The organism is Delftia acidovorans SPH-1, assembly GCF_000018665.1.
GTDB lineage: Bacteria > Pseudomonadota > Gammaproteobacteria > Burkholderiales > Burkholderiaceae_C > Comamonas > Comamonas acidovorans.
Genome location: NC_010002.1, coordinates 2,713,194 through 2,768,515, shown reverse-complemented (window position 1 = coordinate 2,768,515; position 55,322 = coordinate 2,713,194). Strand labels below are relative to the sequence as shown.

Here is a 55,322-nt window from a genome sequence, read left to right as displayed (position 1 = left end):
CTCAAGGAAAAGCCCACGCGCGCGCCGATTCCGCTGGAGGCGGACAACGGCCTCAAGAATGACCGGGGCACCATCGCCATGGCGCGCACGGGCAACCCCAACTCGGCCACCTCGCAGTTCTTCATCAACGTGGTGAACAACGACATGCTCAACGCGCCCAAGCCTGACGGACACGGCTACGCCGTCTTCGGCCGCGTGGTCCAGGGCATGGATGTGGTGGACAAAATCCGCACGGTGGCCACGGGCAACCAGGGCATGCACCAGAATGTACCCACCAAGCCGGTGACCATCCTCTCGGCCACCGAAGTCAAGTAAACCGCGCGCCGCGCCTTGCGTGGCACGCCCTTCCCCTCCATCCAACAAGGAATCGCCATGAGCAATCCCCAAGTCGAACTCCACATCGCCGGCCACGGCGTCATCACCATCGAACTCGACGCCGCCAAGGCCCCGAAGAGCGCAGAGAACTTCCTGGCCTATGTGAACAAGGGCCACTACAACAACACCATCTTCCATCGCATCATCGATGGCTTCATGATCCAGGGCGGCGGCTTCGAGCCCGGCATGAAGCAAAAGGAGACGGACGCCCCCATCGAGAACGAGGCCAAGAACGGCCTGAAGAACGACAAGTACACCCTGGCCATGGCCCGTACCGGCGACCCGCACTCGGCCACCGCCCAGTTCTTCATCAACGTGGCCGACAACGGCTTCCTGAACCACACCTCGCCCAGCGCCCAGGGCTGGGGCTATGCCGTGTTCGGCAAGGTGGTCAAGGGCACCGAGATCGTGGACAAGCTGCGTGGCGTGAAGACCGGCCGCAACGGCGGCCACCAGGACGTGCCCAAGGATGACGTGATCATCGAAAAGGCCGTGGCCCTGTAATCAGGCGCTTGCGCACACTCGGCGGCCGTGCCCTTTCGGGTCCGGCCGCCCTGTTGTCCATGCGCATGGCACCAGGCCGTGCGCATGGACAACAGACCCGCTCCAGAGCCGTCCCAAGGCTCCTACAGCCCTTCATGCAGCGCCCTTGCCGGGTGCCCCGTCCCATGGCCCAGACCGCCGCGCCCCGCCCTCTTCCCGTGCCGCCCATTGCGGCCGAGTGGACACTGCCTGCGGGCTGGCGCACGCTGGAGTTCATCTCGGACCTGCACCTGCAGGCCAGCGAGCCCGCCACCGTGCAGGCCTTCCGGCAGTACCTGGCCGCCACGCGGGCCGATGCCGTCTTTCTGCTGGGCGACCTGTTCGAGGTCTGGGTGGGTGACGACGCCCTGCTGGAGCCGGGCAGCTTCGAGGCCGAATGCGCCACCGCCATGCGCGCGGCAGCCACCCGCACGCCGCTGTTCTTCATGCAGGGCAACCGCGACTTCCTGACCGGCGCGCAGTTCGATGCGCTGTGCGGCACGACCACCCTGACCGATCCCACCGTGCTTGACTGCGGCGACCAGCGCATCCTGCTCAGCCATGGCGATGCCCTGTGCCTGGACGATGTGGACTACCAGCGCTTTCGCGCCATGGCCCGCTCGGCGGCCTGGCAGGCCGGCTTCCTGGCCCAGCCGCTGCAGGTGCGCCGCGACCAGGCACGCGGCATTCGGCAGGAGAGCGAATCGCGCAAGCGGGAATCGGACGGCCATGGCGCCGCCATGCCCACCTATGCCGACCTCGACGCGCAGGCCACGCGCAGCTGGCTGCATGCCGCAGGTGCCGCCACCCTGATCCACGGCCACACGCACCGCCCGGCCGACCATGACCTGGGCGATGGCCTGCGGCGCATCGTGCTCAGCGACTGGGATCTGGCGGCGCCCGCGCCCCGCGCCGAGGTGCTGCGCTGGGAGCGCGGCATGGGCCTGCAGCGCCTGCCGCTGTCCGATGTTCTTGAACAGGCCAGCCCGCCATGAGCCTTTGGCAACAAATGGGCAGCTGGGTCCGCAGACTGGGCCGCCGCGCACGCTCCACGGTGTCGCCGGTGCCCGAGATTCCCGCGCCGCTGTGGCTGTCCACGCTGGCCGCCTACCCTTTTCTCGCATCGCTGACGCTGGAGGAGCAATCCAAGCTGCGCGCACTGGCCGCCGTCTTCCTGCAGCGCAAGCGCTTCCACGGTGCGCACGGCCTGCAAGTGAGCGATGCCATGGCGCTGGAGATTGCCGCCCAGGCCTGCCTGCCCCTGCTGCACTGGGGAGAGCCGCAGGGCGCGCTGTCCTGGTATGACGACTTTGTCGGCATCGTGGTGCACCCGGGCGATGCCGTGGCGCGGCGCCAGAGCATGGACGAGGCCGGCGTCATCCACGACTACGACGAAGTGATCATGGGCGAGGCCATGCATGGCGGCCCCGTCATGCTGAGCTGGCAGGCCATTGGCGCAGGCCGCGGGTCTCATGCCAGCCACCATGGCCACGGCGGCCAACCCGCCAATGTGGTGATCCACGAATTCGCCCACAAGATCGACATGCGCAACGGCGGTGCCGACGGCTGCCCGCCCCTGCCGCCGGGCTTCATGGGCAGCAGCTCCGCGCGCCAGGCCCGCGAGATATGGCAGGCCGCCTGGGCGCCGGCCTACGACGCCTTTCGTGAGCAGATCACCATCGCCGAGCGCTTTGGCGGCGAATGGCCCTGGCTGGATGGCTATGGCGCCACGGCGCCCGCCGAATTCTTCGCCGTGGCCTGCGAGGCCTTCTTCGTGGACCGCGCCCGCTTTGCCCTGGAATTTCCCACGCTGGCGCCACTGCTGGCTGCGCTCTTCAAGCCGGCCACCAGTCAACCCTGATCGGAGCAAACCTCCTTCAGGGCCTGGGCGAACAGGCGCTGCTCCTCGTACTGCCCGCCCGCCTTGCGCTCGAACAGGGTGATGGGTGGCAGGGTCCAGCCAAAACGGTGGCGCACAATGCCCACGCCCGCGATGCGCACCAGTTCCTCGGCAATGTCGGCCGGCACGATGGACACGGCCCGCTCATTGGCCGCCACCAGTTCGCCGATCACCTTGGCCGAGAGCGTTTCCACAAACGGCGGCGGCGGCTCCACGCCCGCGCGCAGAAAAAAGTCGGTGATCTGCTCGCGCATGGGCGTGCGGCGCTGGCCCAGCACCCAGTCAAGCCCCGTGAGTTCGGCCCACTGCAGAGGTCGGCGCCCCAGCCGCGTGGCCAGGCTGCGGTGGGCGATCAGGCGAGGCTCCTGCTCATAAAGCACGCTGTGCCGTATGCCGCTCATGTCCAGTACGGCCGAGGCGCGGCCAATCACGCAGTCCAGCTCATGTGCGCGCAACTTTTGCAGCAGGCGGTCGCTGGTGTCCTCATGCAGCGTGACCGTGATGCGCCGGCCTTGCGGCCGCGTCCTGCCGATGGCATCGGCCAGCATGCGCGCCGGCAGGAAGGGGATGACACCCACCTGAAGGTGCGCCGCACGCTGCTGCCCCACGGCCTCGATGTCGTGGGCCCAATGGTCCAGATCGGCCAGCATGCCCCGGGCGCGCGCCAGCACCAGCGCGCCCAGCTCCGTTGGCTCCATGCCGCGTGCAGAACGCAGGAACAGCGGCGCGCCGAACAATGACTCCAGCTCGGCCAGGGCCTGGGTCACGGCGGGCTGGCTGGTGGCCATGCGTTCGGCCACGCGGGTCAGCGTGCCCAGCTCGCTGATGGAGCGCAGCAGCAGCAAATGCTTCATCTTCAAACGCGTGGCCATGCGGTGGGCCAGTTGGGCAGCGGTCGATGCAGTGCGGTTTTGCGGCATGGATTCAGGCGCGGCGCGTCATAAGCAAAACCATATTGAACAATAAAAACAAACGAATTTCTGCTTATGCATGCGTTCCAGAATTCCTGCGTCTTGCACACCCAAAACGAAAGGACCAGGCAGACCATGGATGGCATGTTTTTCATCATCGCGCTGGGCGCGGCGGCGGCCGGATTCGTGCAGGGCCTGTCGGGCTTTGCCTTCGGCATGGTGGCCATGTCGTTCTGGGCCTGGGTGCTGGAGCCGCGCGATGCGGCCGTGCTCACCGTCTTCGGCTCGCTGCTGGGCCAGGTGCTGTCGGCCATCACCGTGCGGCGCGGGTTTGCGCTGGCAAAGCTGCTGCCCTTCATCCTGGGCGGTCTTGCCGGCATTCCGCTGGGCGTCTTGCTGCTGCCGCACCTGGACATGGCCTGGTTCAAGGCCCTGCTGGGCGGCATGCTGGTGCTGTGGTGCCCGGTAATGCTGCTGTCGGCCCGGCTGCCCAGGCTGGCGCGCGGCGGCCAGGTGGCAGACGGCGCCGTGGGCCTGGCGGGCGGCGTGATGGGCGGACTGGGCGGCTTCACGGGCACGCTGCCCACGCTGTGGTGTACGCTGCGCGGCTACCCCAAGGATGAGCAGCGCTCCGTCATCCAGAACTTCAACCTGTCCATGCTGGCCGTGACCATGGCCACCTACCTGGGCACCGGCATGGTCACGCGCAGCATGCTGCCGCTGTTCGCCATCGTGGCGCCGGCCATGCTCATTCCATCGCTGCTGGGCTCCAGGCTCTATATCGGTATCAGCGAGGCACGGTTCCGGCAGATCGTGCTGGGCCTGCTGTGCCTGTCCGGCGTGGCGCTGCTGGTCTCCTCGGTGCCGGTGCTGCTGCAGCGAGCGGGCTGAGCACGCCGAACGCGCTGCCGGGAAGGCCTGGAACCAAGCCTGCCGGCTGCAGCAGATGGCCAGTCAACGGCAGCAACACGTGCAGGGGCTGGGCAATGAACTGGCCGCCGCCAAGAAGGACCTGCAGCGCGCGCAAGACTGGGCACTGCCCTCGAAAAAAAGGCGGGGCAGGACTCGCTCCCTGCCCCGCCTTCAGGCTCCCGCCGCGTGGCGGGAACGCCTTCTTCTCCCTCGATGGCGCATCAGTACCGCGCATCGGCCGGCTTCTTGTCCTTGGGCCAGTCCTTGTGCTTGTTGGCAAAGTCCGGGCGCGGCTGGTGGCTGAAGTACTCGGCCACGTCCACGGCCTCCTGGTCGCTGAGGCCGCCCTGGCCCAGCGGGAAGTTGCCATGGAAGGCGATGGGCATGTTGCGCTTGACGAAGGCCGCTGCCGTGTAGGTGCGCGCCATGCCCGCGCCGATGTTGAAGGACTCGTCACCCCACAGCGGCGGATAGACCCACTGGCCCTTGGCGTTCTTCACGCCCTCGCCCTCGCCGCCATGGCAGACCGCGCACTGGGCCGCATAGACCTTCTTGCCGTTGTCCACGTTGGGCAAGATGGACTGGCTGATCTTGCCCACGCCCCGGCCTTCGACCTTGTCTTCGGGTTTGGTTTCGCGGCGCATCCAGTCGAAGTAGGCCACCATGGCCTTGATCTCGTCGGACTCCAGCGGCAGCGGCTTGCCGTTCATGGAGCGCAGGAAGCAGCCATTGATGCGATCCTCCAGCGTGATGACGCGGCCCGCGCGCGGCGCATAGCCGGGGAAGAAGGCCGAGACACCGATGTAGGGCGAACCATCGGCCACCGTGCCCGCGTTCAGATGGCAGCTGGCGCAGTTCAGCGCATTGCCCACATTCCTGGGCAGCAGGTCACGCGTCTCTATGTTCAGGCGGGCGCCGTAGACCAGTTGCTTCGCGTTGGATTCGTCCAGCATGGCGGCCAGGCGTGGCGTCTCGAAGGGGCGTGCGCTTTCGCCCTTGGCATCGAGCTGCTTGCGCATGGATTGCACCTCCTTGGCATGGATCTCGCGCGCATCGGCACGGCCCCAGCTCTTGCGGGCGAAGTTGAGGATGTCGGCAATCTCCGCATCCTTAAGCTGTGCGAAGGCCGGCATGGTCAGCGGCCGCGCATGGCTTTGCGTGACGGGCGCCTTCCAGCCCACCAGCATCAGATGGATCAGCGTGGACGGGTCCTGCGACTGCAGCGAGAAATTGCCGGCCAGCGGCGGGAACACGTCCTTCACGCCGCCGCCATCGGCACGGTGGCAGTCGGCGCAGAACTGCAGATAGCCCAGGCCGCCACGGCTGGCGTAGAGATCGGCAGGCACGTCCGAAGACACTGCCGAGGTGGCGGACGGCGCATGCACGGAAACCTGCGACGCCGGATGCGGGGCGATGACCGGCCCCGGCCCCTGGGCCACCTGCATGGGCAGGTCGTTCTTGCCTGCGGGCAGTGACTTCAGATAAGTGCCAATGGCCAGCAGGTCCGCATCGCTCATGTACTGCGTGCTGTGCTGCACCACGTCGACCATGTTGCCGGAGACCGTGCCGTGGCTGTTGCGCCCGGTCTTGAGCAACTGGGCGGTTTCCTCGGGTGTCCACAGATTGCGCAGGCTCAGCGCGCGCCAGTTCTCCACGGTCTCGCCGGCCAGGAAATACTCGCCCTTGCTGCCCTCGCCGGTCATGGTCTTTTCCTGGAAGCCCACGCCGCGCGGCGTATGGCAGGCGCCGCAGTGGCCCAGGCCCTGCACCAGGTAGGCACCCCGGTTCCACTGGGCAGTTTGCTGCGGTTGGGGCTGGAAGGGCGTGTCATCCAGAAACACCCAGTTCCACAGCGCCAGGCCCCAGCGCTGGTTGAAGGGAAAGCCCAGGTCGGATTCCTTGTTGGCCGCCTTCACGGGCGCCACGCCCTGCAGCAGATAGGCGTACAGGGCCTGCATGTCCTCGGCCGTCATCTTGGCGTAGGAGGGATAGGGCATGGCCGGGTACATGTTGCGGCCATCGGCCGCGACGCCCTTGCGCATGGCGCGGTCGAACTGCTCGAAGCTGTATTTGCCCATGCCCGTATCGGCGTCGGGCGAGATATTGGTGGAATAGATCTTGCCGAATGGCGTCTCCAGCGCCAGCCCACCACCCATGGGCTGGGATTTATTGCCGGTGTGGCAGGCAACACAATCGCCCAGGCGTGCGATATATCGGCCGCGATCGACCAGGGTTCTTTGCTCCGCCGTCAGGTCCGCCGCGTAATCGGCAGGCAGGTCATCAATGATTTGTGGCATTTGCGCATGGTCCACTCCGGGCGCCGGCGCCGAAATGGCCAGTTGCCAGGCGGCGGCCGAGAGCGCGGCCACGCACAGCAAGCCTTGCTTGAGCGAGAGTTTCATCGTCTTCGATCCACTGAAATGAATTATTATTGAAAGAGGCAAAAATGGATATTGACGAGATATTCAACCCAACGCCTGCAGCCATTGCAGCAAATGATCATCTCTTTGCGCAATATCTTCTTATATATACGAATTCTAGTGGTATCTCCCTATTTTTTCCATGCAAGCCGACGAAAACGATAAGCCAATAGCGCATTTAACGCGGGCTTAATCAATGCAGGGAAAAAGCGCGCGCAGCCTTCTCGGGTGCGCACGAAAAAGCGGCCCGCAAGGGGCCGCTGATTTCACCGTCGGTGTATCCGTCAGTGTATGGGGTGGCGGCTCGCCCGCCGGGCTCAGGCCGCCTGGCTGCAGCGGCGCGCCGCCTGCGCCACGCTGTGCGCGTCCACGCCAAAGTGGCCGCGCAAAGCGGCACGCGTGTCACTTCGGCCAAAGCCGTCCGTGCCCAGGGTGAGGAATCGCCTGCCTGCGGGCAGGAAGGCGCGCACGGTCTCGGGCACAGCGCGCACATAGTCGGTGGCAGCAATCACCGGGCCCTGCGTGCCGTCCAGCAGTTGGGCGATCCAGGGCTGGCCAGGTGCCTCACCTGCCAGCATGCGCTGCTCGCAGGCCACGCCATCGCGCGCCAGTTCGCTCCAGCTGGTCACGCTGACCACGGTGGCCGCCATGCCCTCGCTGGCCAATTGCTCGGCGGCCTTGAGCACTTCGGTGAGGATGGCGCCCGATCCCAGCAAGGTGACATGCTGCGTGGCATGGCCCGCATCGCCAAAGCGGCCGAACACATAGCCGCCGCGCAGCACGCCTTCGGCCGCGCCCTGTGGCAGGTCAGGCTGGGCGTAGTTCTCGTTCATCAGGGTGATGTAGTAGAAAACGTCGCGCTGCTCCACCAGCATCTCGCGCATGCCGGCGTCCAGGATCACGGCCAGCTCGCCCGCATGCGCGGGGTCCCAGGCCTTGCAGTTGGGAATGGTGGCCGCCACCAGATGGCTGGAGCCGTCCTGGTGCTGCAGGCCTTCTCCGCCCAGCGTGGTGCGGCCCGAGGTGGCGCCCAGCAGAAAGCCGCGCGCCCGCTGGTCGGCCGCCGCCCAGATGGCGTCGCCCACGCGCTGGAAGCCGAACATGGAGTAGTAGATGTAGAACGGCAGCATGGCCAGGCCGTGCACGCTGTAGCTGGTGGCTGCCGCCGTCCAGCTGGCGATGGCGCCGGCCTCGCTGATGCCCTCCTCCAGGATCTGGCCGTCCAGCGCCTCGCGGTAGGACAGCACCGAGCCGATGTCTTCGGGCGCATAGCGCTGGCCCAGGCTGCTGTAGATGCCCACCTGCTTGAAAAGGTTGGCCATGCCGAAGGTGCGCGCCTCGTCCGCCACGATGGGCACGATGCGCGGCCCCAGCTGCGCGTCCTTGAGCAGGCCGCCCAGCATGCGCACAAAGGCCATGGTGGTGCTCATCTCCTTGCCGGCAGGCGCCAGCGCGAACTGCGCGTACTGCTCAAGGGCGGGCACGGGCACGCGGTCGCACACGGTTTCACGGCGCGGCAGTGCGCCGCCCAGGGCCGTGCGGCGATCGCGCAGGTACTGCATCTCGGCGCTGTCATCGGCAGGTTTATGGAAGGCCAGGCCCTTGGCCTGCTCGTCACTGAGCGGCAGGTTGAAGCGGTTGCGGAACTCGATCAGGTCGGACTCGTCCAGCTTCTTCTGGCTGTGCGTGGTCATCTTGCCCTGCCCGGCCGAGCCCATGCCGTAGCCCTTCTTGGTATGGGCAAGGATCACCGTGGGCTGGCCGCGATGGGCGGCAGCCGCTGCATAGGCCGCATGGATCTTCACCAGGTCATGGCCGCCGCGCTTCAAGCGGTCGATCTGCTCGTCCGTCAGGCCCTGGGCCAGGGCGGCAAGCTCGGGGTTCTGTCCGAAGAAATGCTCGCGGTTGTAGCGTCCGTCATTGGCGGCGAAGGTCTGCATCTGCCCGTCCACCGTGCCGCCCAGCGTGCGTGCCAGGGTGCCGGTGAGGTCGCGCGCAAACAACCCGTCCCAGTCGCTGCCCCACAGCAGCTTGACCACGTTCCAGCCCGCGCCGGCAAACAGCCGCTCCAGCTCATCGACGATGCGGCCGTTGCCGCGCACCGGGCCGTCCAGCCGCTGCAGATTGCAGTTGACCACCCAGACCAGGTTGTCCAGCCCCTCGCGCGCGGCCAGCGTGAGAGCGCTCATGCTTTCGGGTTCGTCCATCTCGCCGTCGCCGAACACGCCCCAGACCTTGCGTTCCTGGCAGTCCAGCAGGCGGCGGTGCGTGAGATAGCGCATGAAGCGCGCGTGGTAGATGCTGCTGATGGGGCCAATGCCCATGGAGCCCGTGGGGAACTGCCAGAAATCGGGCATCAGCCAGGGATGGGGATAGCTGGACAGGCCTTGCGCGCCTGCAGCCGGCGCGCTGATCTCCTGGCGGTAGTGCTGCAGGTCCTGCTCGGTCAGCCGCCCTTCCAGGAAGGCCCGCGCATACACGCCGGGCGCGCTGTGCGGCTGGAAGAACACCAGGTCGCCCCGGTGCTGGCCCGGCTCAAGTCCCTCCCGGGCATGGAAGAAATGATTGAACCCGGTCTCGAACAGGTCGGCCGCGCTGGCATAGCTGGCAATATGGCCGCCCAGCTCGCCATAGGCCTGGTTGGCGCGCACCACCATGGCCAGCGCGTTCCAGCGCATGATGGACGCCAGCCGCTCCTCGATGGCCAGGTCGCCCGGAAACACCGGCTGCTGCTGCGCCGCCACGCTGTTCACATAGGGCGTGTTCAGGTCGGGCTGCCAGCCCAGGCGCTGCTCGCGCGCCATGCGCGCCAGCTCTGCCAGCACGAAGCGCGCTCGCTGCGGACCTTCTGTGGCGACCAGGGCCAGAAAGGCCTCGCGCCATTCGGCGGTTTCCTGGGGATCGGTATCGATATCGGCCAGCGCGGCCAGTGGCGTGGGTGCGTTCATGTCCGCCACTTTAGGACTGGCAGGCCGGCATGAGCAGCCGTTCATGGATAAGGAAAACGCCATATTCCAGCATTTCATGCCGGTATCTACATAAAATCCGGCACATGAAACTGGACACCATCGACTTGCGCATTCTGGCCGAGTTGCAAACGGACGGCTCGCTGTCCAACGTGGAGCTGGCGCGGCGCGTGCATCTGTCGCCCTCGCCATGCCTGGCGCGCGTCAAGGCACTGGAGAAGGCCGGCGTGATCGCGCGCTATGTGGCGCTGGCCAATGCGTCGGCGCTGGGGCTGGGGCTGAATGTGTTCATCAACATCAGCCTCAAGTCGCAGGCCAAGGAATCGCTGGCCGACTTCGAGCGCCGCATTGCCGAGCACGACGAGGTCATGGAGTGCTACCTGATGAGCGGCGACGCCGACTACCTGATCCGCGTGGCGCTGGCCGACATCGGCGCGCTGGAGCGCTTCATCGTGGAGCAGCTCACGCCCATTCCCGGCATAGAGAAGATCCGCTCCAGCTTCACGCTCAAGCAGGTGCGGTACAAAACCGCCCTGCCCCTGCCTGCGGCGGGTTGATCCGAATCCCGACTCAGCCCGCAGGCTTGGCCATCTCGCCGGTGGCAATGCGGCGGCGCAGCTCGCCCAGCACGGCCTTGAGGCGGCGCTCGTTGTCCAGGCCCACGCGCACCAGCATCTTCTGGCCGCTGGACAGGGCCTGCAGCTCAGGGTCGGCGTATTCGTAGCGCACCCAGGGCTGGATGGAGGGCACCTCGCCCTCCACCTTGGTCAGCCGTACCTGTACCGGGCCGGCGGGCTCGGGCGCGGCGCGCAGGTGGTCTATGACGGCAATGAGACGATCGTTGAAATAGCGGCTGGGATAGCCCAGGTCTTCATAGGCGGTCTGGAACAGGGGGTACAGCCGGGCATAGAGCTTGACGGCCCCGTCCATGGGAATGGACTCGACAAAGGTCACAAACGCCTTGTAGCGTGCGGCGTTGGCGGGGGCGATGGCCTGCGCCTCACCAGCCTCTGCCGAGCCCTCCACCGTGAAACGCTGCGGCGCCGGGTGCACGGGCCAAAGCCGTGCAGGGGCCTGGGAGCGGGTCAGGTTGTCCACGGTGGCCACGGCGCGGCGCACAAAGCCGTCCATCTGCAGAAAGCTGCCTGCCTTGTCACGGCCCAGCAGGCCGTTGAGGGCCTGGGTGACATGGGCGTCGGAGTCCTGCAGCGCGGGCAGGCCGGAGGCGGGTTGCTCCAGCGCATCGACAGGGTTCTGGGGCTCGGTCAGCTCGGGCGCGGGGACGGGTTCAGGTTCGGAGGGCTGGGTGGACTGGGCGGGCGCCTGCGCCACTTCCGGCGGCGCCTCGGGCACGGCGGCGGGACGCCACCAGTACCACCAGGCCGCGCCCCCCAGGGCGGCAGCCGCCAGCACCGCTGCGGCGATGCCGAAAGCCGATGGGCCGGAGGATCTGGCGCGGGGGCGGAAGTCTTGGGGATCGCGTTCTGGCATGGATGGGTCCTTTGGCTTGGGCAGGGGGCTGGCAGCTCAGTTGCCGCAGGACGTGCGACAGCAAAGCACAACCAGGGTTCCCCGGCTTTGCTGACACCGGCCCCTGCCTTGTGTTTATAAGCCGCCTCGCTCTCTGCGCAGGCCATCGTGCGCGCCCGGCAACAACGCGTTACCCGGCTTACCCGACCGTCTCAGCCCTGCTTGCCCAGATCCTGGAGCCAGGCCATGGCGGCCTGCAGCTCGTCGGGGCGGATCTCATGCATGCTCGGGTATTCGTGGTAGCTCAGTTGCAGCGGCAGGCGCTGCACGTGGCTGCGAATGGCGTGGGCGCTGGTCAGCGGAATGACGTTGTCGTAGGTGCCGTGGCTGACCCAGAGCGACTTGCCGTCAAAGGCCGCGTCAGGCGCCTGGTGCGGCAAGGCCTCGGGCAGCAGACGGCTGTGCCAGCACATGGCGGCGCGCAGCAGTGCGGGCTGGGTCAGCAGCAGGCTGAGCGCCATGATGCCGCCCTGGCTGAAGCCGCCCGCCACGGTTCGCTGGGCAGGGATGTCCAGCCGCGCTCCGGCCTGCTGCACGGTCTGGGCCACCAGGGCGCGGCTGTGCTCTTCCTGCGATGCGTGGATGTGGCGCGTGCCGTTGGCGTCCACCGTGAACTGGAACCAGGCATGGGCTGAGGGACCCATGGAAAACGGAGCGCGCAGGCTGAGCACGTGGAACTGCGGCGGCACGAACGATGCGAGGCCGAACAGATCCTGCTCATTGCTGCCAACGCCATGCATGAGCACCAGCAGCCAGGGCTGCTGCCCCGGTGCGGGTTGTGCGGGGCGCTCCAGCGCCAACAGAGGCAGGTCGATCATCACGGACTCCTTGGTTTTTTAGCGATTTCCAGGACCGGGGTGGTCCCGGGCAACGCGCCATTGTGGCGCCTCGCCAAGTCCGCGGCAGCAGGAGGTTATGCCGCCTGCGCGTCCTCGAAGGCCATCGCATCCATGGCCAGGATGGAATACATGACTTCGCGGCTCAGATACCGTGGCCGCGCCATGGCGCCAGCCGCGCCCAGCGCGAAGTACAGCGGCATGAAGTGCTCCTCGCTGGGATGGGCGCGCCGGGCCGAAGGCGCGCGGGCGCGGTAGTCCAGCAGCGCGGGCAGGTCCTGCGCCTGCAGGCGCGATTCGATCCAGCGGCTGAAATCCTGCACGTAGGGCGAGGAGGCGCTGGAGCCGCCGACGGCATGGTCGTCCTGCAGGCCATCCTGGCTGCGCAGGGCCTGGACGGCGTCGTCCACCCGCACCGTGGCCTCGCCCGTGCCGCCCCGGAATTCGCCCAGGTTGTGCGTCATGCTGCCGGAGCCGACGATGAGCACGCCCTCATCGCGCAGCCCCGCCAGGGCCGCGCCCAGCGCATGGGTTTCGGCCGGCCCGGCCGAGGCGGGCAGGGACAGCTGCACCACGGGCAGGTCGGCATCCGGCAGCAAATGCATCAGCGGCACCCAGGCGCCGTGGTCGAAGGGCCGCTGCGCGTTGGCGGTGGAGGCAATGCCTGCGGCCTGCAGGCGGTCCATGACTTCCTGCGCCAGCTGGGGCGCGCCGGGGGCCGGGTACTGCAGTTGGTAGAGCGCGGGCGGAAAGCCGCCGAAGTCATGCCAGGTGGTGGGCGTGGCGCCTGTCATGACTTCCACGCCGTGCGACATCCAGTGCGGCGACATGACGACCACGCCGCGCAGCGGGCCGTGGGCCTGGCGCAGCGCCCTGCCCCATTGCGCGAGCACAGGGCCGGTTTCACCCGGCTCCAGCGCGAACATGGGCGAGCCGTGGGAGACATAGAGCACGGGCAGCCGGGCACCGGCGGCGGAGGAAAGCCGGGGAGAGTGGGGAGCGTGGGAGTCTTGCATTCCCCTAATGTAGGGACGCCCGGGTGCCGCGCCAAGCCGCCAGCGGCAGCACACATTGTTGCGCTGGCCGGGTCAATCCGGATCAATCGTCGCGCGGGCGCCCGCGCAGGGCCTTGGTGGCGCCGTGCCGGCTCTTGCTTTCCAGGCGGCGCCGCTGCGACCCCAGCGTGGGCCGGGTGGCGCGGCGCAGGATGGGCTCGGGATAGGCGGCGGCCACCAGCACGTTGAGCCGCTGCAGCGCGGCGCGCAGGTTCTGCTCCTGCGTGCGGTGTTGCTGGGCCTTGATGACGACCACGCCCTCGTTGGTGATGCGGCCGTCGCGCAGGGCCAGCAGGCGCTGCTGCACGGCCTCGGGCAGGCGCGAGGCGCGCACGTCAAAGCGCAGGTGCACGGCGCTGGAGACCTTGTTCACGTTCTGGCCGCCCGCGCCCTGGGCGCGCGTGGCGGTCCACTGCACCTCGTGCAGCTCGATGGGCCGCATGCGCTCAGGAATCCAGCGCAGCGGTCAATGCCGCCACAAAGGCATCGGGACGCTCATGCATGACCCAGTGGCCCGCGCCGGGCACCAGCGCCAGGCCGCGGAAGTCGCGCGCATGGCGTGCAAAGGCCTGGGCCAGCTCCTGCATCATCGGGCCCGGGTAGAGCGCGTCGTGCTCGCCATAGATGGCCCATACGGGGCCGTCCACGGCCTGCAGGGCACGCGCCAGCACGTCGGTGTGCGAGAGGCGGCGGCGCGGAAGGCGGTCACGCTCGACGTTGAGCACATGCAGGGCCAACGTGTCCTCGTCGATGAGGCTGGCGTCATGCAGCATCAGCGCCTGCAGGTTGTAGCGGTGGGCCACGGCCTGCGCCTCGGGCGTGGCCAGGTGGCGCCAGCCCTTGAGCCGCACGGCCAGGCCCTTGCCCACGCCCATGCCGGGCGCCCCGGCCAGCACCAGGCGCCGGGCCAGCGTGCCGTCGGCGGCGGCCAACATGCCGGCCGTCATGCCGCCAAAAGAGAAGCCGACCAGATCACACAGCGGGGCGGCGGGCGCACCGCCATCGGCCAGCAGTTGCCGCAGGCCCTGGCGCAGCGGCTCGACCAGGGTGTCGGCATCCTGGCCGCCCGGCACGCCGTCGGAATCGCCGAAGCCGGGCAGGTCGGGTATCCACAGCTGGCGCCCCTGGGCCAGCAGCGCGTCCATGCAGCGCAGCCAGTGCGTCCAGCTGCCGCTGCCGCCGTGCAGCATGACGACGGGCAGCTCGCCCGCGCGTACCTCGCCCCAGACATGCCAGACCATGTGGCCGTCTTCGGGCTGCGCGGCAGACAGCGGCGTGGTCAGGCGCCGCGCCTGGGCGCGCAGGCGCTCAATGGCGGCGGGCGTATTCACCACTGGGCCACGGCGTCAATGGCCAGGCCGTAGCCGGCCACGCCAAAGCCGCACATCACGGCGCGCGCGGCGGCCGACAGGTAGGAGTGGTGGCGGAAGCTCTCGCGCGCATGCACGTTGCTGATGTGCAGCTCCACCAGCGGCACGCCCGTGCCCTTGACGGCATCCAGCAGGGCCACGCTGGTGTGGGTGTAGGCGGCGGCGTTGAAGATCAGGCCGGCCAGGCGGCCTTCGGCGTGCACACGGCCGGCTTCGTGGACCCAGTCCACCAGTTCGCCTTCATGGTTGCTCTGGCGAAACTCCAGCCCCAGCCCGTAGCGCGCGCAGGCGGCTTCGCACAGCGCACGCACATCGGCCAGGGTCTGGGAGCCATAGATGGCGGGTTCACGCAGGCCCAGCAGGTTCAGGTTCGGGCCATTGAGGACATAGACGGTTTTCACGGCGGGGACACTCCAGGTTTCCAACGGGCTGGATTATGCGGGCCATCCCCGGCCCGGTCCTGGCGCAGGCACCACGGAAAAAGCCGCCCCAAGGGGCGGCAAGAGTCGGTTCAGCGCGGCTCCGCTCAGATCAACGGCGCCAGTGGCCATGCCCGTAGCCATGGCCATGGCGGTATTCACCCCGGTATCCACCCCGATAGCCGCCGCCATAGCCGTATCCGTAGCCGGGAACGACCACGACGGGCGGAGCACGGTAGACGGCGCGCGGCGCGTAGTAGACCGGCGGCGGGGGAGCGTAGTAGATGGGCTGGGGTGGTGCCACATAGACGGGGGCAGGCGCGACATAGACGGGCGGGCCATACATGCCCGGCGAATTCAGGCTGATGGACCATTGCACATCGCCACGGGCCTGGGCGGCGCCCGAAGCCATGAGGGCGGCCAGGGCCAGGCCGGCTGCTGCTGCTTTTGCAACCCACGGGGAAGCTGTCGTTGTCATGGTGTCTCTCCTCGAAGTTGGACAGGCGTGGCAGGCATTGCCGCTGGTGCCGCCTTCCCGCACTTTGGCACAGGGGGACGGCATACGCCCTGCATTCTCAACGCGCGAGAGGGGTCTACGGATGGCAGGCTTTTCTACAATTTTGTTTCCAAATGCCTCAACCCTTGGCTGGCGCGGCTGTCCGAAAGCCGTCCGGAGCGGGTCTGCAGGCGGGCGCCTACAATGCTGCGATGAGCTCTGCTGACGCCTCCCCCATCTCCAAAGATCCGGTCAAACCGAGTAACTTTTTGCGCCAAATCATCGAGGCCGACCTGGCCAACGGTACCCACGCCCAGCGCCGCTGGGGTGGAAGCCCCGGTGATGGCGACCACCACAACCAGGGCCAGGTGGACGTGGCGAAGATCCGCACACGCTTCCCGCCCGAGCCCAATGGCTACCTGCACGTGGGCCACGCCAAGGCCATCTGCCTGAACTTCGGCCTGGCGCGCGACTACGAAGGTGCCTGCCACCTGCGTTTCGACGACACCAATCCCGAGAAGGAAGACCAGGAGTACGTGGACAGCATCATCGATGCCGTCCATTGGCTGGGCTTCGGCTGGAAGGAAGCCGACGGCCACGAGAACCTGTACTTCGCCAGCAACTACTTCGACTTCATGTACCGCGCGGCCGAGTACCTGATCGAGCAGGGCCTGGCCTACGTGGACGAGCAAAGCGCCGACGACATGAAGGCCAACCGCGGCGATTTCTCACGCCCCGGCGTGGACAGCCCGTTCCGCAGCCGCACCGTGGCCGAGAACCTGGCGCGCTTTCGCGAAATGCGCGACGGCAAGCTGCCCGATGGCGCTGCCGTGCTGCGCGCAAAGATCGACATGGCATCGCCCAACATCAACCTGCGCGATCCCGCCATCTACCGCGTGCGCCATGCCGAGCATCACAACACCGGCAACCAGTGGTGCATCTACCCGATGTACACCTTCGCCCATCCCATCGAGGACGCGCTGGAGCACATCACCCACAGCATCTGCACGCTGGAGTTCGAGGACCAGCGCCCGTTCTACGACTGGCTGCTGGACCATCTGCGCGAAGGCGGCCTGATCGCCGCGCCGCAGCCGCGCCAGTACGAGTTCTCGCGCCTGCACCTGACCTATGTGATCACCAGCAAGCGCAAGCTCAAGCATCTGGTGGACAACGGCATCGTCAGCGGCTGGGACGATCCGCGCATGCCCACCATCGTCGGCCTGCGCCGCCGTGGCTACACGCCCCAGAGCATCCAGGCCTTCTGCGAGCGCATCGGCGTGACCAAGGACTACGCCTGGATCGACTACTCCACGCTGGAAGGCTGCCTGCGCGAGGACCTGGAGAACCAGGCCCATCGCGGCATGGTGGCCCTGGACCCGCTCAAGCTGGAGCTGACCAACTGGGCCGAGGTCTTCGGCAGCGCCGAGCACCTGGAAGCCTGCGAGCTGCCCGCCCTGCCCCACGCCGCCGAAGGCCAGCAGGTGCCGGTGCGCCGCTTCACGCTGGGCCGCGAGGTGTGGATCGAGCGCGAGGACTTCGCCGAAGTGCCGCCCAAGGGCTACAAGCGCCTGTTCCCGGGCAACAAGGTGCGCCTGAAGGGCGGCTACGTGATCGAGTGCACGGGCTGCGAGAAGGATGCCGAGGGCAACGTCACCAAGGTGCTGGCCACCGTGGTGCCCGACACCAAGAGCGGCACGCCGGGTGCGGACAGCGTCAAGGTCAAGGCCGCCATCACCTGGGTGGGCGTGGCCGACGGCGTGCAGGCCGAGGTGCGCCTGTACGACCGCCTGTTCACCGACCCGCAGCCCGATGCGGGCGGCAAGGACTTCCTGACGCTGCTCAACCCGGACAGCCTCAAGGTGGTGACCGCCTATGTGGAGCCTTCGCTGGCCAACGCGCAGCCTGACGAAAAGTTCCAGTTCGAGCGCTTCGGCTACTTCGTGGCCGACCGCAAGGACCACACACCGGGCAAGCCCGTGTTCAACCGCGCAACGGGTCTCAAGGACTCCTGGGGCAAGTAGGCGCATGGCTCGCTGACGGGCACCTGCACCGCTCCTCCCCGAAGATGGCCCACCATCCTGCTTTGCAGGGGTGGGCCATCGCACATCGGCGCTTTTGCGGGGACCGTGGCCTCAGCACAATGCCAGGCCATGAACCAAGCCTTGCCACAGGCGGCTTCCGCCGCCAAGTTCGACACCTCCCGCGCGGCCGAGTACGAAACGCAAAGCCGCATCGCACTGGCCGGCTACGACGCCTGCCACGAGCTGGCCGCCTGCCTGCTGGCCGCCAGCCTGGATGCCGACCCGAAGTCCGTGCTGATTGGCGGCGCCGGCGGCACGGGCCAGGAGATCCTGGCCACGGCGCGGCTCAGGCCGCAGTGGAAATTCACGGCTGCCGACCCCTCGGACCCCATGCTGGACCAGACCATGGACCGCATCGCCGCGGCGGGGCTGTCGGCCCAGGTGCAGGCCGCTGCCTGCGCCGTGCAGGACCTGCCGGCCGGCACGGTGTTCGACGCGGCCACGCTGATCGGCGTGCTGCACCACGTCCCTGACGACGCAGACAAGCTGCAGCTGCTGCAGGCCCTGTCAGCGCGGCTGGCGCCGGGGGCGCCCTTCATCCTGGCCTGCAATCGCCACCGCTATGACAGCGAGCCGCTGTTCCTTGAAGCCTGGGCCATGCGCTGGCGCATGGCGGGCGTGGACGAGGCCGCTGTCCATGCGAAACTCGGCAAAATCCGGCAGGGCGCGGTTCCACCGGCCTCGGAAGAGGCGGTGGAGCAGATGCTGGCCCAGGCCGGTTTCGTGCAGCCCAAGCGCTTTTTCTCCAGCCTGTTCTGGTGTGCCTGGATTGCCTTCAAGGCCTGACCACTGAACCACTCAGCCACTGAAACACCAGAACGCCCGGCGCCGGTTGACCCGTCCCTTTCTCCCTTTTCCCTTTGATTTGCCTTTCAGCATGAACTTCTCCGCACGCCTTCAGCAACTGCCCACCGTCACCCACCTCGCCGCGCTGCAGCTGGCCGATGCCCAGGGCCAGGTCGTGGCCACCATCGAGAACAAGCCCGGCCAGACCGGCTCGCTGGCCGTGTACCACGCGCTGGCCGCGCTGTACGGCGGCAGCATCACGCCGGCCGCCGCCGAGCTGGGCCTGGAGTGGTATGCCGAGCACACGCAGGACGCCATCGCCTTCCCCGGCAAGCACCCCAACATCGACCGCCTGCTGGCCTGGTCCAAGGGGGCCGAGAGCTACCAGGCCCGCCTGATCGCGGCTTGAGCGCGGCCTGATTCAGCCTGGGTAAACACCGCGTCACAGAAGTTGCGCGGACTAGGGGCATCGGCTGACACGCCGGTGTCAACGCAGCACGCACTTTGGCGTTCAAATGACATGTGCCTTGCCGCTTCGGCGCGCAAGGCGTTCCTGCCCAGGAGAACGCAATGCTGCAACCCGCCGTGCCCACAGCACGCACCACGGCCCGCTCAACTTCCCACGCCGGTGCCCTGCGCCTGAGCGTGCTGGGCCTGGCCTCCGCCCTGGCGCTGAGCGCCTGCAACGAATCCCAGGACAAGCCCCCGCAGGCCGCCAGCGCGCCGCTGCCCACCGAAAGCGCCCAGCCCGTCGCCACGCCCGTGGCCTATGTGCCGCCTTCGGCCGAGACGCTCTACCAGATGGTGGCGCCCATTGCGCTGTACCCCGACAAGCTCGTGGCCCAGGTGCTGGCTGCCTCCACCTATCCCGACCAGGTCGGCGCCGCCGAGGTGTGGATGGGACAGAACCCCGGCCTCAAGCCCGAGGAACTGCAAAACGCCGTCAACAGCCAGGACTGGGACCCTTCGGTCAAGTCGCTGACGCAGTTTCCCAATGTGCTGGCACAGCTGTCATCCAACGTTCCCTGGACCACGGCCCTGGGCAAGGCCTACTACAACGATCCGGCCGATGTGATGAACGCCATCCAGGTGATGCGCCAGCGCGCCTACAAGGCCGGCACGCTCAAGGACTCCAGCCGGCTCAAGGTGGCCGTGGCCACGGCCGATGCCCCGCCCCCCGTGCCCCAGCCCGCACCGCAGGCCGTGGGCGAGCCGCTGTCGTCCATGCTGCCCGTGCCGGTGATCGACACGCCGCCGCAGTTCATCGAGATCGCACCTGCCCAGCCTGACACCGTCTATGTGCCGCAGTACGACCCGGGCGTGGTCTATGGCGAGCCCGTGCCGATGTACGGCGGATACCGCCCCATCGTGGCGCCGCAACCCGTATACGTGGGCAGTTCGGCCGCGCCCGTGGTGGCGGGGCTGATCGGCTTCGGCGCAGGCGTGATCCTGGCCGAGTCCGTGGACCGCCGCCCCTGGGGCTGGAACTCCTGGGGCATGCGCTGGGGCGAGCCCGGCTACCGCTGGCACCGCAACGAACCGCCGCCACCGCCATCGCGCCGCCCGGCCGTGATCTACAACAACAACACCTACGTCTCGCGCTCGACCACGGTGGTGCAGAACATCCACAACACGCGCATCAACAACGTTGGCAACGTCACCAACATCGCGAACAACCCGCACTTCGAGCCGCGCCGCCCTGACTTCCCGCAGCAGGGCGGTGATCCTCGCCCGGGCGACCCGCGCTCCGGTGATCCTCGTTCTGGTGACCCACGTTCAGGCGGCATGGCCGCTGCGGCCCTGGCCGGTGCCGCAGGCATGGCCGGCGCCGCCGCAGCAGCGCACTCCGGCATGCCCCAACGCCTGGGCCTGAGGCCGCCGCAAGGCGGCCCGCCCCCGTCCGCCGAAGGCGTGGTGCCGCCCGGCGGCGCCCAGGGCTTTGCCCGGCACGATGGCGCAGATCGCGGACGCCCGGGCCTCAGGCCCGATGACCGGCCCCAGGCCTCGCTGCAGCCCCGGATGAACCCGGTGCCGGCCTCGCAGCCGGGCCAGTTCGGCAAGTGGCCTCAGTCCCCTCAGGCTGCGCAATCGGCCCCCTCATCCCCACCGGGCGCCGCGCAGCGACCCGCGCCAGCACTGCCTGCGGCAGCCATGCAGGGTGACAGGGGCCGCGACTCCCGCGTGCCTTCCTGGTCTTCCGCAGCCACGCAGCAGGGCATGAGGCCACAGGACAGGCAGAACAGCCTGGACAGGCAGGACCGCGACCGCTCCATGGCCGATGCAGCGCGCCAGCGCCAGCAGCAACAGCAGCAAATGGAGACGCAGGCCGCCCGCCTTCGCGGCGAGGAACAGGCGCGCCAGCAACAGCAGCGCCAGGCCCAGATGCAGGCCCAGGCGCAGATGCGGGATCAGGCGCGTGACCAGGCCCAGGTTCAGGCGCAAGCCCAGGCCCGGCAACAGGCCGAGCGCGATCGCCAGGCCTTGCAGCAGCGCTCCCAGGACCAGGCGCGCCAGCAGCAAATGCAGCAACAAATGCAGCAGCAGCAGCAACAACAGCAGCAGGCACGCGCACAGGAGCAGATGCAGGCCCAGCAGCAGGCGCAAAGACAGGCCCAGATGCAGGAGCGGCAGGCGCAGCAGCAAAGACAGCAGCAGTTCGAGGCTGCCCAGCAGCAACGCATGCAGGCCCAGCAAGCACAGCAGGCCCAGGCACAGGCGCGTGCCCAGCAGCAGCAGGCCCGCGCGCAGCAGGAGCAACGCCAGCAACAGCAGCGCATGGCCAACGCGGCCCGCCCACAGGAGCGACGCGGCGGGCGCGACGAGCGCCGGGACCGTTGAGCGGCGCGCAAGCGCTTTGGAGTGTCATGGCGTTGAGGCGACGGCAAGCTGGCGCGCCGGCATGGCGGACAATGGGGCGCTCGACCACAGCCCCCGCGTCTCCCATGCAGATACCGACGACGAATTCCCGCTCCCGCCGACTGTTTGTGCAATCCCTGTGCGCCTCAGGTGCGGGCCTCATGGTCCCGGCCTGGACCGCTGCGGCCTCCGGGGAATCCCCCTGGCCGCATGACAGCCGCGTGCCCGGTGGCGTGGCCCGCCTGTCGCTGGGGCCAGCGGCCCAGCGGCCCCAGGTGCTGGTCGGCGACGTGCCCGTGCTGGTGGTGGGCGACATGATCGAATGGACGGCCGTGGTCGGCATTGCGCTGTCGGTGGCGCCCGGCACGCATGGCGTGACGGTGAAGGGCGAAGGCGCACCGCGCACCCTGCCCTACGAAGTGCGCGACAAGAAATACACCGAGCAGCGCCTGAAGGTCTCGCCCAAGACCGTGGACCTGTCACCCGAGGACGATGCCCGATACCAGCGTGAACGCGCCCACCAGCAGGCCATCATGGCGCTGTTCACCGAGCCTCCCGCACGCCCTGGCGACCTGCGCATGCGCCAGCCCGTTCCGGGCCGCCGCAGCAGCAGCTTCGGCCTGCGCCGCGTGTTCAACGGCCAGCCGCGCAATCCGCACAGCGGCATGGACATCGCGGCGGCCACGGGCACCAACGTCGTCGCGCCGCTGCCGGGCAAGGTGGTGGATGTGGGCGACTATTTCTTCAACGGCGGCACCGTGTGGCTGGACCACGGCGGCGGCCTGCTGAGCATGTACTGCCATCTGAGCAGCGTGCAGTGCAAGCTGGGCGATCAGCTGGACACGGGAGATGCCTTCTGCAAGGTCGGCGCCACGGGCCGTGTCACCGGCCCGCACCTGCACTGGGGCGTGATGCTCAACCGCACCATGGTGGACCCGGCGCTGTTCCTGGCGGCGTGAACCGGGCCGGCGCCCGCCGGCGTCAGTGGTTGGCCGAGGGAATGGTGTTCTGCGGCGCCACGGGCGTGGGCACGGCGATGGACTCGCGGTCCTGCGCCAGGTAGCGCGACACCAGCTCGAAGAAGCTGTCGTAGAAACCGCTCTTGGCAATGGTCTCGCTGCCCACCTTGACCATGGAGTCGCTGCCCGAGGAGAACGGCAGCGACACCGACCCCAGCGCGCCCACGCCCAGGCTGGCCGAGTTGGCGCTCTTCTTCAAGGTATAGCGGTCCTGCAGCGCCGTGACAAAGCCGATGCTGACCTGGCCATCGGCCGTCTCGGGCACGCAGACCACTCGGATGTTCATCTGCAGGTTCAGTTCGGGATCGGGCTGGAAGCTCTTGTTGCCCTCTATGAGTTCGGGCGTGCGCGCCATGGCGATGTAGCCCTGGCTCAGCAGCGCGCGGCGCGCGGCCTCGCAGGTCTGGGCCGGCGAGGCGTCGAACATGCGCGAGAAGGTCTCGGTGGAGCCGAAGCTCTCCTGCACGGGCACATGCTGGGGAATGGTCGAGCCGCAGCCCGCAAGCATTGCAATGATGGCCAAAGCTCCCGCGTAGCGCATGCCACGCACCCTGTTTGCTGCACTCCAACGTCGATACACGAACCTGCTCCTTGCTCCGGCGCCGCAGCCTGCGGATGGCATGGCGGCTGGCCGCCTATTCTCACCTGAGCGCAACGCATCGGCCGGCAACTTTGCAGCAATCCGTTTTTTCCGCCTGCATCAAATAGATGCAAAGGAATGTGAATAGCGCCCCGTTCTGACAGGCGCCGCCGCGCATCTGCGTTATGGTGCCCCGGTTCGGCCAGGGCCGGCGCGGCACATGCCGCGCCAGGGCTGCCACCAGCCCGCCGCGCCTGAGCCTGTCTCCGTACCCATCAACCAAGGAACTCAACATGAAGCCAAGCTGGACCTGGTGCCTGCCCGTGATCGTCACCATGGGGCTCGGCGCCTGCAGCCATATCGACAAGGGTGGCAATGCCGAAGAAGGCGCCAAGACCCAGGCGTCGGCCCCTGCCGGCCCACCCGGTGATGCCCAATCGCTGACCGCCTACCACTGGAATCTTCGCCAGGCCTTCACGCCCCAGGGCACCGAGGACCAGAGCTGGTTCCTGACCGCCGCCTCGCGCAAGCGGCCCCTGCAACTGGAATTCGCCGACCAGCGCCTGGCCGTCAAGAACCTGTGCAACGTGGTGACCACGGGCTACCGCACCGAAGGCAACCGCATCGCCACCCAACGCGCCGCCAGCACGCTGATGGCCTGCGATGACGACCAACTGATGGCGCTGGAGCAAAAGGTGGCCCGCATCCTGCCCACGGCCAAGCAATGGTCCGTGCAACTGGGCGAAGGCAATCAGCCTGCGCGCCTGACGCTCACCTTCATCGACGGCACGCGCTGGCAGTTCGACGGCTCGCCCACGGCCCAGACCCAGTACGGCAGCGCCGGCGAGCGCATCTTCCTGGAAGTGGCACCCCAGCGCACGGCCTGCAATCACCCGCTGATCAAGGACTTCCAGTGCCTGCGCGTGCGCGAGATCCGCTACGGCGACAACGGCGTGAAGACCTCCACCGGCGAGTGGGAGAACTTCTACAGCGAGATCGAGGGCTACAAGCACGAACCCGGCATCCGCAACGTGCTGCGCATCCAGCGCTACAAGCGCCAGAACGTGCCCGCCGACGCATCGGCCTATGCCTATGTGCTGGACATGGTGGTCGAGAGCGAGCGCGTGGGCCGCTGAGCGCGCCTGCCTCCCAACAGCCCTGAAGGCCTGCATTGCGCAGGCCTTTTTCTTTGCAGGCTCACAGCACCGGGCTCAGCATAGCCAGCAGGTTGTTCCAGATGCGGCGGCCCCAGGGCCAGGCGTGGACCTGGGCGGCGGTGATGCGGTCGGACTGGCGGATGTAGTCGCCCTGGCGCTGGCGGATGGCGCGGGTCACGGCCTCGTCCTGCAGCAGCACGTTGTTCTCGAAGTTCAGGTCGAAGCTGCGCAGGTCCAGGTTGGTGGAGCCCACGAGGGCCACCTGCCCGTCCACGCACAGGGTCTTGGCATGCAGCAGGCCGGGGCGGAATTCATGGAGGATGACGCCGGCCCGCAGCAGGTAGCGGTAGGTGCTGCGGCTGGCCGCGCCCACGATCCAGGAATCGTTGCGCGCCGGCAGGATGAGCGTGACCTGCACGCCGCGCCAGGCGGCGGCGCACAGGGCCTCCAGCACCGTGGCATCGGGGATGAAATAGGGCGTGGAGATCACCACTTCGCGCCGCGCACTGGCCAGCAGGGTGGACACCAGCTGCGAGGTGGAGCGCGGCCGCTCGGCCGGGCCTTCGGCAATGACGACGGCGGCAAAGCCTTCGGCGGGCATGTCGGCCGGCCCCGCTTCGGGTTGGGCGGCCAGAGGCATGGACAGTCCATGGCCTGCGCTGCGCGCCTGCGCCCAGTCGCTGGCAAAGACCTGCTGCATCTGCGCCACCACCGGGCCTTGCAGGCGCAGCATGATATCGACCCAGGGCGCGTAGCGGGCCTTGACGGCGAAGGCCTCGTCCGCGCAGTTCTGGCTGCCGCAGTATGTGATGGCCCCATCGATCACGGTGATCTTGCGGTGGTTGCGCAGGTCCAGCCGGCTGGTGAACATCACCCTGAACGGGTGGCTGGCCGGCAGGGCCACGGCCAGTTGCACGCCGGCCTGCGCCATCTGCTGCCAGAGGTCGGAGCGCAGCAGCGCGCGCGAGCCCAGCCCGTCCACCATGGCGCGGCAGACCACGCCACGCCGGGCCGCGCGCACCAGCGCCTGGGCCACGGCCGTTCCCGTGTCATCGGCCAGCCAGATGTAGTAGAGCACGTTGATCTCGTGCCGGGCGGCCTCCATGTCGGCCAGCATGCGGGCGCGGGCCTGGGCACCATCGGCCATGAGCTGCGCGGCGTGGCCCGGCTGTACGGGAAAGCGGTTGATGGACGCCGCATAGCCAAAGGCCGCCTGCCATTGCGGCGCGATGCCCGCCACCGGCACGCCGCTGCCCGTGACCGGGGCGCCGGGCGCAAAGTCCTGCACCTTGCGGTATCGGGCCCGGCCTCGGCGGCGCAGCGTCACCTCGCCAAACAGGTAGTACAGCGCGCAGCTCGCATAGGGGAGCAGCACGATGACGGTGAGCCAGCCCATGCGCACGTCGGGCCGCACATCGTCGCGCAGCAGGATGCGCAGGCCAAAGCCTGCAATGAGCAGCAGATGCAATGCAAGAAACAGCCAAGTCATGCAGTCAGCATAGCCGGGGCCCTGCGGACGGGATTGGGCGGAAGGGATGTTTCACGGCGGCAAACCTCGAGCTGCGCGCGGCCGGCCTCGCCTCAGGCAATGAACCGGAATTCCATGAACCCGCCGATGCTGGGATTCAACGATAGTGCACACCCACATTCCAGGAACTTTTCCGCAGCATGACGAAAATGACCGCAGCGTGACGGTTATGCCCAGCGACTGTGGGCCTGCCTGTGGACAAGCTTCGGGACAACCCTGCATTGCCGCGCCAGCCATGGGTTTGCCGCAGGCGCTGAAAAAACAGGCAGATCGCGCAGATGCCGCAATGTTTCACGCGGCGGGGCTGCGCCGTGCAGGCGGGCGCCTCAACGGAAGCGGAAACGGCCTTCGACGAACATGGACGAGCGGTGCCCGCCCTCGCTGGCCGGGTCGGCAAACGACCAGAAGGCCTGCACCGTGCCCTGGGCCGTGTCGATGACCTGGCTGACGGTGAAGCCCGTTTTCTCGATCCAGTTGAGAAAGTGCAGGCTGTCGCTGACCTGCAGGTAGCTGAGCCGTTCGCAGCCATCGGATACATGGCCCAGGGAATCGACCACATGCCAGACCATCTGGCCTTGCGGCGTGTACCGCACATCAGCCTTGCTGTCGGGGAAGTCGATGACCGCCTCGCGCCCGATCAAGGTGCCGGCGTATTGCATGGACAACATGGACATGGTGTGTTGCTCCTCTGATGCGGGGTTCTGGCATGACCCGTGATGGCATATTCTCGCGCCGCGCCGCGGGTGTTTGTGGGAGCAGACCGCATGCCTTCGTCGGCAGGGTGGAGCGGGCACAACGGCCAGCAAGGCGCCGGCATTTCGCAGATACTGCGCGTGCTCCTCCACGGATATCCGATCTTGCCCTCCTCCCCGCTTCCCCCCTCATCGGCCGACAGCCCTGCTGCCGGCCTGCGCAGCAGCGCCTTCGTCCCCTTCGTCATGGCGCGCATGCTGTCCATGTTCGCCCAGCAGATGCAGGCGGTGGTCGTGGCCTGGCAGGTGTATGACCTGACGCGCGACCCCATGTCCCTGGCCTACGTGGGACTGGCCCAGTTCCTGCCCATGCTGGCGCTGCTGATTCCGGCCGGCGACCTCAGCGACCGCATGAGCCGCAAGCGCCTGCTGTCGGGCAGCTGGACCGTGGCTGCCCTGTGCTCCCTGCTGCTGCTGTGGCTGTCCTGGCACGAGGGCGCGGCCGCGCACGATGTGCACTGGATCTATGCCGTGCTGGTGCTGTTCGGCTGCAGCCGCGCCTTCACGGGGCCGGCCCTGCAAAGCCTGCTGCCGCAGATCGTGCCGCGCGAGCAGCTGGCCCAGGCGCTGGCCACCAACAGCATGCTGATGCGCACGGCCGCCATTGCGGCGCCTGTGCTGGGCGGAGTGCTCTACGCCTGGGGAGGCGCCGTACTGACCTATGCGGTCTGCGGCGTCTCCCTGGTGCTGGCCGTGCTGCTGCTGGGCACGGTGCCCGTGCGCTTTGCCGGGGCCATGGCGCCGGCGGGCGGCTCGCTGTGGCAGCGCTTTGGCGAAGGCATCCATTTCATCCGCACGCGCCCCATCATCCTGGGCACGATTTCGCTGGACCTGTTCGCCGTGCTGCTGGGCGGCGTGGTGGCCCTGCTGCCCGTGTATGCGCACGAGGTGCTCAAGGTCGGCCCCGAAGGCCTGGGCCTGCTGCGCTCGTCCATGACCGTGGGCGAGGTGGCCATGGGCCTGTGGCTGTCGGCCCGTCCCATCCAGCGCCATGTGGGCCGCGTGATGTTCGCCGCCGTGGCCATCTTCGGCGTGGCCAACCTGGTGTTTGCGCTGTCGCACTGGTTCTGGCTGTCCATAGCCGCTCTGATGCTGGCCGGCGCGGCCGACATGGTGAGTGTCTACATCCGCTCGGCCCTGGTGCAGTTTTCCACGCCCGACTCCATGCGCGGGCGCGTGAACGCGGTGAACATGCTGTTCATCGGCTCGTCCAACGAACTGGGCGAGTTCCGCGCCGGCACCAGCGCAGCCTGGCTGGGCGCCGTGCCGGCTGCCGTGGTGGGCAGCCTGTGCACGCTGGGCGTGGTCGGCAGCTGGATGACCCTGTTCAAGCCGCTGCGTGATGTGGACCGGCTGGAAGACGCGGCCCGCGTGGGCCAAGGCTAGGCTAGAGAAGTTCGGCGCGCAGCTCGGCCGCACTCCTGGGCGACAGCAGGCCGGGCGCCACGTCAAACACGGTCTTGCAGCCCGTCTGCCCCGACTGCTGCAGCCTGTGCACGGCGCGCGCATAGGCCACGAGCACGCTGGCCGTGAATTCCGGATTGCTGTCCAGTTGCAGGCGGTATTCGATGGAGTGGTGCAGCCCCTGCGAGCTGCGGCCGCTGCGGATGACGAATCCGCCATGCGGCATGGCCGCATGGTCACGGGCAAGTTCCTCGGCGCTGATGAAATGCACCGTGGTGTCGTATTCGTCAAAGTAATGCGGCATTCCGGTGATGGCCTGGCGCACGCCATCGGCATTGGCCCCCTGCTCCAGCACCACAAAGCACTCGCGCCGGTGGCGCTCGCGCGCAGACAGCTCGGGCCGCACGCCGCTGCGCACGCGCTGCACGGCCTCGTCCACGGGAATGGTGTACTGCACACCGCCGGCCACACCGGGAATGCGGCGGATGGCGTCCGAGTGCCCCTGGCTCAGGCCCTTGCCCCAGAAGGTGTAGGTGGCGCCATCGGGCAGCAGGGCCTCGCCCATGAGGCGTTGCAGGGAGAACATGCCCGGGTCCCATCCCGCCGAGATCAGCGCCGTGGTGCCGGCTGCGCGGGCGGCGGCATCCACCCGGTCGAAATGCTCGGGAATGCGCGCATGGGTGTCGAAGCTGTCCACCAGGCTGAAATGCGCGGCCAGCGCGGGAGACTGCTGCGGCAGGTCGTCCTTGGAGCCGCCGCACAGCACCAGCACGTCGATGCCGGCGCGATGGGCCAGCAGGCTGTCCATGCCGTGCACGGGCGTGCCGGGCTGCAGCGGACGCAGCCGGGCCGGATCACGGCGGGTGTAGATGCCGGCCAGCGCCATGTCGGGGTTGCGGGCAATGGCCGCCTCCACGCCACGGCCCAGGTTGCCGTGGCCGACGATGGCGATGCGGATGGGAGCGGTGCTGCGATGGTCCATGCGGTGTGGTGCGTTGCGTTTGAGAGGATTTCAGAAACTCCGGTTCACGCGGCGGCGCAGAACCAGGCGCGATCTTGCATCGCCATCACGCCGCCAGTCGTGCAATGGCAGGCAGCACTGCGTTGCCCTACACGGGGGTAGTGCACGGGGGCCTGCATGGGCGGTGGGCGGACAGCGCCTACACTCACGCCCTCATGTTCCAGCCTTCATCCATCCCCTCCCCGGCCCAGCCGCCAGAGCCCGACGACGCGCCGCTGCACATCCTCTGGCGCGACGAGCATCTGGTGGCGGTGTACAAGCCCGCAGGCTGGCTGGTGCACCGCACGGGACTGGACGCGCATGAGACGCGCTTTGTGCTGCAGACCCTGCGCGACCAATTGGGCTGCCATGTGTACCCCGCGCACCGGCTGGACAAGGGCACCTGCGGCGTGCTGGTCATGGCCTTGCATGCCCAGGCCGCCCAGCGGCTGGGCCAGGCCTTTGCCGGGCAGGAAGTGCGCAAGCAATACCTGGCGCTGGTGCGGGGCTGGCTGCCGGATGCGGTGGAGGTGGACCACGCGCTCAGGCCCGACGATGCGCCCGAGGACGCGCCAGCCCAGCCCGCACAGACTTCGCTGCGCTGCCTGGCGCGCCTGGAGTGGCCCGAGGCCTTTGACCCGCGCCACGCGGCCACACGGATTTCACTGGTCGAGGCCCTGCCCGCCACGGGCCGGCGCCACCAGATACGCCGCCATCTCAAGCATGTGGCCCATCCCATCATTGGCGACGCCACGCATGGCAAGGGGCCGCTGAACCGCTGGTGGGCCGAGCGGCTGGGCCTGCAGCGGCTGTGGCTGCACGCCCATGCGCTGGAGCTGGCGCACCCGATGACGGGCGAGCCGCTGCGCTTCGAGGCCGACTGGCGGCAACTGGGCCATGTGGCCGATGTGCAGCACTGGCGCGCGCTGTGCGCCCTGCCCGGCTGGCAGGCCTGTGCGGGCCTGCCGGCGACGGCCCGGCCGGATCAGACAGCTTCGGCTGGCGCGCCCGGTTCAGGCTGCTCCATCAGCGGCGCTGCCACGTAGGCGTAGTCGGCCGAGGCATCGGCCTTGAGCACGCCAGACAGCAGCTCCACCAGGCGCTCGTTGCCCATCTTGAAGCCGCAGGCCTGGGCATGGCCACCGCCGCCAAAGCTCTCGGCCAGCGGAATGCAGTTGAATTCCGAGCGCGAGCGCAGGCCGATCTTCACGCCCTTGGTGCTGGCATGCCACATCAGCGCGAAGCTGCCGCTCTGGCGCGCCAGCAGGTCGCCGACCTGGCTGTGGAACATGCCGGGGCAGTTGACCATCAGCCCTTGCATGCCGTTGAAGACCAGGGGCTGGGCCGCCTCGGAAATGTCGGCGCACAGCTTCTGGAATTTCTCGTCCATGGCGCCGCCGCGCGCCATGAAGGCGGCTTCCTGCTCGGGCGTGAAGGCCGCGATCTCGGCCCAGCGCTCGAAGCTGCGCGGCTCCATGTCCAGCGCCGCGAGAAAGCCCGCGCTCTCGGCGAATTCCCACTTCCAGATGTCGCGGTCCTCGATGAAGCGGATCAGGCCGGGCACGGGCTTGTCGGCCTGGAAGAACTCCCAGGCCAGGCGCGCGCCGGACTTGTTCATGTCGAAGTGCACGACGCCGCATCGGCACTGGTAGCCGCTCAGCTTTTCGGCAGCGCTCTTGTGGTGGTCCAGCACCACGAGCTTGGAAACGCGCGACTCGATCTCGGCCATGAGCTCGGGCTCGAAGGCGAAGTCCAGCACGTAGACGGCGCGGCCAGCCAGCTCGCCCAGGTCGTCGGCCTTCTGGATCTCGCCATGGTCCAGGCCCCGGAATTCGGCCTGCCCGCCGTAGTACAGCCAGGCCGCCAGTGCCGCGCCGTAGCCGTCCGGGCAGCGGCGGCCGTGGTAGAGGATCAGGGGCTGGGGATCGTCATGCTCGGGGCGCACGAACAATTGCAGGGGCAGGATGGTGTTTTTCATGATGGGGGCGATTGTCGGTCCTGGCGCCATTCCCCTGCACTTGCTCCAGCGCCCGGGCACCCTGGGCAGCCGGGCATTGCGCGGGCTGCTCGCAAGGAACGTAGCGCAAAGCCTGGGCAGCACAAGGCCTATCGCCCCGGCAGGCGCCGCAGGCAAACCACAGGACCTATCATGTCCGCCTTGTCATTGAATTGCTGCGACCGCCTGCGGACCCGCTGGGCGTGCAGGCCGCCGCGGCCCCTGTATGCGATCCACACCCGACATCACCCCCCACCTCGGCTCCCTGCTGAAGTTCCGCCACGACCTGCATGCCAACCCCGAGTTGCGCTACGAGGAGCACCGCACCGGCGACAAGGTGGCGGCCTACCTGATGGCGCTGGGGCTGCAGGTGCACCGCGGGCTGGGCAGGACCGGCGTGGTGGCAAGCATCCACGGCCGGGGGCGCAGCGCCGCCAACCCGGGCCGCAGCATCGGCATACGGGCCGACATGGATGCGCTGCCGGTGACGGAGCTCAACGCCTTCGGCCACGCCAGCCAGAACCCGGGCTGCATGCACGCCTGCGGCCATGACGGCCACACGACCATGCTGCTGGGCGCGGCCACGCTGCTGGCGCAGCAGCCGGATTTCGATGGATCGGTGCACCTGATCTTCCAGCCCGCCGAGGAAGGCGGCGCAGGCGCCAAGGCCATGATGGAGGACGGCCTGTTCGACCGCTTCCCCTGCGAGGCCGTGTTTGCGCTGCACAACTGGCCTGCACTGCCTGCCGGCGAGATGGCGGTGCGCGTCGGGCCCATCATGGCCTCCACGCTGCGTTTCGAGATCCGCGTGCACGGCAAGGGCGGCCACGCGGCCATGCCCCACACCACGCTGGACCCGATTCCCGTGGCCTGTGCCATCGTCGGCCAGTTGCAGACCCTGGTGTCGCGCAGCACCGATCCGCTGGACAGCGCCGTGCTCACCGTGGGCAAGATCACCAGCGGCACGGTGGAGAACATCATTCCTGACGAGGCCAGCATCTTCGGCACGGTGCGCGCGCTCAGGACCGAGACGCAGCAGATGTTCATCGAAGGCATGCAGCGCATCAGCGAGCATGTGGCGGCCGCCCATCTGTGCCGCGCCGAATTCATTCTCAAGCCCGGCTATCCCAACACCACCAACCACGCGCACGAGGCCCGCTTCATGGCCGAGGTGATGCGCGAGGCGGTGGGCGAGGACCGCACCCACGCCGACATCCTGCCGGCCATGACGGCAGAGGACTTCGGCTTCATGCTGGAGGCCGTGCCCGGCGCCTATGGCTGGATAGGCAACGGCCCCGCCACGGGCGAGCCCGGCGTGGGCCTGCACAACCCCGGCTACGACTTCAACGACGACAACCTGGGGCGCGGCGCACGCTTCTGGGATCTGCTGGCGCGCCGCTGGCTGGAACAGTCCAGGACCTGAACGCCCTCACACGCAGGCCTCACGCCGGCTTTCACACGCCGGCAGGCGCCCCCAGCTGCAGGTCCACCCACTCGACCGCCGGCAGCGGCCGGCCGTAGTGGTAGCCCTGGAACAGCACGTCCTGGTTCCAGGCCCGCAGCGTGCCGGCCTGCTCTTCGGTCTCCACTCCTTCGGCCACCACGCGCAGGCGCAGGCGTCTGGCCAGCAGCAGGATCGCCTCGACCATGGCGGCATTGCCCGGCGAGGTATGGCAGTCCTGCACAAAGGACTTGTCGATCTTGAGTTCACGGAATGGCAGCCGCTGCAGATAGGCCAGCGATGAATAGCCGGTGCCGAAGTCGTCCAGCCCCATCTCCACGCCCAGCAGCTGCAGCTCGGCCATGCGCTCCCGCGCCTCGTCCACATCGCGCATGACCACGCTTTCGGTGACCTCCAGCGTGAGGCGGCGCGGGTCGGCCCCGGTTGCGGCCAGGGTGCGCTTGAGCTTGTCCACCACGTCGGGCTGGCGGAACTGCCGCCAGCTGACGTTGACCGACAGCCGCCAGCCCTGCTGCACGAACTCGGGCCGCACCAGCATGCGGCAGGCCTGCTCCAGCATCCAGTCGCCCAGTTGCACGATCAGGTCCGATTCCTCGGCCACGGGAATGAAATCACCGGGCTCGACCATGCCCAGGCGCGGATGGTTCCAGCGCACCAGCACCTCGGCGCCCACACAGCGCCCCATGTGGTCCACCTGGGACTGCAGATAGGGCTGCAGCTCGCCGGCAGGAATGGCGCGGCGCAAGTCCTTTTCGATGCGAAAGCGCTTGCCCACGGCCTCGGCCATGTCGGGCTGGAAGATGACAACCTGGCCCAGCCCGGCCTGCTTGGCCTGGTGCAGGGCCACGCCCGCGCGGCGCAGCACATCGTGGCCACCGCTGTCGGTGCGCGAGGCGGCAAAGCTGGCCGCGCCAATGCTGCAGCTGGCCTGCACTTCCTCGCCGGTTTCCTCCAGCCACAGCGGCCGCTCCAGCGCGTCCTGCAGCACCTGGGCCAGGGCGCGCATGTGCTGATCGACCTCGGCCGCCTCCTGGCCGGCCTTCTCCAGCAGCACGGCAAATTCATCGGCGCCCATGCGGGCCAGCAGCACGCCGTCGGGCAGGGCATCGGCCAGGCGCAGCGCCAGCGCGCCCAGCAGCGCATCGCCGCGCACCGTGCCGCGCACATCGTTGAAGGCCGTGAAGCGGTCCATGTCCAGCAGCAGCAGGCCGTGGCGCGGCTCGCCGCCCTTGCCGCCCTCGCGGAATTCGCGCGCCAGCGCGCGCAGGCGCTGGGTCAGCGACAGGCGGTTGGGCAGGCCGGTGAGCGCGTCGAAATGCGCCAGCGCGTGGATCTGGCGTTCTGCGCGCATGCGCTCGGACAGGTCCTGCTTGAGTTCCACATAGTTGACGATGCTGCCGTCCGAGGCGCGTATGGGCGCCACCAGCACGGCCTCGGGCAGGTCCTCGCCCTGGCGCGTGCGGTTGGTCATCTGGCCGCGCCACAGCGCGCCCCGGCCCAGCTGGTGCAAGGCCTCTTCCCAGGCCGGCGCGTCCAGGCCCATGGTGGAGTAGCGGTGCGTGGGCTGGCCCAGGACCTCGTTGCGCGCAAAGCCGGTGCGCTGCAAGAAGGCCTCGTTCACGTAGACGATGTTCTGGTGCACGTCGGTGATGACGATGCTTTCGGGGTTCTGCTCCACGGCGCGGTAGAACTTGCGCAGATCGTCCTGGTGCTGCTCCAGCGAGCCCAGCGTGTCCTGCAGTTCCTGGGCACGGCGGATCAGGCTGCGCCTTGCCATCAGCGTGACCGTGCCCGTCAGCCCCAGCATGCCCACGAAGTACAGCATGGAGAACACGGGCGAGGTCTCGCGCTGGCCTATCCAGTCAACCCCCTCGCGGCCCGCCACCCAGAACGCGGCCATGGCCAGCACGGACAGCACCAGCATGGCCAGCGTGGTGCGCACGCCCAGCACCCAGGCGCACATGACGAGCAAGGCCGGAAAGGCCAGCACCGAGCTGCTTTGCACGCCGCCCGTGGCAGCCACCACGGTCACGGCTGCCACCCAGGTGCCCCAGACCAGAAGATTGGAGGCCAGCTTCCAGTGCCGGCGCCAGCCCAGCAGCACGGCGCCGAAGCTCACGCCGGCGGCAACCAGGTTCAGCCGCACGCTGGGCCAGGGAACGGGGTCCTGCATCAGCAGCGCCATGGCCAGGAGCACGGTGAGGCTGGTGATCCATAGGCTGCCGACCAGAACGACCCGGCGCAGGGACAAATGGATTTCCGCCTCGACTCGATGACGCCGCATGAAAAAGCCCCAACAGAGAAAGAACACTCAACATGCTAGCGGTCGGCGCCGCCTGCGGCTGTGGTGGTTGTGCCACCGCCCCGGTCGGACGCCCTCTTGCACCAAACGGGGTATGCCGGCGCCGGCCGGCGGTGCCTCAGGGCGCGCTTTTGCGCTCGCGCGGGGGGCGCTTGCGCGCCTTGCTGGCGTCCTTGCGCGCCTGGCGCTCGGCATCGCGTTCCTGGCCCACGGCCAGCCACTGCGCGTATTCGTCGGGCGTCTCCAGCGTGATGCGGCCCAGGATCGCTCCGCGGAAATCCGTGAGCACCAGCTCGGCAGCTTTTTGCAGATTGACACGTCCGCCGCTCATCATGGCGCCGCGGCGCCGGCCGATGGCGTCCAGCAGTTCGTCGTCATGCAGGGCGGCAATGCGTTCGTTGTCCAGGCCCAGCTTGTAGCGCGCCTCCAGCAGGTCCGCGTAGTTCTTCTGCAGATAGCCCAGCAGCTCCAGCGCCACCAGCTCCTCGTCATAGGCGTTGCGGCCCACGGCGCCGCTGGCGGCCAGGTTGTAGCCGCTTTGCTCGACGATGATGCGCGGCCACAGCATGCCGGGCGTGTCCCAGAGGTAGAAGTCGTCGGCCAGCACGATGCGCTGCTCCAGCTTGGTGATGCCGGCCTCGTCCCCCGTCTTGGCCTGCCGCTTGCCGCTCATGGAGTTGATCAGCGTGGACTTGCCCACGTTGGGAATGCCGCAGATCAGCACGCGCATGGGCTTGGCCATGCCGCCACGATTGGGGGCCAGCAGCTTGCAGGCCTCGATCAGCCGGCGCGTGGGCGCGGGCTCGGAGGCGTCCAGCGCAATGGCGCGCGTGTCGCTCTGGGCGTTGTACCAGTCCAGCCACAGCGGCGTGCGCGCGGCATCGGCCAGGTCCTGCTTGTTGAGCACCTGCAGGCGCGGCTTGTGGCCCGTCAGCTCCTGCAGCAGCGGGTTGCTGCTCGACCCCGGCAGGCGCGCATCCAGCACTTCGATGACCACATCGATTTCCTTGACGCGCTCGGTGATCACCTTGCGCGTGAGATTCATGTGACCGGGGAACCACTGTATGGCCATGGGATTACTTTCTGGGAAACGGGGGAACTGGCAGGGGCGCAAGGATAATTCATGGCTTGCGCAGACAGGATGGAACAGCGCGCTGCGCCCCAGCGCAAACCGCAGGCTTCATTCTTTCTTGCGCAAGCCGCAATTGTCCCCCGCTTTTACGCCCCGCCCCACTGCCTATGTCCTTGCCCGATACCTCCTCTTCCCGCTCCGCCTCGCGCAAGGCCGACATCGAACTGCTGATCAAGGGAGTGACCTGCGCCGTGATCGGCCTGGTGATTCTGCTGGCGCCGCAGTTCATGGCACCCGGGGGCATCGTGCAGATGATGGCCCAGTCGTACCTGGTCGGCTGGTTCGCCCTGCTGCTGGGCACGGCCTTCATCGTGCTGTTTGTGGTGCGCCGCAGCAAGGCGCGGCGCTGAGCATGGTGCAGGGCCCGCTGGAGCAGGCGCTGTCGCAGATCGGGCTTTGGCAGCAGCGCGCCCAGGCTGCAGGCATTGCGCTGCGCCCGGCGCCGCCCCAGCCCACCAGTTGCTGCGGCCGCGGCTGCAACGGCTGCGTCTGGGAAGGCTTCTACGACGCCGTGCTGTTCTGGTGCGAGGATGCAGGCCAGGCCCTGAGCGGCGGACCTGGCTGAGGCACGGTCAGCGCAGGTTCTCGGGCGACATGTAGCGCAGGCGCCATTCCTCGAAGGACAGCGTGTCCGCGGCCTCGATGTCGCGCTGGTCCTGCACGGACTGCGCCGACCATTGCTCGAAGCGCTGCTGCTGCGCCTGGCTCCAGGGCAGGGCCAGCAGCGAATCGCGGGCCTTCTCGGAACGGGCCAGCGTGAAGCGCGAGAAGCTGTTGCCGTACTCGCCCGTCAGCTCGCCCAGCACATGGGCCGACGGCGTGCGCTCGGGATGCTCCAGGCGCTCGAGCGCCTGGGCCAGCGCGGCACTGTAATCGTGCGTGCCGTGCGTGCTGTCCAGCGCCTGGGCATAGGGGCGGCACTGGTCCAGCACTTCATGGGCCCAGTCGCGCAGCGGCACCTCGCGGCCCGCGCGCACCAGCTGCAGGCCGGGCTCGCGGCCACGCTCGGCGGTCAGGTGCTGGTTGTGCTTGAGTTCGGCGATCTCGGCCGGCGTATCGGGCGGGCTGTCGGCATTCAGGCAGTGCAGCAGGAACACGTCCAGCATGCGCATGGTGGGGGCGGCAATGCCCACATCCTCGAAGGGATCGAGGTCCATCAGGCGCACTTCCACATACTCCACGCCGCGCTCGCGCAGGGCATGCAGCGGGCGCTCGCCACGGCTGACGGTGCGCTTGGGGCGGATGGTGCCGTAGAACTCGTTCTCGATCTGCAGCAGACCCGTGCCCAGCTGGTTGTAGTCGCCGCCCGGATTGCGCACGCCCAGCATCTCGTAGGCCGGGTAGGGATGGGTCAGCGCCTCATGCAGCGAATTCGCATAGCCTTCCAGGCCGTTGTAGCTGACGTTGATGCTGGCCTGCGCATCGCTCTGGTAGCCCAGGCGGCCCATGCGCAGCGAGGTGGCATGGGGCAGGTACAGCGCCTGGCCCGTATTGCCCAGCGGCTTCAGACCATGCTCGCGCCCCTCGACGAAACAGGGACACAGCGCGGGCGATGCGCCGTACAGATACAGCAGCACGAAGGCATGGCGCCGGAAATTGCGGATCAGCGAGAAATACTGGTCGCTGGTCACGCCGGGCAGCGACCAGTTGTAGTGGATGCCCGAAATCGTCTGCATGCGCCGGCCGTAGCGATGGCCCAGGCCCATGCGGTACACGCTCTTGGATCGGCCCGAATGCGAGGAGCCATAGCGCGCCAGCGGAATCGTCTCGTCCGTGGGCAACTGGCAGGGCATGCTGGACGACCACAGCATCTCGCCGCCCGCATCGCGCAGGCTGCGCAGCACGAACTGGTGGATCTGCACCAGCTCGTCCAGGCATTCCTGCACGCCCAGGCGCGCGCCCGTGATCAGCTCGATCTGCGATTCGCTGTAGTCGGTGGTGATGTGCGGATGCGTGAGCGCCGAGCCCAGTGCCAGGGGATGCGGCGTCAGCGCCAGGCTGCCGGAAGGCAGCACGCGCAGGCCCTCCTTTTCTATGCCACGGCGTATGCCCTTGAGCCGCTGGGGATCGGGAACCGCCATGGATGCCTGCGATGTTTTCATTCTTGTTTACCGATTCGTTGATGGGCACCGGCCCACACGGAAACCACCAGGATTCCCGGCGGACCCGACCCGGACGCCGAATGATAGAGAAACGGCAGGAAACGCGATGGCGCCTGTCCGCTTAACCACGCGTTTTGGCCTGTTGCCCCGCATGGCACCGCCGCGAGCGAAAGGAATATGTCAGAGTTTCGCCCTCCCGGCCGGCCCTGCCTTGACGCCGGGCAAGGGCAGGCCGGCCAGCGGTGAAATCACTTGCCGGCCCCCGCTTGATCAACGAGCAGCGGCCATGGCCTTGCCCACTTCCAGCGTGCCCTGCGCGGCGCCGCTGGCGGGCACCTGTTCGCCGCTGCGGTCCAGCACCTGGGCCAGTTGCGCAGCCAGCTGCTCCGGCACCTGATCGCCCTGGCCCAGGTACACGCCTTCGGTCAGCGTGATGAAGGCCGCCTCGAAGCCGCCCGCGCCTGCGCACAGCGTGGTACGTGTGGGCGCACTTTCGTGGGCCAGCACCAGCATGGCGGGCACCACGGCCTCGGGCTTGAGCGCGGCCAGCACGGCCTCGGGCATCAGGCCTTCGGTCATGCGCGTGGCCGCCGTGGGGGCCAGCGCATTCACATGGATGCCGTGCTTGGCGCCTTCGATGGCCAGCGTCTGCATGAGGCCGACCTGGGCCAGCTTGGCCGCGCCGTAGTTGGCCTGGCCGAAGTTGCCGTACAGGCCCGTGGACGAGGTGGTCATCACGATGCGCCCGTAGTTCTGCGCCTGCATGTGCGGCCACACGGCCTTGCAGCAATGCGCGGCGCCCATCAGGTGCACTTCCACCACCAGGCGGAAATCATCCATGTCCATCTTGGCGAAGCTCTTGTCGCGCAGGATGCCGGCGTTATTGACCAGGATGTCCACGCGGCCCCAGGCATCGACGGCCTGCTGCACCATGGCCTGCACGGCCGCGAAATCGGTGACCGAAGCGCCGTTGGCCAGCGCCTGGCCGCCCGCCGCGCGGATCTCGTCCACCACGGCCTGGGCCGCCGTGGCCGAGCTGCCGCTGCCATCCACCGCGCCGCCCAGATCATTGACCAGCACCTTGGCGCCGCGCGCCGCCAGCGCCAGCGCATGCAGACGCCCCAGGCCGCCGCCGGCCCCCGTCACGATGGCCACGCGGCCTTCAAACTCAATCGCCATGGAGATGCTCCCTTTGTTGCATTGGATGCCGGCTCCGCCCGCCGGATGGCTAGGCGCCGGTCACTCGGGAATGTAGACGGACGCCGCCTTCATGCCGGTTGCCCAAGCGACTGCGGCAGGGCCGCCAGCCTTGTCCCCACCATTGCGTGACAAGCCTGTGGACAACCATGTGCTGGCCCGGGACTGGTGACCTAAGCGGTTGTTTTGAATGGATTTTTTTCTTTTGCCTATTTTTTAATCAAATCCACAAGTCGTCTGCCCGACTTATCCTGTCTCACCCTGAACAATCTTGTGAACAACTTTCACAGCGGGCGGGATAAGCCACACAAGTCATTGATTCCAAAGGGAAACATGTGATCTGCTTAAAAAACAGGCAAAAGACCCCGGATTTTCGGGCTGCGTCCCGCTTATCCACCGCGCAACCCGCATGTACGCATTTACCCCCATTCGTACTGGACAAGCATGTGGACAAGCGGCTGCAACGGCCTGATTTCGCGGTTAAGTCATTGATTTGAAATACAAGCCCTGCGATTGATTAAAAAACAGGCAAACGGCGCAATTCCGGACCTGTGCCGACCTGCTCCGTATCGCATACAAATGCAGGCTCGGCAGATCCCCCATCCAAAGCAGACGCCCATGAGCCAGGACTCCCCCGCCTCCTCCCCTTTTGCCCCGCCCTTCTTCACCGCCCGCCTCACGCCCAGCGGCCTGCAGGTCGATGCCTGGGCCGACCAGCCGCTGTTGCACTCGCTGGAGCAGGGCGGCGTGGACTGGCCCAGTTCCTGCCGCAACGGCACCTGCCGCACCTGCATCGGGCAGTTGGTCTCGGGCAGCGTGCGCTACGAGATCGAATGGCCGGGCGTGACGCGCGAGGAACGGGCCGAGGGCTGCGTGCTGCCCTGCATCGCCTATCCCGAAGGCGATGTGGTGCTGCAGGACCCCGGCCCCTGAATCCGGCCAAAGCCCGCGCCGCCTGCGACCGATGGCCGCTGGAATAGAATGTGCGCTTTCGCAAGGTCATTCCGGGTCATGCCGATTGCCGACAGCGGCTGCGCCGCGCCACACGTTCTTTGGAAGCCCACTTCTGACGCCTGCCAGGCCGAGGGAGCCGGCGCGTGTGCCGCGCCCCGTCCGCACGACCCGGCTCCTCCAGAAGGCACTCCATGAACAACTCCACGTCCCCCGTGCCCATCTCGCCGGTGGAAGACATCATTGCCGACATGCGCGCGGGCCGCATGGTCATCCTCGTCGATGAGGAAGACCGCGAGAACGAAGGCGACCTGGTGCTGGCCGCCGACCATGTCACCCCCGAGGCGATCAACTTCATGGCGCGTTTCGGCCGCGGCCTGATCTGCCTGACGCTCACGCGCGAGCGCTGCGAATACCTGAAGCTGCCGCCCATGGCCGCGCGCAACGGCACCGTGTACAGCACGGCCTTCACCGTCTCCATCGAAGCGGCCGAGGGCGTGACCACCGGCATCTCCGCCGCCGACCGCGCGCGCACCGTGCAGGCCGCCGTGGCCAAGGACTCCAAGCCCACGGACCTGGTCCAGCCCGGCCACATCTTCCCGCTGCAGGCCGTCGACGGCGGCGTGCTCATGCGCGCCGGCCATACCGAGGCCGGCTGCGACTTCGCCGCCCTGGCCGGCTGCAGCCCCGCCGCCGTGATCTGCGAGATCATGAAGGACGACGGCACCATGGCCCGCCTGCCCGACCTGCAGCTGTTCGCTGCCGAGCACGGCCTGAAGATCGGCACCATCGCCGACCTGATCCAGTACCGCAGCCGCAACGAATCCCTGCTCAGCAAGGTCGGCACGCGCCCGCTGCAGACGGCGCATGGCGAGTTCATCGCCCATGCCTTCCGCGACCTGCCCAGCCAATCCGTGCACCTGGCCCTGGTCAAGGGCCAGTGGGAGGCCGACACCCCCGTGCCCGTGCGCGTGCATGAGCCGCTGTCCGTGCTGGACGCGCTGGAGACCGGCCGCACCCTGCACTCCTGGAGCCTGGACTCCAGCCTCGAATACATCGCCCGCCAGGGCCACGGCGTGGCCGTGCTGCTCAACTGCGGCGAGACCGGCGACCAGCTGATGGCCCAGTTCGACGGCAGCGCCCGTGCCGCCCAGGCCCCCGAGCGCGGCCGCATGGACCTGCGCACCTATGGCGTGGGCGCGCAGATCCTGCGCGAATGCGGCGTGCAGCGCATGCAGCTCATGGGCCAGCCGCGCCGCCTGCCCAGCATGGCCGGCTACGGCCTCGAAATCAGCGGCTACATCCCCAAGGAATAAGAAATGTTGAACGCAGAAAAGGGCCAGGCCCAGAACCTCGACGGCGCGCAGCTGCGCGTCGGCATCGTCCAGGCCCGCTTCAATGAAAGCATCACCAACAGCCTGACCCAGGCCTGCCGCGAAGAGCTGCTGGCCCTGGGCGTGCAGGCCGGAAACATCGACCACGTCACCGTGCCCGGCGCCCTGGAAGTGCCCGTGGCGCTGCAGGCGATGGCCGAGTCCGACCGGTACGACGCCCTGGTGGCGCTGGGCTGCATCATCCGTGGGGAGACATACCACTTCGAGCTGGTGGCCAACGAATCGGGCGCGGGTGTCACGCGCCTGGCCCTGGACTACCAGCTGCCGATCGCCAACGCGATCATCACCACCGAGAACACGGAGCAGGCCATCGCGCGCCAGACCGAAAAGGGACGCGACGCGGCCCGGGTCGCCGTGGAGATGGCCAACCTGCTCCAAACCATAGCCCGAACATGAGCGACGAACAATCCACACCGGCCTCGGGCCGCCCTCCCCGCCAAAGCCGCGGCGGCCTGACCAGCACCGGCGCGCGCAAGGCCGCCTCCAAGTCCAACCGCAGCCGCGCGCGTGAATTCGCGCTGCAGGCGCTGTACCAGCACCTGGTGGGCGGCAACGACGTGGAGGCCATCGACCGCTTCACGCGCGACCTGTCCGGCTTTCACAAGGCCGACTCGGTGCACTACGACGCGCTGCTGCGCGGCTGCATCAACTCCCAGGTGGATCTGGACGCGCTGATCGCCCCCAAGCTGGACCGCACCATGGCCGAGATCTCGCCCATCGAGCACGCCAGCATGTGGATCGGCGTGTATGAATTCCAGCACTGCCCCGACGTGCCCTGGCGCGTGGTGCTCAACGAGTGCATCGAGCTGGCCAAGGAATTCGGCGGCACCGACGGCCACAAATACGTGAACGCCGTGCTCAACGGCCTGGCGCCCACGCTGCGCGCGGCCGAAGTCGAGCATGACCGTGCGGGCAAGGGCTCCGCGCCCGCGCAGCCCGCCGCCAAGGCAGACACGGCCACCGACGCGGTAGCAGATGCCGCCACGGACGCAGCAGCAGCAGACGACGCTGCCGACCAGGCCGCCGGCTGACGCCGCGCCTCGGGTCTTCGGGGCACAGGCCCCGCCGCATCCGGCCATCCACGGCCCGCCCGCGCCTGCCGGGCGCGGGCGCCTCTTCCAGGATTTCACCCGTCATGAAGTTTTCGACCCGCGCCGACCGCATTGAGCCCTTTTACGTGATGGAGATCGCCAAGGCGGCGCAGGAGATGGCGCGCGGCTGCGCGGACAGCGACACGCCGATGATCTTCCTGAACATCGGCGAGCCCGACTTCACCGCCCCCCCGCTGGTGCAGGAGGCCGCAGCGCGCGCCGTGCAGGACGGCGCCACGCAATACACGCCGGCCCTGGGCCTGCCCCAGCTGCGCGAGCGCATCAGCCACTGGTATGCGCAGCGCTTCGGCGTGGATGTGCCGGCGCGGCGCATCGTGGTCACGGCCGGCGCCTCGGCCGCGCTGCAGCTGGCCTGCCTGGCCACCATCGACGCGGGCGACGAAATCCTCATGCCCGACCCCAGCTATCCCTGCAACCGCCACTTCGTGAGCGCAGCCGAAGGCCGGGCCGTGATGGTGCCGACCACGGCGGCCGAACGCTACCAGTTGAGCGCCGACAAGGTCGAGGCTGCCTGGACCGAGCACACGCGCGGCGTGCTGCTGGCCTCGCCCTCCAATCCCACCGGCACCTCGATTGCGCCGGCCGAGCTGCGCCGCATCCTCGACGTGGTGCGCGCCCGGGGCGGGCTGACCATCATCGACGAGATCTACCTGGGCCTGTCGCATGACGACGCCTTCGGCCAGACCGCGCTGGCGCTGGGAGAGGACGTGATCAGCATCAACAGCTTCAGCAAGTACTTCAACATGACGGGCTGGCGCCTGGGCTGGATGGTGGTGCCCGAGGCCATGGTGCCCGTGGTCGAGCGCGTGGCGCAGAACCTCTTCATCTGCGCCAGCACCGTCTCGCAGCGCGCCGCCCTGGCCTGCTTCGAGCCCGAGTCCATTGCCGAGTACGAGCGCCGCCGCGCCGAATTCAAGGCCCGGCGCGACTTCTTCATCCCTGCGCTCGAGGCCCTGGGCCTGCCCGTGCCCGTGCAGCCCGACGGCGCCTTCTACGCCTGGGCCGACTGCCGAGCCGCTGCCGCCAAGCTTGGCGTCCAGGGCAGCTGGGACTTTGCCTACGCCGTCATGGAGCGCGCCCACCTGGCCATCACGCCGGGCCGCGACTTCGGCACGTTCGAGACCGCCGACTTCGTGCGCTTTTCCACGGCCAACTCCATGGAACAGCTGCAGGAGGCCGTGCGCCGCCTGCAGCGCCTGCTGGCCTGAGGCCCGCCACACATGGCCTTCGAATTTCCCATCCGCGTCTACTGGGAGGACACCGATGCCGGCGGCATCGTGTTCTACGCCAACTATCTGAAGTTCTTCGAGCGTGCCCGCACCGAGTGGCTGCGCGCCCTGGGCATAGGCCAGCAGCAGTTGCGGGAACAAACGGGCGGCATGTTTGTCGTAACCCAGGCCCAGCTGCAATACCTGCGGGCGGCCCGGCTCGATGACCAACTCCTTGTTACCGCCGAGCTGCAAAGCAGCGGGCGCGCTTCGCTGACAATACGGCAGCAGGCGCTGCTGGCATCCGCCGGCGATGGCAATGCGCCGCCGCCCCTGTTGTGCGAAGGCACGATCCGCATTGGATGGGTGGATGGCTCGACCATGCGCCCCGCAAGAATTCCGAACCGCATCCTGGAGCAACTCACATGAACTCCCATGACATGTCCATACTCAGCCTCGTGCTGCAGGCCAGCTGGGTCGTGCAGCTGGTCATGCTGATCCTCGTGGGCGCCTCGGTGGCCAGCTGGGCCACCATCTTCCGCAAGTCGCAGACCTTGAAGCGCGTGCGCTCGCTCAACGACGGCTTCGAGCAGGACTTCTGGTCGGGCACCAGCCTCAACGATCTCTACGCCTCGGCGGCCCACCACGCCAAGCAGGGCGGCCCCATGGAACGCATCTTCGCCAGCGGCATGCGCGAGTACCAGAAGCTGCGCGAGCGCCGCATCGCCGATGTGAACCAGTTGATGGACGGCACCCGCCGCGCCATGCGCGCCAGCTTCCAGCGCGAGATGGACGAGGTCGAGTCGGGCCTGTCCTTCCTGGGCACCGTGGGCTCGGTCTCTCCCTACATCGGCCTGTTCGGCACGGTCTGGGGCGTGATGCACGCCTTCACCGGCTTTGCCAACATGGAGCAGATCACGCTGGCCACCGTGGCCCCCGGCATTGCCGAGGCGCTGGTGGCCACGGCCATGGGCCTGTTCGCCGCCATCCCGGCCGTCACGGCATACAACCGCTATGCCCACCAGATCGACCGCGTGGCCAGCCAGCAGGAAACCTTCATCGAAGAGTTCTCCAACATCCTGCAGCGCAACGTGGGTGCGACCGGCTCCAGCACCCCGTCCGGCCATTGAAGTCGCTCAAAGCCAGCAAGGAGTGAGCACATGCCCGCAGTAGCCTCGCGCGGCGGCCGCAGCCGCCGCACCGTCAACGAGATCAACATGGTGCCCTTCATCGACGTGATGCTGGTGCTGCTCATCATCTTCATGGTGACGGCCCCCATGCTCACGCCGGGCTCCATCAACGTGCCCAGCGCCGGCAAGGCCGCGCGCACGCCCCCGAAGCGCGCCGACGTGATGATCGACAAGGACGGCGGCATCCGCATCAAGGCCGGCAGCACCGACAAGACCGTCACGCTCAAGGAGCTGGGCGCAGCCGCCAGGAGCTGGCAGGACCAGCAAAGCGACGACAGCGCCGTGCTGATTTCGGCGGACAAGAAGCTGCCCTTCGAGACCGTGATGGCCGCCATGTCGGCCCTGCAGTCGGCCGGCGTCAAGCGCGTGGCCTTCGGCGTCAAGTCCTCCCAGTAAGCAGCGCCGCCCGCCTTCGATCCCATGCCCAACCTGCAAGACCACGACCAGTTCGCACCGCCGCGCACGCGCGGCCGCACGCGCTCGTGGGCCCTGGCCGCGGCAGCGCACGGGCTGCTCGTGGCCGCCATGCTGTGGACCGTGCGCCCCCCGAAGCAGGCCGACGAGCCCATGGTCGAGGCCGAGTTCTGGTCCACGGCCGCACCCGCTCCCGCCCTGCCCGTGCCTGCGCCACCGCCGCCACCTGCACCCGAGCCTGTTCCCCAGCCGCCACCGCCGCCGCCTGCGCCCGTGATTGCACCGCCCCCACCTCCCAAGCCGCAGGCCGTGGACGACGACCACGAGGCCGAGATCGCGCTGGAGAAGAAGCGCAAGATCGAGCAGCAAAAGAAGGAGCGCGCCGAACAGGCCGCCCGTGAGCAGCGCGAGAAGGAACGCCAGGAGCGCCTGGACAAGGAAAAGGCCGACAAGGCGGCCAAGGACAAGGCCGAGCGCGAGAAGGCGGAAAAAGCCGAGAAGGACCGCCGCGACAAGCTCGAGCAGCAGAAAAAGGACAAGGCCGAGCAGGACCGCAAGGACCGCCTGGAGCAGCAAAAGAAGGACAAGGCCGAAAAGGAAAAGGCGGACAAGGAAAAAGCCGCCAGGGACAAGGCCGAGCGCGAGAAAGCCGAGAAGGCCGACAAGGAAAAGGCCGCCAAGGCCGAAGCCGAGAAGAAGGCCGCCGAGGACAAGCGCAAGAAGGAACAGGCCGCCAAGGAAGCCCGCGAGGCCAAGGAAGCCGAGGCACGTCGCCTGGAGAACATCCGCCGCATGCAGGGTCTGGCCGGCAGCGGCGGCTCGGCCGGCGAAGGCGCCGGTGGCAGCAAGAGCGGTGGCTCGGGCAGCTCGGCCGCAGGCCCCTCGGCCGGCTATGGCGCCAAGGTGGCTGCACGCGTCAAGCCCAACATCGTCTACCCGGACGCCATCAGCGGCAACCCGCGGGCCGAGGTGCGCGTGCGCACCGCGCCCGATGGCACCATCACCGGCGCCACCATTGCCAAGTCCAGCGGCAACAAGGCCTGGGACGACGCCGTCATCCGCGCGCTGCAAAAGACCGAGACGCTGCCGCGCGACATCGATGGCCGCGTGCCTTCGGACCTGGTCATCGGATTCCGTCCGCAGGACTGAACGGGCACAGGCCCTTCATCAAAAAGCCCCGCCGGTACCTGCCTGCGGGGCTTTTTCCATCTTGCTTTGTATGCAATCCGCCACGCGCCTGCGACTTCGCTTGCGGCACCGGCCGCTTGCCCCTAGCATCCCCGTCTTTGCCGCATTCGCGGCACCCGTCCACCATCGCAAAGGAGAGAACCCATGTCCCATTCGACACGTCCCTTTGCAGTCGTGCACGCTTGAAGCCCTAGCGCCTCCAGGCCACGCTGCAGACCTGATTCCCGGCCCCCTGAGGCCCGGCTTTCGGCTGCGCGTGCGCTTTTCCTGATGCCTGTCCATCGAGCTTGCGGCGACTGCCCATTGCGCATTCCGCATCTGCCGGAATGTGCCCCAAGCACTCGATCGAAAGCCATTCATGGGCAATTCCCTTTCGGACACCTACATTGAGGTGTTCGCCAACCGCGGCGTCTGGATTGAAGACGCCGCCATCCAACAACTTCAAACAACGGCCCGCAACCTGGCCGGCATGCGCGCAGCCGTGGGCCTGCCCGACCTGCACCCGGGCCGGGGCTACCCGGTAGGGGCGGCCTTCTTTTCCGTGGGCCGCTTCTACCCGGCCCTGGTCGGCGGCGACATCGGCTGCGGCATGTCGCTGTACAGCACGGAGCTGGCAGCGCACAAGACCTCGGCCCCCAAGCTGGAAAAGGCGGTGGGCAACATCGACGGCCCCCTGCCCCAGGAACTGCTGGACGCCGTGGACATGCAGCGGCTGGAGCACATCGCCCAGGCCAGCGGCGTGGCCGACCTGGCGTATCTGCAGGACAGCCTGGGCACCATTGGCGGCGGCAACCACTTTGCCGAACTGCAGGTGGTGGACACGCTGTACGAGGACGGCGCGCTCGACAGGAAACGCGTGCACCTCATGGTGCACAGCGGCTCGCGCGGGCTGGGCGGCGCCATCCTGCGCGCCCATGTGGAGGCCTTCAGCCACGACGGCCTGGCCGCCAGCAGCAATGCCGCCACGCAGTACCTGCGCCAGCACGCGGCCGCCATCGCCTTTGCCCAGCTCAACCGCGCCAGCATTGCGGCACGCCTGCTGCGCGCCCTGCGCACGCGCGGCCAGGCCCTGCTGGACATCACCCACAACCACGTGATCGCCCACCACTGGCGCGGCGAGGATGGCTTTTTGCACCGCAAGGGCGCCACGCCGGCCGACCAGGGTCTGGTGGTGATCCCGGGTTCGCGCGGCGACTACAGCTACCTCGTGCGGCCCGTGGCCGGGCGTGACGAGGCACTGCACTCGCTGGCACACGGCGCAGGCCGCAAGTGGGCACGCACCGATTGCATGGGCCGCCTGCGCCCGCGCTTCACGCTGGACGAACTGCTGCGCACAAAATTCGGCAGCGCCGTGGTCTGCGCCGACCGCGAACTGGTCTACGAGGAGGCCCCCCAGGCCTACAAGGACGTGGACTCCGTGGTCGCCAGCCTGCAGGAAGCCGGTCTGGTGCAACTGGTGGCGCGGCTGCGCCCCCTGCTGACCTACAAGAAGGGAGCCATGCAATGCTGCTGATCCAGCTGACCGCATCCCACGGCCCTGCCGAGTGCGAGCATGCCGTGCGCCTGACCCTGCGCGAGCTGCTGCGCGACTGCGCCGCCAGCGGCATCGCCGTGGACGTGCTGGAGGAAACGCCCACGCCGGCCGGCTACAAGTCCGTGCTGCTGCGCTGCGAGGGCGACACGGGCCTGCTTCACGGCACGCTGGGCGCCTGGCTGGGCACCATCCAGTGGGTCTTCGACAGCCCCCTGCGGCCCCACCACCCGCGCAGGAACTGGTTTGTTGCCGTGCAGAAGTGCGAGCCGCCCCGGCAGTTGCCGGCAGACGGCGAAATCGTCTTCCAGGCCTGCAAGGCCTCGGGCAAGGGCGGCCAGCATGTCAACACCACGGACTCCGCCGTCCATGCCCTGCATGTGCCCAGCGGGATCTCGGTGAAGGTCATGAGCGAGCGCAGCCAGCACGCCAACAAGCGGCTGGCGCGCGAGCTGCTGGCCCTGAAGCTGGCGCGCCTCAACGCGCAGGGCGAGGGCCAGGCCCGGCGCACGCGCAGCCAGCAGCACTGGGAGGTGGAGCGCGGCAGCCCGGTGAAGGTGTTCCGCGCCTGAACGCCCGGGACTAGCCCCTGGCGCACATGTAGATGCCCAGGGCCAGCAGGCCCAGCATCAGCACGCGCTTGAAAACCTGGGGCGACAGCGACTGGCGCAGCCGCTCGCCCCAGGCCATGCCGGCCAGGGCGGGCAGCAGCATCAGTGCGGAAACCAGGGCCGTGGCCCCCCAGCCCGTCCAGGACGAAGCGGCATGGCCCGGCCCCTGCGCCAGCGCCATGCCCGCGCCCAGCGCCAGCGTGGACACCGTGAAGCACAGGCCCATGGCCTGCATCAGCGCCTGCCGGCCCAGCGCCAGCGATTGCAAAAAGGCCACGGCCGGCACCACGAACACGCCGGTCAGCGCCGTGATCCCGCCCGTCAACAGACCACACAACAGGCCCAGCCAGGCCTGATGCCTCTGCGGCAACTGCAGGCCCGGCCCCCAAAGGCCCCACAGGGCATAGATAACCAGGGCCACGCCCAGCGCCGTGCGCGCCACGGCGGCCTCGCCCACCGGGCCCCACCACAGCATGCCGCCCACCGTGCCCGCGACAATGCCAAGCTGCATCCAGCCCAGGCGCCGCAGCAAAGGCCGCAGCGATGGCATGGGCCGCATCTGCACCACATTGGTCACCAGGGACGGCAGCAGCAGCCAGGCCGCCGCCTGCCCGGCCGGCATGAACAGCGCCAGCAGCGCCATGGACACCGTGGGCAGGCCCAGGCCCACCACTCCCTTGACGACACCGGCCAGCCCGAACACGGCCACCGCCGCCGCCAGCACCCACCACGCATCCCACATCACGGCCACCCTGAACTTTCACTGACTTAGCTCAGGCCTTTCCTGAACCTCATGGCGCCATGCTCGCCCACCACCGCAGGGATCACAATCGGGAATCTTCAAACCAAGGCTCAGGCATGGCCTGATCCTTCAGCACCACAGTCCATGCGATTCGACCTCACCGACCTGCAGCTGTTCGTCCATATCCTCGACTGCGGCACGCTTACGGCGGCGGCCGGGCGGGCGCACATGACGCTGGCCTCGGCCAGCGAGCGCGTGCGCGGCATGGAGGCGCAACTGGGCTGCGCCCTGCTCGCGCGCCAGGCGCGCGGCGTGCGGCCCACGGCGGCCGGCCACACGCTGGGCCAGCATGCGCGTGACGTTCTGGCACGGATGCAACGCCTGCGCGGCGACATGGCCGAGTACGGCGCGGGCCTGGCCGGGCATGTGCGCGTATGCGGCAACACCTCGGCCGTGAGCGAGCACCTGCCGCTGGCCGTGGCCGGATTCCTGCGCGGGCATCCGCGCGTGGCGCTGGAGCTGCAGGAATGCCGCAGCGCCGAAGTGCTGGACCGGCTGCGCCAGGGCCTGTGCGACATCGGCGTGGCCAGCGATGCCCAGGACCTGCGCGGCCTGCAGGCCACGCCCTGGCGCCCCGACCCGCTGGTGGCCGTGCTGCCGCGCGCCCACCGCCTGGCCCGGCGCAAGCGGCTGGCCTTGCAGGACCTGCTGACCGAAGACTGGGTAGGCCTGCCGCACGATGCCGCCCTGCAGGTGCTGGTGCGCCAGCAGGCTGCCTTGCTGGAAGGGCCGTCGGGAGGGCAGTTGCGCTGGCGCGCCCAGCTGCAGCACCTGGACAGCATCTGCCAGCTGGTGGGCCAGGGCGTGGGCGTGGCCGTCATGCCCGCCGCCGCCGCGCAGCGCCTGGCCCCGGCCAGCGGCGCCCGCGCCGTGCCCTTGAGCGATGCCTGGGCCCGGCGCCAGCTGCTGCTGTGCACGGCCCGGGAAGACCAGTTGCCCGCCCATGCAAGGCAGTTGCTGGTGCATCTGAAGGGACTGGGCCTGGCGGAGCCATAGCGAACCGTGTTGGAAAGCGCGATGCGGGACAATACGGGGATCATGACCCTCAAAGCCCCCGAACTGCTGCTGCCGGCCGGCTCGCTCGACAAGATGCGTGCGGCCTACGACTTTGGCGCCGACGCCATCTACGCCGGGCAACCCCGCTACAGCCTGCGCGCACGCAACAACGAATTCCGCCTCGAACAGATCGCCCAGGGCATCTCCGAGGCGCATGCGCGGGGCAAGAAATTCTTCGTCACCAGCAACCTGATCGCCCACAACGACAAGGTGCGCACCTATATCCGCGACATCGAGCCCGTGATCGAGTGCAAGCCCGACGCGCTGATCATGGCCGACCCCGGCCTGATCATGATGGTCAAGGAAAAGTGGCCCGAGACCGAGGTCCATCTCTCGGTGCAGGCCAACACCACCAACTGGGCCACGGTGAAGTTCTGGCAGAAGGCCGGCGTCTCGCGCATCATCCTGTCGCGCGAGCTGTCGCTGGACGAGATCGAGAAGATCCGCCAGGAATGCCCGGACATGGAGATCGAGGTCTTCGTGCACGGCGCGCTGTGCATCGCCTACTCGGGCCGCTGCCTGCTGTCGGGCTACTTCAACCGGCGCGATCCCAACCAGGGCACCTGCACCAATGCCTGCCGCTGGGACTACAAGACGCATGACGCGGCCGTGGATCCCAATACCGGCGAGGCCCTGGCCCAGACCATGGAGCAGGACTTCAGCTTCGAGAAGGCCCGCGAGGAGGCCGACAGCCAGTTCACCAGCACCTGCGGCGACGGCGCGCGCCACCCCAAGGCCGAGCAGGTCTACCTGCTGGAGGAAAAGGGCCGCCCCGGCGAGCTGATGCCCATCATGGAAGACGAGCACGGCACCTACATCATGAACTCCAAGGACCTGCGCGCCGTGGAGCATGTGGAGCGCCTGGTGAAGATCGGCGTGGACTCGCTCAAGATCGAGGGCCGCACCAAGAGCCTGTACTACGTGGCCCGCACGGCCCAGGTCTACCGCCGCGCCATCGACGATGCCGTGGCTGGTCGCCCCTTCAACCCGCACCTGATCACCGAGCTCGAAGGCCTGGCCAACCGCGGCTACACGGGCGGCCTGCTGGAGCGCCGTCCCTCGCAGGACTACCAGAACTACGAGACCGGCCACTCGGTGCTGCAGCGCAGCCACTTCGTGGGCGAGGTGCGCAGCTATGCCGACGGCATGGCCGAGGTGGAGACCAAGAACCGCTTCTCGGTGGGCGATACGCTGGAGATCATCCACCCGCAGGGCAACCGCCAGGTGCTGCTGGAGAAGATGTTCAACCTCGACGGCGAACCGGTGCAGGTCGCCCAGGGCAACCCGATCCGCGTGCGCATTCCGCTGGATGCGCCGGCCGAGGGTGCGCTGATCTCGCGCCTGCTGTGAAGCCGGGGCGCAGGCCGCCCTGCCCTCCTTGCCCGTGATTTTTTCCTGGCGGCTGTCCAGGGCCATTGCTGCAATGGCCCGGAGCGGCCGCCGTTCCTTTCATTCCTCATTTCTGCACTGCCATGGACATCGTCGTCAACGAAGAACTCAAGGCCTACATCGACCCGCTGACCCCCGATGAACTCGACGCGCTGGAGCGCAGCATCGTGGCCGAAGGCTGCCGCGACGCGCTCGTGCTCTGGAACGACCTGCTCATCGACGGCCACAACCGCTACGCCATCTGCCAAAAGCACGGCCTGCCCTTCAACACCGTGCAGGCCACGCAGTTCAAGAACATGGACGACGTGCACCTGTGGATGATCGACCAGCACCTGGGCCGCCGCAGCGTGTCCGACTTCCAGCGCGGCGTGCTGGCGCTGCGCAAGCGCGAGATCATTGCCACGCGCCGCTCGGCCGCCGCCGCCGCCGTGATGGCCGCCAAGGCCGATGCGCCCCAGGCCGAGGGTGAAGCCCCCTGGGAAGGCGAGACCGACCCCGTGGTCGCCGCCGCCCTGGCCAGCGTGGCCAAGGTGCCCGACGAGGCCCTGGACACGCGCGAGGCCCTGGCCCGCGTGGCCCGCCTGTCCAGCAGCCAGGTCAAGCTGATCGAGACCATCCAGCAAAAGGCCGCGCCCGAAGTGGTGGCCGCCGTGCGCTCGGGCGACATCTCGCTGAGCACCGCCGCCGTGGTCGCCAGCCTGCCCGTGGACGAGCAGCAGGCCGTGGCCGCCGCAGGCGCCGACGAACTCAAGCAGGCCGCCAAGCGCGTGCGCGATGCCAAGAAAAAGCCCAAGGCCGCCAAGCCCGAAGCCGAAGCGGCCGACGGCGAAGGCGCGGCCGTGACCGCCTCGCCCGAGGAGCTGCAGCAGCGTGTGAACGAACTCGAAGCCGAGAACGAGCGCCTGCGCCAGCAGATCAAGGCGCTGCAGGAACTGCTGGCCGAGCAAGGCTGAAGCGGCGCCCGCACCCAAACACGCACGCCGCCATGACGCGCTACCAGGAGCTGGCCGACGATATCGAGGCATCCATCACCGCAGGCGTTCTGTGCCCAGGTGACAAGCTGCCCTCGGTGCGCCAGACCAGCGAGCGGCGCGGCGTCAGCGCCTCCACGGTGTTCCAGGCCTACTACCTGCTGGAGGCGCGCGGCCTGGTGCGCGCGCGCGAGCGATCGGGCTACTTCGTGGCCCAGCGCCCGCGCAGCGCGCCGCCCGAGCCCACCGAGCCGTCTTCGCCAGAGGGCGACAGCTTTGCGGTGGTCGATGTGAGCGAGCGCGTGTTCGAGGTGCTGGAGTCGGCCATGGACCGCGATGTCGTGCCCCTGGGCTCGGCCTTTCCCTCGCCGGGCCTGTTCCCCCTGCGCCGCCTGGGCCAGTGCCTGGCGCATGCCGCGCGCGAGGCCGACCCGCGCAGCGCCATCGACGACCTCACGCCCGGAAGCCTGGCGCTGCGCCGCCAGATCGCACGCCGCTACCTGGCCGACGGCCTGGCGCTGACGCCGGCCGATCTGGTCATCACCAACGGCGCACTGGAGGCCCTGAACCTGTGCCTGGCCGCCGTCACGCGGCCCGGCGGCGCCGTGGTCATCGAATCGCCCTGCTTCTATGGCGCGCTGCAGGCGCTGGAGCGCATGGGCCTGTCGGCCATCGAGGTGCCCACCCATCCGGGCGAGGGCATGGACCTGAACGCGCTGGAGGCAGCACTGCAGCGCCACAGGCCCCAGGCCATCTGGCTGATGACCTGCTTTCAGAACCCGCTGGGCAGCCTCATGCCAGAGGCGCGCAAACGCGCACTGGTGGAGCTGGTCACGCGCCACCGCGTGCCGCTGATCGAAGACGACGTGTACGGCGAGCTGTACTTCGGTGAGCGCCGCCCGCCGCCGGCCAAGACCTTCGACACCGAAGGCTGGGTGCTGCACTGCAGCTCGTTCTCCAAATGGCTGGCGCCGGGCTGGCGCACGGGCTGGGCCGCGCCGGGGCGCTTCACGCGCGCCGTGGCCCGGCAAAAGCTCACCACCACGCTGGCCACAAATGCACCCACCCAGCAGGCGCTGGCCGACTACCTGGAAAGCGGCGGCGCCGACCGCCACCTGCGCCGCCTGCGCCAGAGCCTGGCCCTGCAGCGGGACCACATGGCATCGGCCATTGCCCGCCACTTTCCACAAGGCACGCGGGCCACGCGGCCCGAGGGCGGCTACTTCATGTGGATAGAGCTGCCGCCGTACTGCAATGCGCTGGCCCTGCACCGCGCGGCGCTGGCGCGCGGCATCAGCGTGGCGCCGGGGCCGATCTTCTCGGCCTCGCAGGCCTTCGGCCACTGCCTGCGGCTGAACTACGGCCATGACTGGAGCGACGAGACCGGGCAGGCCCTGGCCACGCTGGGCGAGCTGGCCCGCGCAATGCAGCCCCGTCCAACAGCAAAAGCAGCAAGGTAAGCGCCCGCTGCGCTGGCAGCACCTGCTGCGCTGTAGCGCCCGGGCAACGCGGCCCGGCACAGCTGCTGTCAGCCTGGTGCCGAGCTGGATGATTCTCATTTAGACTCGCACCCCGAACCGGCATCGCCGCCATGCATGCTGACCGGTCCTTGTCTCCTGCTTCCGCCTCGCCCGCCGCCACGCGTCCTGCAGCCTGCCAGCCGACCCTTCAGCGCTGCACCAATCCCAGAGGCACAAAGGAAGTTTTCCATGGTTTCCAGCAATCACTGCGCCACGCTCACACGCTGCGCGGCCGCTGTCGCCGCCGCCCTGCTGTCGCTGCAGGCGTCGGCACAGGCGCCATCCCCCACCACCACCGCACCCGAGGCCGGCCTGTCCGCCATCACCGTCACGGGCAACTGGCTGGACAACCCCACCGAGGAAAAGGTGCTGGACCATGCCGGCGCGCGCACCATCGTCGAACGGGCGCGCATCGAGGAAACCGGATCCTCCAGCCTGCGCGACGTGCTGCGCCTGGTGCCCGGCGTGCAGGTGCAGGACAGCAACGGCACGGGCGGCAGCGACGTGTCGCTGAACATCGGCGTGCGCGGCCTGACGGCGCGCCTGTCGCCGCGCTCGTATGTGCTGATGGACGGCGTGCCCGTCTCCTACGCGCCCTACGGCCAGCCCCAGCTGTCGCTGGCGCCCGTGTCGCTGGGCAACCTGGAGTCGGTGGACGTGATCCGCGGCGCGGGCTCGGTGCGCTACGGCCCCCAGAACGTGGGAGGCATCATCAACTTCGTCACGCGCGCCATTCCCAAGACCTTCGCGGCCGAGGCCTCGGTGGGCACCGAGATCTACAGCCACGGCGGCAATGCCAAGACCACGCCCAGCCTGTTCGTGGGCGGCACCAACGAATCCGGCCTGGGCCTGGCCCTGCTGTACTCGGGCACGCATGGCGACGGCTGGCGCGCAGGCAATGACAAGACCGATATCGACG

General features: G+C 68.3%; 53 protein-coding genes (2 of these 53 cut by a window edge). 33 read left to right on the top strand and 20 right to left on the bottom strand.

All coding sequences use genetic code 11. The features are described 5' to 3' along the window. The 4 genes from DACI_RS12525 to DACI_RS12510 form a co-directional block, all read left to right on the top strand. A protein-coding gene (locus DACI_RS12525; protein WP_013803375.1) for a peptidylprolyl isomerase crosses the window boundary here: on the top strand, positions 1-315 show its 3' portion. The gene continues 273 nt to the left of window position 1, outside the view; only the last 315 of its 588 coding nucleotides appear in the window; its start codon lies beyond the left edge, outside the window; it ends in the stop codon at positions 313-315. Positions 316-372: 57 nt separating this feature from the next. Further along, a complete protein-coding gene (locus DACI_RS12520; RefSeq protein WP_012204423.1) occupies positions 373-879 on the top strand; it encodes a peptidylprolyl isomerase in 507 nt (168 codons plus the stop codon). A gap of 164 nt (positions 880-1,043) precedes the next feature. Continuing rightward, positions 1,044-1,892, top strand: a complete 849-nt coding sequence (locus tag DACI_RS12515; RefSeq protein WP_012204422.1) for a UDP-2,3-diacylglucosamine diphosphatase — start codon at positions 1,044-1,046, stop codon at positions 1,890-1,892. Next, positions 1,889-2,758, top strand: a complete 870-nt coding sequence (locus DACI_RS12510) for a M90 family metallopeptidase (protein WP_012204421.1) — start codon at positions 1,889-1,891, stop codon at positions 2,756-2,758. Before DACI_RS12515 ends, DACI_RS12510 begins: the two co-directional genes overlap by 4 nt. On the opposite strand, the gene DACI_RS12505 is transcribed toward DACI_RS12510, so the two are convergent. Then, positions 2,749-3,717, bottom strand: coding sequence for a LysR family transcriptional regulator (locus tag DACI_RS12505; protein ID WP_012204420.1), 969 nt, complete (start codon positions 3,715-3,717; stop codon positions 2,749-2,751). The genes DACI_RS12510 and DACI_RS12505 overlap by 10 nt on opposite strands. Positions 3,718-3,843: 126 nt before the next feature. Between DACI_RS12505 and DACI_RS12500 the strand changes: the two genes are divergently transcribed. Next, entirely contained in the window at positions 3,844-4,599 is a 756-nt protein-coding gene (locus tag DACI_RS12500; RefSeq protein WP_012204419.1) for a sulfite exporter TauE/SafE family protein, read from the top strand. A gap of 242 nt (positions 4,600-4,841) precedes the next feature. On the opposite strand, the gene DACI_RS12495 is transcribed toward DACI_RS12500, so the two are convergent. Together DACI_RS12495 and mdeB are read right to left on the bottom strand one after the other, a co-directional pair. Beyond that, complete coding sequence (locus DACI_RS12495) at positions 4,842-7,022, bottom strand: c-type cytochrome (RefSeq protein WP_012204418.1); 2,181 nt, start codon at positions 7,020-7,022, stop codon at positions 4,842-4,844. A 335-nt stretch (positions 7,023-7,357) separates the two neighbouring features. Continuing rightward, positions 7,358-9,988 (bottom strand): alpha-ketoglutarate dehydrogenase, encoded by a 2,631-nt coding sequence (mdeB, locus tag DACI_RS12490; RefSeq protein ID WP_043783348.1) that lies wholly within the window; start codon positions 9,986-9,988, stop codon positions 7,358-7,360. A 104-nt stretch (positions 9,989-10,092) separates the two neighbouring features. Between mdeB and DACI_RS12485 the strand changes: the two genes are divergently transcribed. Continuing rightward, positions 10,093-10,563 (top strand): Lrp/AsnC family transcriptional regulator, encoded by a 471-nt coding sequence (locus DACI_RS12485; RefSeq protein ID WP_012204416.1) that lies wholly within the window; start codon positions 10,093-10,095, stop codon positions 10,561-10,563. A 13-nt stretch (positions 10,564-10,576) separates the two neighbouring features. Here the strand turns inward: DACI_RS12485 and DACI_RS12480 are convergent, their stop codons facing one another. From DACI_RS12480 to DACI_RS12450, 7 genes are all read right to left on the bottom strand, one after another. Then, positions 10,577-11,497 carry a DUF3014 domain-containing protein gene (locus tag DACI_RS12480; RefSeq protein WP_012204415.1) on the bottom strand — a complete coding sequence of 307 codons (921 nt, stop codon included), beginning with the start codon at positions 11,495-11,497 and terminating at the stop codon, positions 10,577-10,579. Positions 11,498-11,688: 191 nt separating this feature from the next. Then, the gene (locus DACI_RS12475; RefSeq protein ID WP_012204414.1) at positions 11,689-12,354 is read right to left on the bottom strand and encodes an alpha/beta hydrolase; all 666 of its coding nucleotides are present in this window, start codon (positions 12,352-12,354) and stop codon (positions 11,689-11,691) included. A 95-nt stretch (positions 12,355-12,449) separates the two neighbouring features. After that, positions 12,450-13,388 (bottom strand): dioxygenase family protein, encoded by a 939-nt coding sequence (locus DACI_RS12470; RefSeq protein ID WP_012204413.1) that lies wholly within the window; start codon positions 13,386-13,388, stop codon positions 12,450-12,452. A gap of 82 nt (positions 13,389-13,470) precedes the next feature. Next, positions 13,471-13,869 (bottom strand): alternative ribosome rescue aminoacyl-tRNA hydrolase ArfB, encoded by a 399-nt coding sequence (arfB, locus tag DACI_RS12465; RefSeq protein ID WP_012204412.1) that lies wholly within the window; start codon positions 13,867-13,869, stop codon positions 13,471-13,473. A gap of 4 nt (positions 13,870-13,873) precedes the next feature. Beyond that, entirely contained in the window at positions 13,874-14,758 is an 885-nt protein-coding gene (locus DACI_RS12460; RefSeq protein WP_043783347.1) for an alpha/beta fold hydrolase, read from the bottom strand. Next, positions 14,755-15,198, bottom strand: a complete 444-nt coding sequence (aroQ, locus tag DACI_RS12455) for a type II 3-dehydroquinate dehydratase (RefSeq protein ID WP_012204410.1) — start codon at positions 15,196-15,198, stop codon at positions 14,755-14,757. The genes DACI_RS12460 and aroQ overlap by 4 nt, the downstream gene beginning before the upstream one ends. A gap of 130 nt (positions 15,199-15,328) precedes the next feature. Then, the gene (locus DACI_RS12450; protein ID WP_012204409.1) at positions 15,329-15,694 is read right to left on the bottom strand and encodes a hypothetical protein; all 366 of its coding nucleotides are present in this window, start codon (positions 15,692-15,694) and stop codon (positions 15,329-15,331) included. 230 nt (positions 15,695-15,924) lie between these two features. On the opposite strand from DACI_RS12450, the gene DACI_RS12445 reads away from it, so the two are divergent. The 5 genes from DACI_RS12445 to DACI_RS12425 all read left to right on the top strand — a co-directional run bounded on the left by DACI_RS12445 (position 15,925) and on the right by DACI_RS12425 (position 22,394). Then, positions 15,925-17,733: a glutamine--tRNA ligase/YqeY domain fusion protein gene (locus tag DACI_RS12445; RefSeq protein ID WP_043781349.1), complete on the top strand. Its 1,809-nt coding sequence runs from the start codon at positions 15,925-15,927 to the stop codon at positions 17,731-17,733. A gap of 129 nt (positions 17,734-17,862) precedes the next feature. Continuing rightward, entirely contained in the window at positions 17,863-18,579 is a 717-nt protein-coding gene (locus DACI_RS12440; RefSeq protein WP_012204407.1) for a class I SAM-dependent methyltransferase, read from the top strand. 91 nt (positions 18,580-18,670) lie between these two features. Beyond that, the gene (locus DACI_RS12435) at positions 18,671-18,988 is read left to right on the top strand and encodes a DUF2322 family protein (RefSeq protein WP_013803391.1); all 318 of its coding nucleotides are present in this window, start codon (positions 18,671-18,673) and stop codon (positions 18,986-18,988) included. A 161-nt stretch (positions 18,989-19,149) separates the two neighbouring features. After that, on the top strand, positions 19,150-21,417 hold the full coding sequence (locus tag DACI_RS12430; RefSeq protein WP_012204405.1) for a DUF3300 domain-containing protein: 2,268 nt from the start codon (positions 19,150-19,152) through the stop codon (positions 21,415-21,417). Between the two features lie 104 nt (positions 21,418-21,521). Next, on the top strand, positions 21,522-22,394 hold the full coding sequence (locus DACI_RS12425; RefSeq protein ID WP_043781342.1) for a peptidoglycan DD-metalloendopeptidase family protein: 873 nt from the start codon (positions 21,522-21,524) through the stop codon (positions 22,392-22,394). Between the two features lie 22 nt (positions 22,395-22,416). Here the strand turns inward: DACI_RS12425 and DACI_RS12420 are convergent, their stop codons facing one another. After that, complete coding sequence (locus DACI_RS12420; protein ID WP_012204403.1) at positions 22,417-22,995, bottom strand: DUF2242 domain-containing protein; 579 nt, start codon at positions 22,993-22,995, stop codon at positions 22,417-22,419. Positions 22,996-23,327: 332 nt separating this feature from the next. On the opposite strand from DACI_RS12420, the gene DACI_RS12415 reads away from it, so the two are divergent. After that, positions 23,328-24,170 (top strand): META and DUF4377 domain-containing protein, encoded by an 843-nt coding sequence (locus DACI_RS12415; RefSeq protein ID WP_012204402.1) that lies wholly within the window; start codon positions 23,328-23,330, stop codon positions 24,168-24,170. A 61-nt stretch (positions 24,171-24,231) separates the two neighbouring features. Here the strand turns inward: DACI_RS12415 and cls are convergent, their stop codons facing one another. Together cls and DACI_RS12405 are read right to left on the bottom strand one after the other, a co-directional pair. Continuing rightward, positions 24,232-25,680, bottom strand: coding sequence for a cardiolipin synthase (gene cls / locus DACI_RS12410; RefSeq protein WP_012204401.1), 1,449 nt, complete (start codon positions 25,678-25,680; stop codon positions 24,232-24,234). A gap of 365 nt (positions 25,681-26,045) precedes the next feature. Beyond that, positions 26,046-26,393 carry a MoaF-related domain-containing protein gene (locus tag DACI_RS12405; RefSeq protein ID WP_012204400.1) on the bottom strand — a complete coding sequence of 116 codons (348 nt, stop codon included), beginning with the start codon at positions 26,391-26,393 and terminating at the stop codon, positions 26,046-26,048. A 90-nt stretch (positions 26,394-26,483) separates the two neighbouring features. On the opposite strand from DACI_RS12405, the gene DACI_RS12400 reads away from it, so the two are divergent. Then, the gene (locus DACI_RS12400; protein WP_012204399.1) at positions 26,484-27,857 is read left to right on the top strand and encodes an MFS transporter; all 1,374 of its coding nucleotides are present in this window, start codon (positions 26,484-26,486) and stop codon (positions 27,855-27,857) included. A 1-nt stretch (position 27,858) separates the two neighbouring features. Here DACI_RS12400 and DACI_RS12395 read toward each other — a convergent pair whose 3' ends face one another. Then, the gene (locus DACI_RS12395) at positions 27,859-28,857 is read right to left on the bottom strand and encodes a diaminopimelate dehydrogenase (protein ID WP_012204398.1); all 999 of its coding nucleotides are present in this window, start codon (positions 28,855-28,857) and stop codon (positions 27,859-27,861) included. Between the two features lie 194 nt (positions 28,858-29,051). Between DACI_RS12395 and DACI_RS12390 the strand changes: the two genes are divergently transcribed. Further along, entirely contained in the window at positions 29,052-29,921 is an 870-nt protein-coding gene (locus DACI_RS12390) for a pseudouridine synthase (RefSeq protein WP_043781338.1), read from the top strand. Here DACI_RS12390 and DACI_RS12385 read toward each other — a convergent pair. Next, positions 29,861-30,853, bottom strand: coding sequence for a DHH family phosphoesterase (locus tag DACI_RS12385; RefSeq protein ID WP_043781335.1), 993 nt, complete (start codon positions 30,851-30,853; stop codon positions 29,861-29,863). The two genes, DACI_RS12390 and DACI_RS12385, sit on opposite strands and share 61 nt — an antisense overlap. A gap of 244 nt (positions 30,854-31,097) precedes the next feature. Between DACI_RS12385 and DACI_RS12380 the strand changes: the two genes are divergently transcribed. Beyond that, positions 31,098-32,294, top strand: a complete 1,197-nt coding sequence (locus DACI_RS12380) for a M20 aminoacylase family protein (protein WP_012204395.1) — start codon at positions 31,098-31,100, stop codon at positions 32,292-32,294. 31 nt (positions 32,295-32,325) lie between these two features. Here the strand turns inward: DACI_RS12380 and DACI_RS12375 are convergent, their stop codons facing one another. Together DACI_RS12375 and ylqF are read right to left on the bottom strand one after the other, a co-directional pair. Beyond that, positions 32,326-34,617, bottom strand: coding sequence for a putative bifunctional diguanylate cyclase/phosphodiesterase (locus tag DACI_RS12375; protein WP_012204394.1), 2,292 nt, complete (start codon positions 34,615-34,617; stop codon positions 32,326-32,328). 136 nt (positions 34,618-34,753) lie between these two features. Next, a complete protein-coding gene (ylqF, locus tag DACI_RS12370; RefSeq protein WP_012204393.1) occupies positions 34,754-35,707 on the bottom strand; it encodes a ribosome biogenesis GTPase YlqF in 954 nt (317 codons plus the stop codon). 167 nt (positions 35,708-35,874) lie between these two features. On the opposite strand from ylqF, the gene DACI_RS12365 reads away from it, so the two are divergent. Continuing rightward, entirely contained in the window at positions 35,875-36,117 is a 243-nt protein-coding gene (locus DACI_RS12365) for a hypothetical protein (protein ID WP_012204392.1), read from the top strand. Between the two features lie 2 nt (positions 36,118-36,119). Then, positions 36,120-36,332: an oxidoreductase-like domain-containing protein gene (locus tag DACI_RS12360; RefSeq protein WP_012204391.1), complete on the top strand. Its 213-nt coding sequence runs from the start codon at positions 36,120-36,122 to the stop codon at positions 36,330-36,332. 7 nt (positions 36,333-36,339) lie between these two features. Here DACI_RS12360 and gshA read toward each other — a convergent pair whose 3' ends face one another. Together gshA and DACI_RS12350 are read right to left on the bottom strand one after the other, a co-directional pair. Next, the gene (gene gshA / locus DACI_RS12355; protein WP_012204390.1) at positions 36,340-37,869 is read right to left on the bottom strand and encodes a glutamate--cysteine ligase; all 1,530 of its coding nucleotides are present in this window, start codon (positions 37,867-37,869) and stop codon (positions 36,340-36,342) included. A 270-nt stretch (positions 37,870-38,139) separates the two neighbouring features. Next, positions 38,140-39,048, bottom strand: a complete 909-nt coding sequence (locus DACI_RS12350) for an SDR family NAD(P)-dependent oxidoreductase (RefSeq protein WP_012204389.1) — start codon at positions 39,046-39,048, stop codon at positions 38,140-38,142. Positions 39,049-39,684: 636 nt separating this feature from the next. Here DACI_RS12350 and DACI_RS12345 point away from each other — a divergent pair. The 11 genes from DACI_RS12345 (at position 39,685) to prfH (ending at position 48,626) form a co-directional block, all read left to right on the top strand. Then, positions 39,685-39,999, top strand: a complete 315-nt coding sequence (locus DACI_RS12345; RefSeq protein ID WP_013803407.1) for a 2Fe-2S iron-sulfur cluster-binding protein — start codon at positions 39,685-39,687, stop codon at positions 39,997-39,999. 212 nt (positions 40,000-40,211) lie between these two features. Further along, positions 40,212-41,333, top strand: coding sequence for a bifunctional 3,4-dihydroxy-2-butanone-4-phosphate synthase/GTP cyclohydrolase II (gene ribBA / locus DACI_RS12340; RefSeq protein ID WP_013803408.1), 1,122 nt, complete (start codon positions 40,212-40,214; stop codon positions 41,331-41,333). A gap of 3 nt (positions 41,334-41,336) precedes the next feature. Then, positions 41,337-41,807, top strand: coding sequence for a 6,7-dimethyl-8-ribityllumazine synthase (gene ribH / locus DACI_RS12335; protein ID WP_012204386.1), 471 nt, complete (start codon positions 41,337-41,339; stop codon positions 41,805-41,807). Further along, positions 41,804-42,442, top strand: coding sequence for a transcription antitermination factor NusB (nusB, locus tag DACI_RS12330; RefSeq protein WP_012204385.1), 639 nt, complete (start codon positions 41,804-41,806; stop codon positions 42,440-42,442). The genes ribH and nusB overlap by 4 nt, the downstream gene beginning before the upstream one ends. A 104-nt stretch (positions 42,443-42,546) precedes the next feature. Continuing rightward, positions 42,547-43,731 (top strand): pyridoxal phosphate-dependent aminotransferase, encoded by a 1,185-nt coding sequence (locus DACI_RS12325; RefSeq protein WP_012204384.1) that lies wholly within the window; start codon positions 42,547-42,549, stop codon positions 43,729-43,731. A 12-nt stretch (positions 43,732-43,743) separates the two neighbouring features. After that, the gene (gene ybgC / locus DACI_RS12320) at positions 43,744-44,160 is read left to right on the top strand and encodes a tol-pal system-associated acyl-CoA thioesterase (protein ID WP_012204383.1); all 417 of its coding nucleotides are present in this window, start codon (positions 43,744-43,746) and stop codon (positions 44,158-44,160) included. Beyond that, positions 44,157-44,861, top strand: a complete 705-nt coding sequence (gene tolQ / locus DACI_RS12315) for a protein TolQ (protein WP_012204382.1) — start codon at positions 44,157-44,159, stop codon at positions 44,859-44,861. The genes ybgC and tolQ overlap by 4 nt, the downstream gene beginning before the upstream one ends. Before the next feature lie 30 nt (positions 44,862-44,891). Continuing rightward, complete coding sequence (locus DACI_RS12310; RefSeq protein ID WP_012204381.1) at positions 44,892-45,317, top strand: ExbD/TolR family protein; 426 nt, start codon at positions 44,892-44,894, stop codon at positions 45,315-45,317. A gap of 24 nt (positions 45,318-45,341) precedes the next feature. After that, on the top strand, positions 45,342-46,484 hold the full coding sequence (gene tolA, locus DACI_RS12305; RefSeq protein ID WP_012204380.1) for a cell envelope integrity protein TolA: 1,143 nt from the start codon (positions 45,342-45,344) through the stop codon (positions 46,482-46,484). Positions 46,485-46,881: 397 nt separating this feature from the next. Next, on the top strand, positions 46,882-48,036 hold the full coding sequence (locus tag DACI_RS12300; RefSeq protein WP_012204379.1) for an RNA ligase RtcB family protein: 1,155 nt from the start codon (positions 46,882-46,884) through the stop codon (positions 48,034-48,036). Continuing rightward, complete coding sequence (prfH, locus tag DACI_RS12295; protein ID WP_012204378.1) at positions 48,027-48,626, top strand: peptide chain release factor H; 600 nt, start codon at positions 48,027-48,029, stop codon at positions 48,624-48,626. Before DACI_RS12300 ends, prfH begins: the two co-directional genes overlap by 10 nt. A 10-nt stretch (positions 48,627-48,636) precedes the next feature. Here the strand turns inward: prfH and DACI_RS12290 are convergent, their stop codons facing one another. Next, a complete protein-coding gene (locus tag DACI_RS12290) occupies positions 48,637-49,407 on the bottom strand; it encodes a sulfite exporter TauE/SafE family protein (RefSeq protein WP_012204377.1) in 771 nt (256 codons plus the stop codon). Between the two features lie 144 nt (positions 49,408-49,551). On the opposite strand from DACI_RS12290, the gene DACI_RS12285 reads away from it, so the two are divergent. From DACI_RS12285 to DACI_RS12265, 5 genes are all read left to right on the top strand, one after another. After that, positions 49,552-50,463 (top strand): LysR family transcriptional regulator, encoded by a 912-nt coding sequence (locus DACI_RS12285; RefSeq protein ID WP_012204376.1) that lies wholly within the window; start codon positions 49,552-49,554, stop codon positions 50,461-50,463. A gap of 21 nt (positions 50,464-50,484) precedes the next feature. Beyond that, complete coding sequence (trhP, locus tag DACI_RS12280; protein ID WP_012204375.1) at positions 50,485-51,873, top strand: prephenate-dependent tRNA uridine(34) hydroxylase TrhP; 1,389 nt, start codon at positions 50,485-50,487, stop codon at positions 51,871-51,873. A 122-nt stretch (positions 51,874-51,995) separates the two neighbouring features. Next, positions 51,996-52,865 carry a hypothetical protein gene (locus DACI_RS12275; protein WP_012204374.1) on the top strand — a complete coding sequence of 290 codons (870 nt, stop codon included), beginning with the start codon at positions 51,996-51,998 and terminating at the stop codon, positions 52,863-52,865. Between the two features lie 32 nt (positions 52,866-52,897). Further along, complete coding sequence (locus tag DACI_RS12270) at positions 52,898-54,343, top strand: aminotransferase-like domain-containing protein (RefSeq protein WP_012204373.1); 1,446 nt, start codon at positions 52,898-52,900, stop codon at positions 54,341-54,343. Positions 54,344-54,592: 249 nt separating this feature from the next. Next, positions 54,593-55,322 carry the start of a TonB-dependent receptor family protein gene (locus tag DACI_RS12265; protein WP_012204372.1) on the top strand. 1,433 nt of this gene lie beyond the right edge of the window, so only the first 730 of its 2,163 coding nucleotides appear in the window; the start codon lies at positions 54,593-54,595; its stop codon lies off the right edge, out of view.

What these genes read in the sequence shown, in the direction of transcription:
- DACI_RS12520 (WP_012204423.1), top strand. Translation starts at nt 373, where the DNA reads ATGAGCAATCCCCAAGTCGAACTCCACATCGCCGGCCACGGCGTCATC.
- DACI_RS12515 (WP_012204422.1), top strand. Translation starts at nt 1,044, where the DNA reads ATGGCCCAGACCGCCGCGCCCCGCCCTCTTCCCGTGCCGCCCATTGCG.
- DACI_RS12510 (WP_012204421.1), top strand. Translation starts at nt 1,889, where the DNA reads ATGAGCCTTTGGCAACAAATGGGCAGCTGGGTCCGCAGACTGGGCCGC.
- DACI_RS12505 (WP_012204420.1), bottom strand. Translation starts at nt 3,717, where the DNA reads ATGCCGCAAAACCGCACTGCATCGACCGCTGCCCAACTGGCCCACCGC.
- DACI_RS12500 (WP_012204419.1), top strand. Translation starts at nt 3,844, where the DNA reads ATGGATGGCATGTTTTTCATCATCGCGCTGGGCGCGGCGGCGGCCGGA.
- DACI_RS12495 (WP_012204418.1), bottom strand. Translation starts at nt 7,022, where the DNA reads ATGAAACTCTCGCTCAAGCAAGGCTTGCTGTGCGTGGCCGCGCTCTCG.
- mdeB (WP_043783348.1), bottom strand. Translation starts at nt 9,988, where the DNA reads ATGAACGCACCCACGCCACTGGCCGCGCTGGCCGATATCGATACCGAT.
- DACI_RS12485 (WP_012204416.1), top strand. Translation starts at nt 10,093, where the DNA reads ATGAAACTGGACACCATCGACTTGCGCATTCTGGCCGAGTTGCAAACG.
- DACI_RS12480 (WP_012204415.1), bottom strand. Translation starts at nt 11,497, where the DNA reads ATGCCAGAACGCGATCCCCAAGACTTCCGCCCCCGCGCCAGATCCTCC.
- DACI_RS12475 (WP_012204414.1), bottom strand. Translation starts at nt 12,354, where the DNA reads ATGATCGACCTGCCTCTGTTGGCGCTGGAGCGCCCCGCACAACCCGCA.
- DACI_RS12470 (WP_012204413.1), bottom strand. Translation starts at nt 13,388, where the DNA reads ATGCAAGACTCCCACGCTCCCCACTCTCCCCGGCTTTCCTCCGCCGCC.
- arfB (WP_012204412.1), bottom strand. Translation starts at nt 13,869, where the DNA reads ATGCGGCCCATCGAGCTGCACGAGGTGCAGTGGACCGCCACGCGCGCC.
- DACI_RS12450 (WP_012204409.1), bottom strand. Translation starts at nt 15,694, where the DNA reads ATGACAACGACAGCTTCCCCGTGGGTTGCAAAAGCAGCAGCAGCCGGC.
- DACI_RS12445 (WP_043781349.1), top strand. Translation starts at nt 15,925, where the DNA reads ATGAGCTCTGCTGACGCCTCCCCCATCTCCAAAGATCCGGTCAAACCG.
- DACI_RS12440 (WP_012204407.1), top strand. Translation starts at nt 17,863, where the DNA reads ATGAACCAAGCCTTGCCACAGGCGGCTTCCGCCGCCAAGTTCGACACC.
- DACI_RS12435 (WP_013803391.1), top strand. Translation starts at nt 18,671, where the DNA reads ATGAACTTCTCCGCACGCCTTCAGCAACTGCCCACCGTCACCCACCTC.
- DACI_RS12430 (WP_012204405.1), top strand. Translation starts at nt 19,150, where the DNA reads ATGCTGCAACCCGCCGTGCCCACAGCACGCACCACGGCCCGCTCAACT.
- DACI_RS12425 (WP_043781342.1), top strand. Translation starts at nt 21,522, where the DNA reads ATGCAGATACCGACGACGAATTCCCGCTCCCGCCGACTGTTTGTGCAA.
- DACI_RS12420 (WP_012204403.1), bottom strand. Translation starts at nt 22,995, where the DNA reads ATGCGCTACGCGGGAGCTTTGGCCATCATTGCAATGCTTGCGGGCTGC.
- DACI_RS12415 (WP_012204402.1), top strand. Translation starts at nt 23,328, where the DNA reads ATGAAGCCAAGCTGGACCTGGTGCCTGCCCGTGATCGTCACCATGGGG.
- cls (WP_012204401.1), bottom strand. Translation starts at nt 25,680, where the DNA reads ATGACTTGGCTGTTTCTTGCATTGCATCTGCTGCTCATTGCAGGCTTT.
- DACI_RS12405 (WP_012204400.1), bottom strand. Translation starts at nt 26,393, where the DNA reads ATGTCCATGTTGTCCATGCAATACGCCGGCACCTTGATCGGGCGCGAG.
- DACI_RS12400 (WP_012204399.1), top strand. Translation starts at nt 26,484, where the DNA reads ATGCCTTCGTCGGCAGGGTGGAGCGGGCACAACGGCCAGCAAGGCGCC.
- DACI_RS12395 (WP_012204398.1), bottom strand. Translation starts at nt 28,857, where the DNA reads ATGGACCATCGCAGCACCGCTCCCATCCGCATCGCCATCGTCGGCCAC.
- DACI_RS12390 (WP_043781338.1), top strand. Translation starts at nt 29,052, where the DNA reads ATGTTCCAGCCTTCATCCATCCCCTCCCCGGCCCAGCCGCCAGAGCCC.
- DACI_RS12385 (WP_043781335.1), bottom strand. Translation starts at nt 30,853, where the DNA reads ATGAAAAACACCATCCTGCCCCTGCAATTGTTCGTGCGCCCCGAGCAT.
- DACI_RS12380 (WP_012204395.1), top strand. Translation starts at nt 31,098, where the DNA reads ATGCGATCCACACCCGACATCACCCCCCACCTCGGCTCCCTGCTGAAG.
- DACI_RS12375 (WP_012204394.1), bottom strand. Translation starts at nt 34,617, where the DNA reads ATGCGGCGTCATCGAGTCGAGGCGGAAATCCATTTGTCCCTGCGCCGG.
- ylqF (WP_012204393.1), bottom strand. Translation starts at nt 35,707, where the DNA reads ATGGCCATACAGTGGTTCCCCGGTCACATGAATCTCACGCGCAAGGTG.
- DACI_RS12365 (WP_012204392.1), top strand. Translation starts at nt 35,875, where the DNA reads ATGTCCTTGCCCGATACCTCCTCTTCCCGCTCCGCCTCGCGCAAGGCC.
- DACI_RS12360 (WP_012204391.1), top strand. Translation starts at nt 36,120, where the DNA reads ATGGTGCAGGGCCCGCTGGAGCAGGCGCTGTCGCAGATCGGGCTTTGG.
- gshA (WP_012204390.1), bottom strand. Translation starts at nt 37,869, where the DNA reads ATGAAAACATCGCAGGCATCCATGGCGGTTCCCGATCCCCAGCGGCTC.
- DACI_RS12350 (WP_012204389.1), bottom strand. Translation starts at nt 39,048, where the DNA reads ATGGCGATTGAGTTTGAAGGCCGCGTGGCCATCGTGACGGGGGCCGGC.
- DACI_RS12345 (WP_013803407.1), top strand. Translation starts at nt 39,685, where the DNA reads ATGAGCCAGGACTCCCCCGCCTCCTCCCCTTTTGCCCCGCCCTTCTTC.
- ribBA (WP_013803408.1), top strand. Translation starts at nt 40,212, where the DNA reads ATGAACAACTCCACGTCCCCCGTGCCCATCTCGCCGGTGGAAGACATC.
- ribH (WP_012204386.1), top strand. Translation starts at nt 41,337, where the DNA reads ATGTTGAACGCAGAAAAGGGCCAGGCCCAGAACCTCGACGGCGCGCAG.
- nusB (WP_012204385.1), top strand. Translation starts at nt 41,804, where the DNA reads ATGAGCGACGAACAATCCACACCGGCCTCGGGCCGCCCTCCCCGCCAA.
- DACI_RS12325 (WP_012204384.1), top strand. Translation starts at nt 42,547, where the DNA reads ATGAAGTTTTCGACCCGCGCCGACCGCATTGAGCCCTTTTACGTGATG.
- ybgC (WP_012204383.1), top strand. Translation starts at nt 43,744, where the DNA reads ATGGCCTTCGAATTTCCCATCCGCGTCTACTGGGAGGACACCGATGCC.
- tolQ (WP_012204382.1), top strand. Translation starts at nt 44,157, where the DNA reads ATGAACTCCCATGACATGTCCATACTCAGCCTCGTGCTGCAGGCCAGC.
- DACI_RS12310 (WP_012204381.1), top strand. Translation starts at nt 44,892, where the DNA reads ATGCCCGCAGTAGCCTCGCGCGGCGGCCGCAGCCGCCGCACCGTCAAC.
- tolA (WP_012204380.1), top strand. Translation starts at nt 45,342, where the DNA reads ATGCCCAACCTGCAAGACCACGACCAGTTCGCACCGCCGCGCACGCGC.
- DACI_RS12300 (WP_012204379.1), top strand. Translation starts at nt 46,882, where the DNA reads ATGGGCAATTCCCTTTCGGACACCTACATTGAGGTGTTCGCCAACCGC.
- prfH (WP_012204378.1), top strand. Translation starts at nt 48,027, where the DNA reads ATGCTGCTGATCCAGCTGACCGCATCCCACGGCCCTGCCGAGTGCGAG.
- DACI_RS12290 (WP_012204377.1), bottom strand. Translation starts at nt 49,407, where the DNA reads ATGTGGGATGCGTGGTGGGTGCTGGCGGCGGCGGTGGCCGTGTTCGGG.
- DACI_RS12285 (WP_012204376.1), top strand. Translation starts at nt 49,552, where the DNA reads ATGCGATTCGACCTCACCGACCTGCAGCTGTTCGTCCATATCCTCGAC.
- trhP (WP_012204375.1), top strand. Translation starts at nt 50,485, where the DNA reads ATGCGGGACAATACGGGGATCATGACCCTCAAAGCCCCCGAACTGCTG.
- DACI_RS12275 (WP_012204374.1), top strand. Translation starts at nt 51,996, where the DNA reads ATGGACATCGTCGTCAACGAAGAACTCAAGGCCTACATCGACCCGCTG.
- DACI_RS12270 (WP_012204373.1), top strand. Translation starts at nt 52,898, where the DNA reads ATGACGCGCTACCAGGAGCTGGCCGACGATATCGAGGCATCCATCACC.